The 57,671-nt window shown below is 30.4% G+C and carries 62 protein-coding genes and 1 riboswitch (2 of these 63 running past the window's edge); of the genes, 12 read left to right on the plus strand and 50 right to left on the minus strand.

All coding sequences use genetic code 11. The annotated features are described in order from the left end of the window. The 9 genes from BUB70_RS07410 to BUB70_RS07450 form a co-directional block, all read right to left on the minus strand. Nucleotides 1-635, minus strand: the 5' portion of a protein-coding gene (locus tag BUB70_RS07410) for a carboxypeptidase-like regulatory domain-containing protein (protein ID WP_073120114.1). It extends 172 nt beyond the left edge of the window; 635 of the gene's 807 nt are visible here — the first part of the coding sequence; its start codon is at nt 633-635; the stop codon falls past the left edge of the window. 26 nt (nt 636-661) lie between these two features. Beyond that, entirely contained in the window at nt 662-1,075 is a 414-nt protein-coding gene (locus BUB70_RS07415; RefSeq protein ID WP_073120118.1) for a hypothetical protein, read from the minus strand. A 15-nt stretch (nt 1,076-1,090) separates the two neighbouring features. Then, on the minus strand, nt 1,091-2,098 hold the full coding sequence (locus BUB70_RS07420; protein WP_073120121.1) for an endonuclease/exonuclease/phosphatase family protein: 1,008 nt from the start codon (nt 2,096-2,098) through the stop codon (nt 1,091-1,093). A 3-nt stretch (nt 2,099-2,101) separates the two neighbouring features. Beyond that, nucleotides 2,102-2,947, minus strand: coding sequence for a rhomboid family intramembrane serine protease (locus BUB70_RS07425; RefSeq protein ID WP_073120124.1), 846 nt, complete (start codon nt 2,945-2,947; stop codon nt 2,102-2,104). 4 nt (nt 2,948-2,951) lie between these two features. Continuing rightward, a complete protein-coding gene (locus BUB70_RS07430) occupies nt 2,952-3,695 on the minus strand; it encodes a rhomboid family intramembrane serine protease (RefSeq protein ID WP_073120128.1) in 744 nt (247 codons plus the stop codon). A gap of 4 nt (nt 3,696-3,699) precedes the next feature. Then, entirely contained in the window at nt 3,700-5,574 is a 1,875-nt protein-coding gene (mutL, locus tag BUB70_RS07435; protein WP_073120131.1) for a DNA mismatch repair endonuclease MutL, read from the minus strand. A 17-nt stretch (nt 5,575-5,591) separates the two neighbouring features. Then, entirely contained in the window at nt 5,592-5,936 is a 345-nt protein-coding gene (locus tag BUB70_RS07440; RefSeq protein WP_073120134.1) for a hypothetical protein, read from the minus strand. 71 nt (nt 5,937-6,007) lie between these two features. Next, nucleotides 6,008-6,487: a 6,7-dimethyl-8-ribityllumazine synthase gene (gene ribH / locus BUB70_RS07445; protein WP_073120138.1), complete on the minus strand. Its 480-nt coding sequence runs from the start codon at nt 6,485-6,487 to the stop codon at nt 6,008-6,010. Between the two features lie 65 nt (nt 6,488-6,552). Next, nucleotides 6,553-7,332, minus strand: coding sequence for a tetratricopeptide repeat protein (locus BUB70_RS07450; RefSeq protein WP_073120141.1), 780 nt, complete (start codon nt 7,330-7,332; stop codon nt 6,553-6,555). A 138-nt stretch (nt 7,333-7,470) separates the two neighbouring features. On the opposite strand from BUB70_RS07450, the gene recF reads away from it, so the two are divergent. Both recF and BUB70_RS07460 read left to right on the plus strand, forming a co-directional pair. Further along, a complete protein-coding gene (recF, locus tag BUB70_RS07455; RefSeq protein ID WP_073120145.1) occupies nt 7,471-8,553 on the plus strand; it encodes a DNA replication/repair protein RecF in 1,083 nt (360 codons plus the stop codon). After that, complete coding sequence (locus BUB70_RS07460) at nt 8,553-8,873, plus strand: DciA family protein (RefSeq protein ID WP_073120148.1); 321 nt, start codon at nt 8,553-8,555, stop codon at nt 8,871-8,873. The genes recF and BUB70_RS07460 overlap by 1 nt, the downstream gene beginning before the upstream one ends. Here the strand turns inward: BUB70_RS07460 and BUB70_RS07465 are convergent, their stop codons facing one another. Next, nucleotides 8,874-11,084: an endonuclease MutS2 gene (locus BUB70_RS07465; RefSeq protein WP_073120151.1), complete on the minus strand. Its 2,211-nt coding sequence runs from the start codon at nt 11,082-11,084 to the stop codon at nt 8,874-8,876. Between the two features lie 72 nt (nt 11,085-11,156). On the opposite strand from BUB70_RS07465, the gene ung reads away from it, so the two are divergent. Further along, nucleotides 11,157-11,867, plus strand: a complete 711-nt coding sequence (gene ung / locus BUB70_RS07470; RefSeq protein WP_073120153.1) for a uracil-DNA glycosylase — start codon at nt 11,157-11,159, stop codon at nt 11,865-11,867. On the opposite strand, the gene BUB70_RS07475 is transcribed toward ung, so the two are convergent. From BUB70_RS07475 to BUB70_RS07515, 9 genes are all read right to left on the minus strand, one after another. Continuing rightward, nucleotides 11,840-12,190: a translation initiation factor gene (locus tag BUB70_RS07475; protein WP_073120155.1), complete on the minus strand. Its 351-nt coding sequence runs from the start codon at nt 12,188-12,190 to the stop codon at nt 11,840-11,842. The genes ung and BUB70_RS07475 overlap by 28 nt on opposite strands. Continuing rightward, the gene (locus BUB70_RS07480) at nt 12,183-12,431 is read right to left on the minus strand and encodes a hypothetical protein (protein ID WP_073120157.1); all 249 of its coding nucleotides are present in this window, start codon (nt 12,429-12,431) and stop codon (nt 12,183-12,185) included. The genes BUB70_RS07475 and BUB70_RS07480 overlap by 8 nt, the downstream gene beginning before the upstream one ends. 56 nt (nt 12,432-12,487) lie before the next feature. Continuing rightward, on the minus strand, nt 12,488-13,447 hold the full coding sequence (locus BUB70_RS07485; protein ID WP_073120159.1) for an isopenicillin N synthase family dioxygenase: 960 nt from the start codon (nt 13,445-13,447) through the stop codon (nt 12,488-12,490). Nucleotides 13,448-13,450: 3 nt separating this feature from the next. Continuing rightward, nucleotides 13,451-14,176 (minus strand): DUF6048 family protein, encoded by a 726-nt coding sequence (locus BUB70_RS07490; RefSeq protein ID WP_073120161.1) that lies wholly within the window; start codon nt 14,174-14,176, stop codon nt 13,451-13,453. Then, complete coding sequence (locus BUB70_RS07495; RefSeq protein ID WP_143155260.1) at nt 14,157-14,621, minus strand: DUF6452 family protein; 465 nt, start codon at nt 14,619-14,621, stop codon at nt 14,157-14,159. Before BUB70_RS07495 ends, BUB70_RS07490 begins: the two co-directional genes overlap by 20 nt. A gap of 112 nt (nt 14,622-14,733) precedes the next feature. Further along, entirely contained in the window at nt 14,734-16,563 is a 1,830-nt protein-coding gene (locus BUB70_RS07500; protein ID WP_073120166.1) for a DEAD/DEAH box helicase, read from the minus strand. 89 nt (nt 16,564-16,652) lie between these two features. Further along, nucleotides 16,653-16,895 carry a VF530 family protein gene (locus BUB70_RS07505; RefSeq protein ID WP_073120168.1) on the minus strand — a complete coding sequence of 81 codons (243 nt, stop codon included), beginning with the start codon at nt 16,893-16,895 and terminating at the stop codon, nt 16,653-16,655. Between the two features lie 38 nt (nt 16,896-16,933). Beyond that, nucleotides 16,934-19,783 carry a TolB family protein gene (locus BUB70_RS07510; protein WP_143155261.1) on the minus strand — a complete coding sequence of 950 codons (2,850 nt, stop codon included), beginning with the start codon at nt 19,781-19,783 and terminating at the stop codon, nt 16,934-16,936. 10 nt (nt 19,784-19,793) lie between these two features. Further along, complete coding sequence (locus BUB70_RS07515; RefSeq protein ID WP_073120173.1) at nt 19,794-20,474, minus strand: LysE family translocator; 681 nt, start codon at nt 20,472-20,474, stop codon at nt 19,794-19,796. Nucleotides 20,475-20,569: 95 nt separating this feature from the next. Between BUB70_RS07515 and BUB70_RS07520 the strand changes: the two genes are divergently transcribed. Continuing rightward, nucleotides 20,570-22,189 carry an ABC-F family ATP-binding cassette domain-containing protein gene (locus BUB70_RS07520; protein WP_073120176.1) on the plus strand — a complete coding sequence of 540 codons (1,620 nt, stop codon included), beginning with the start codon at nt 20,570-20,572 and terminating at the stop codon, nt 22,187-22,189. A 76-nt stretch (nt 22,190-22,265) separates the two neighbouring features. On the opposite strand, the gene BUB70_RS07525 is transcribed toward BUB70_RS07520, so the two are convergent. The 3 genes from BUB70_RS07525 to BUB70_RS07535 form a co-directional block, all read right to left on the minus strand. Further along, nucleotides 22,266-23,162, minus strand: a complete 897-nt coding sequence (locus tag BUB70_RS07525; RefSeq protein ID WP_073120179.1) for a hypothetical protein — start codon at nt 23,160-23,162, stop codon at nt 22,266-22,268. A 110-nt stretch (nt 23,163-23,272) separates the two neighbouring features. After that, a riboswitch (cobalamin riboswitch) is annotated at nt 23,273-23,481 on the minus strand. A gap of 93 nt (nt 23,482-23,574) precedes the next feature. Beyond that, the gene (locus tag BUB70_RS07530; protein ID WP_073120182.1) at nt 23,575-23,859 is read right to left on the minus strand and encodes a DUF3817 domain-containing protein; all 285 of its coding nucleotides are present in this window, start codon (nt 23,857-23,859) and stop codon (nt 23,575-23,577) included. A 69-nt stretch (nt 23,860-23,928) separates the two neighbouring features. Next, on the minus strand, nt 23,929-24,384 hold the full coding sequence (locus tag BUB70_RS07535; RefSeq protein WP_073120186.1) for a hypothetical protein: 456 nt from the start codon (nt 24,382-24,384) through the stop codon (nt 23,929-23,931). A 209-nt stretch (nt 24,385-24,593) separates the two neighbouring features. Here BUB70_RS07535 and BUB70_RS07540 point away from each other — a divergent pair, with 209 nt between their 5' ends. Beyond that, entirely contained in the window at nt 24,594-25,517 is a 924-nt protein-coding gene (locus BUB70_RS07540) for a hypothetical protein (protein ID WP_200777489.1), read from the plus strand. Between the two features lie 54 nt (nt 25,518-25,571). Here the strand turns inward: BUB70_RS07540 and BUB70_RS07545 are convergent, their stop codons facing one another. Continuing rightward, nucleotides 25,572-25,946: a hypothetical protein gene (locus BUB70_RS07545; RefSeq protein ID WP_073120190.1), complete on the minus strand. Its 375-nt coding sequence runs from the start codon at nt 25,944-25,946 to the stop codon at nt 25,572-25,574. A gap of 177 nt (nt 25,947-26,123) precedes the next feature. Between BUB70_RS07545 and BUB70_RS07550 the strand changes: the two genes are divergently transcribed. After that, complete coding sequence (locus BUB70_RS07550) at nt 26,124-26,990, plus strand: DUF4382 domain-containing protein (protein ID WP_159431421.1); 867 nt, start codon at nt 26,124-26,126, stop codon at nt 26,988-26,990. Nucleotides 26,991-27,053: 63 nt separating this feature from the next. On the opposite strand, the gene BUB70_RS07555 is transcribed toward BUB70_RS07550, so the two are convergent. The 3 genes from BUB70_RS07555 to uvrB form a co-directional block, all read right to left on the minus strand. Next, complete coding sequence (locus BUB70_RS07555) at nt 27,054-27,428, minus strand: DUF423 domain-containing protein (RefSeq protein WP_073120193.1); 375 nt, start codon at nt 27,426-27,428, stop codon at nt 27,054-27,056. After that, nucleotides 27,428-27,991 (minus strand): DUF4494 domain-containing protein, encoded by a 564-nt coding sequence (locus BUB70_RS07560; protein WP_073120196.1) that lies wholly within the window; start codon nt 27,989-27,991, stop codon nt 27,428-27,430. Before BUB70_RS07560 ends, BUB70_RS07555 begins: the two co-directional genes overlap by 1 nt. Before the next feature lie 70 nt (nt 27,992-28,061). After that, nucleotides 28,062-30,047 carry an excinuclease ABC subunit UvrB gene (gene uvrB / locus BUB70_RS07565; protein WP_073120199.1) on the minus strand — a complete coding sequence of 662 codons (1,986 nt, stop codon included), beginning with the start codon at nt 30,045-30,047 and terminating at the stop codon, nt 28,062-28,064. Between the two features lie 181 nt (nt 30,048-30,228). Here uvrB and BUB70_RS07570 point away from each other — a divergent pair, with 181 nt between their 5' ends. Further along, nucleotides 30,229-32,979, plus strand: a complete 2,751-nt coding sequence (locus tag BUB70_RS07570; RefSeq protein ID WP_073120202.1) for a TonB-dependent receptor — start codon at nt 30,229-30,231, stop codon at nt 32,977-32,979. Nucleotides 32,980-33,042: 63 nt separating this feature from the next. Beyond that, nucleotides 33,043-34,071 (plus strand): phytase, encoded by a 1,029-nt coding sequence (locus BUB70_RS07575; RefSeq protein ID WP_073120205.1) that lies wholly within the window; start codon nt 33,043-33,045, stop codon nt 34,069-34,071. Nucleotides 34,072-34,143: 72 nt separating this feature from the next. Here BUB70_RS07575 and BUB70_RS07580 read toward each other — a convergent pair whose 3' ends face one another. The 3 genes from BUB70_RS07580 to BUB70_RS07590 all read right to left on the minus strand — a co-directional run bounded on the left by BUB70_RS07580 (nt 34,144) and on the right by BUB70_RS07590 (nt 36,141). Beyond that, on the minus strand, nt 34,144-34,392 hold the full coding sequence (locus BUB70_RS07580) for a hypothetical protein (protein ID WP_073120207.1): 249 nt from the start codon (nt 34,390-34,392) through the stop codon (nt 34,144-34,146). A 66-nt stretch (nt 34,393-34,458) separates the two neighbouring features. Next, nucleotides 34,459-34,701 carry a hypothetical protein gene (locus tag BUB70_RS07585; RefSeq protein ID WP_073120211.1) on the minus strand — a complete coding sequence of 81 codons (243 nt, stop codon included), beginning with the start codon at nt 34,699-34,701 and terminating at the stop codon, nt 34,459-34,461. A 60-nt stretch (nt 34,702-34,761) separates the two neighbouring features. Further along, complete coding sequence (locus BUB70_RS07590; protein ID WP_073120214.1) at nt 34,762-36,141, minus strand: T9SS type A sorting domain-containing protein; 1,380 nt, start codon at nt 36,139-36,141, stop codon at nt 34,762-34,764. A gap of 117 nt (nt 36,142-36,258) precedes the next feature. Between BUB70_RS07590 and BUB70_RS07595 the strand changes: the two genes are divergently transcribed. Beyond that, nucleotides 36,259-38,031: an ABC transporter ATP-binding protein gene (locus tag BUB70_RS07595; RefSeq protein ID WP_073120216.1), complete on the plus strand. Its 1,773-nt coding sequence runs from the start codon at nt 36,259-36,261 to the stop codon at nt 38,029-38,031. A 72-nt stretch (nt 38,032-38,103) separates the two neighbouring features. Here the strand turns inward: BUB70_RS07595 and BUB70_RS07600 are convergent, their stop codons facing one another. The 3 genes from BUB70_RS07600 to BUB70_RS07610 are packed head-to-tail and all read right to left on the minus strand — an operon-like array spanning nt 38,104 to nt 39,456. Continuing rightward, nucleotides 38,104-38,556 (minus strand): MarR family winged helix-turn-helix transcriptional regulator, encoded by a 453-nt coding sequence (locus tag BUB70_RS07600; protein WP_073120218.1) that lies wholly within the window; start codon nt 38,554-38,556, stop codon nt 38,104-38,106. Nucleotides 38,557-38,558: 2 nt separating this feature from the next. Beyond that, nucleotides 38,559-39,032: a glutathione peroxidase gene (locus BUB70_RS07605; RefSeq protein WP_073120220.1), complete on the minus strand. Its 474-nt coding sequence runs from the start codon at nt 39,030-39,032 to the stop codon at nt 38,559-38,561. Between the two features lies 1 nt (nt 39,033). After that, the gene (locus BUB70_RS07610) at nt 39,034-39,456 is read right to left on the minus strand and encodes a DoxX family protein (protein ID WP_073120221.1); all 423 of its coding nucleotides are present in this window, start codon (nt 39,454-39,456) and stop codon (nt 39,034-39,036) included. Nucleotides 39,457-39,616: 160 nt separating this feature from the next. Here BUB70_RS07610 and BUB70_RS07615 point away from each other — a divergent pair, with 160 nt between their 5' ends. From BUB70_RS07615 to BUB70_RS07625, 3 genes are all read left to right on the plus strand, one after another. Continuing rightward, nucleotides 39,617-40,963, plus strand: coding sequence for a DEAD/DEAH box helicase (locus tag BUB70_RS07615; RefSeq protein WP_073120222.1), 1,347 nt, complete (start codon nt 39,617-39,619; stop codon nt 40,961-40,963). An 18-nt stretch (nt 40,964-40,981) separates the two neighbouring features. Next, entirely contained in the window at nt 40,982-43,060 is a 2,079-nt protein-coding gene (locus BUB70_RS07620; RefSeq protein ID WP_084730221.1) for a lipocalin-like domain-containing protein, read from the plus strand. A gap of 91 nt (nt 43,061-43,151) precedes the next feature. Then, the gene (locus tag BUB70_RS07625) at nt 43,152-44,126 is read left to right on the plus strand and encodes a succinylglutamate desuccinylase/aspartoacylase family protein (RefSeq protein WP_143155262.1); all 975 of its coding nucleotides are present in this window, start codon (nt 43,152-43,154) and stop codon (nt 44,124-44,126) included. 17 nt (nt 44,127-44,143) lie between these two features. Here BUB70_RS07625 and BUB70_RS07630 read toward each other — a convergent pair whose 3' ends face one another. From BUB70_RS07630 to BUB70_RS07720, 18 genes are all read right to left on the minus strand, one after another. After that, nucleotides 44,144-44,506, minus strand: coding sequence for a DUF4180 domain-containing protein (locus tag BUB70_RS07630; protein ID WP_073120226.1), 363 nt, complete (start codon nt 44,504-44,506; stop codon nt 44,144-44,146). Nucleotides 44,507-44,648: 142 nt separating this feature from the next. Beyond that, nucleotides 44,649-46,004 (minus strand): T9SS type A sorting domain-containing protein, encoded by a 1,356-nt coding sequence (locus BUB70_RS07635; protein WP_073120228.1) that lies wholly within the window; start codon nt 46,002-46,004, stop codon nt 44,649-44,651. A 69-nt stretch (nt 46,005-46,073) separates the two neighbouring features. Then, nucleotides 46,074-46,688, minus strand: coding sequence for a Crp/Fnr family transcriptional regulator (locus tag BUB70_RS07640; protein ID WP_143155263.1), 615 nt, complete (start codon nt 46,686-46,688; stop codon nt 46,074-46,076). Nucleotides 46,689-47,011: 323 nt separating this feature from the next. Then, on the minus strand, nt 47,012-47,179 hold the full coding sequence (locus tag BUB70_RS14100) for a hypothetical protein (RefSeq protein WP_159431422.1): 168 nt from the start codon (nt 47,177-47,179) through the stop codon (nt 47,012-47,014). Nucleotides 47,180-47,420: 241 nt separating this feature from the next. Further along, nucleotides 47,421-48,110 (minus strand): hypothetical protein, encoded by a 690-nt coding sequence (locus tag BUB70_RS07650; RefSeq protein WP_143155264.1) that lies wholly within the window; start codon nt 48,108-48,110, stop codon nt 47,421-47,423. A 186-nt stretch (nt 48,111-48,296) separates the two neighbouring features. Beyond that, nucleotides 48,297-48,749: a hypothetical protein gene (locus BUB70_RS07655; RefSeq protein WP_073120237.1), complete on the minus strand. Its 453-nt coding sequence runs from the start codon at nt 48,747-48,749 to the stop codon at nt 48,297-48,299. Nucleotides 48,750-48,828: 79 nt separating this feature from the next. Beyond that, nucleotides 48,829-49,485, minus strand: coding sequence for a hypothetical protein (locus tag BUB70_RS07660; RefSeq protein WP_073120240.1), 657 nt, complete (start codon nt 49,483-49,485; stop codon nt 48,829-48,831). After that, complete coding sequence (locus BUB70_RS07665; protein WP_073120907.1) at nt 49,469-49,963, minus strand: RNA polymerase sigma factor; 495 nt, start codon at nt 49,961-49,963, stop codon at nt 49,469-49,471. Before BUB70_RS07665 ends, BUB70_RS07660 begins: the two co-directional genes overlap by 17 nt. A gap of 798 nt (nt 49,964-50,761) precedes the next feature. Then, nucleotides 50,762-51,610, minus strand: coding sequence for a helix-turn-helix domain-containing protein (locus BUB70_RS07675; protein WP_073120244.1), 849 nt, complete (start codon nt 51,608-51,610; stop codon nt 50,762-50,764). A gap of 61 nt (nt 51,611-51,671) precedes the next feature. Further along, entirely contained in the window at nt 51,672-52,115 is a 444-nt protein-coding gene (locus tag BUB70_RS07680; RefSeq protein WP_073120245.1) for a hypothetical protein, read from the minus strand. Between the two features lie 88 nt (nt 52,116-52,203). Further along, nucleotides 52,204-52,659: a DoxX family protein gene (locus tag BUB70_RS07685; protein ID WP_073120247.1), complete on the minus strand. Its 456-nt coding sequence runs from the start codon at nt 52,657-52,659 to the stop codon at nt 52,204-52,206. Nucleotides 52,660-52,681: 22 nt separating this feature from the next. Then, a complete protein-coding gene (locus BUB70_RS07690) occupies nt 52,682-53,416 on the minus strand; it encodes an SDR family oxidoreductase (RefSeq protein ID WP_073120249.1) in 735 nt (244 codons plus the stop codon). After that, nucleotides 53,413-53,766 carry a darcynin family protein gene (locus BUB70_RS07695; protein ID WP_073120909.1) on the minus strand — a complete coding sequence of 118 codons (354 nt, stop codon included), beginning with the start codon at nt 53,764-53,766 and terminating at the stop codon, nt 53,413-53,415. Before BUB70_RS07695 ends, BUB70_RS07690 begins: the two co-directional genes overlap by 4 nt. A gap of 150 nt (nt 53,767-53,916) precedes the next feature. Next, nucleotides 53,917-54,423, minus strand: a complete 507-nt coding sequence (locus tag BUB70_RS07700) for a cupin domain-containing protein (RefSeq protein ID WP_073120252.1) — start codon at nt 54,421-54,423, stop codon at nt 53,917-53,919. A gap of 81 nt (nt 54,424-54,504) precedes the next feature. After that, nucleotides 54,505-55,080: a Crp/Fnr family transcriptional regulator gene (locus BUB70_RS07705; RefSeq protein WP_073120254.1), complete on the minus strand. Its 576-nt coding sequence runs from the start codon at nt 55,078-55,080 to the stop codon at nt 54,505-54,507. A gap of 208 nt (nt 55,081-55,288) precedes the next feature. Further along, nucleotides 55,289-55,873 (minus strand): lamin tail domain-containing protein, encoded by a 585-nt coding sequence (locus BUB70_RS07710; protein ID WP_073120257.1) that lies wholly within the window; start codon nt 55,871-55,873, stop codon nt 55,289-55,291. A gap of 393 nt (nt 55,874-56,266) precedes the next feature. Beyond that, the gene (locus BUB70_RS07715; protein ID WP_143155265.1) at nt 56,267-56,614 is read right to left on the minus strand and encodes a hypothetical protein; all 348 of its coding nucleotides are present in this window, start codon (nt 56,612-56,614) and stop codon (nt 56,267-56,269) included. Nucleotides 56,615-56,896: 282 nt separating this feature from the next. Then, nucleotides 56,897-57,671 carry the final stretch of a DUF6119 family protein gene (locus BUB70_RS07720; protein ID WP_073120262.1) on the minus strand. 983 nt of this gene lie beyond the right edge of the window, so 775 of the gene's 1,758 nt are visible here — the last part of the coding sequence; the start codon falls outside the window, past its right edge — the gene reads right to left on this strand; its stop codon occupies nt 56,897-56,899.

Genomic DNA, 57,671 nt, shown 5'->3' on the forward strand with positions numbered 1-57,671 from the left:
TAATCTAAAATAATTTCTCTGTCAAAACGATCTGCTAAAATTTTACGAGTAGCATCTTTGTTTTTTAATTCTTTTAAATCTCTTAGTTTTTTAGGCTTAGATCCAAAAAGGTTATAAACAAAATCAGCAGGGTTGCTAATGGTAATTCCTCCAGCCCCTAAACTAGTTCCCACTCTACTATTTTGTGTTTCATAGGTTTGTTTTAAACCGTTGATATGAATCCTATTATATCTGTCTTTAGGTACATTTTTAACATCAATTTCTAGAACACCAATAATTTTATAAGCATGCACATTTACTTCTGGTAATTCTTCTACTCTAGGAAACAAATCAACATTTAATTCTGTTCCTTTAGATAAATCTCTTGTTACCTTTAATTTAATAGATTCAAACCCTAAACTAGAAATTAAAAGAGTATCACTTTCGGTTACATCAATTTCAAAAAGACCTTCTTTATTAGATACAACACCGTTAATATTACTAAGGTTTAATAAAGTAGCTCCTTGTATAGAGGTACTGTCTACAGCACTAGCAATTTTCCCTTTAATGGTAAATTTTAATAAATCTTGTGCAGAACCATATGTGTAGGTTAAAAGACAAATTGCAAAGAATATATATGTAATTTTTTTTCTCATAATGTAATGTAGTATTTTGTAAAGTGTTATTTACTTTTCCTGTAAGTGTGTTTTTTATATTCAATATCTCCTTTTTGACATTTGTCAATGGCGGGTGTAATATTAATAAATTCAGAATCTAATACTTCTTTTGGTCCTTTATCTAAATACCAAAAAGTTAATCTAATTCTTTTCCCTTTTCTACATCTAAAAGTATACATTCCAGGATCAGTAACCCAACCATTATATCTTAAATCAGAGGTATTGATATTTTCTCTTATAGGGATTCTAAAATCATTAAAAATAGAGTAGACTTCTATTTCTTTTTGTATGTCAATTTTTTCATACGTTTTCTCAGTCTCTTTTACTTCATCTTCAAGAGGGACTTCCCTTTGTGAATAAACATCAATACTGATAAAGCAGAGTATAAAAAATAGTAGAAAAAAATGTTCTTTTATCATTTCAAAATAAAGATACTAATTATTTAAATTGATTCTTGCCATTATAGGATAGTGATCTGATAAATTTACATCATAAGTAGTAAATTTGCCAACTTCCATAGTATTATCTGGTAATATAAAATCTATTCTAAATGGAAAGAAATAATGGTAAGATTTACCAAAGTTGATGCCAGCTTCTACAAAAGCATCTTTTCTGCCTTCCATAATTTCATGATAATTCCATGAAAAAGCAGTATTGTTAAAGTCTCCTGCAACAATAGTTCGGTACTTACAATTTTTAATATGCTCTTTTAGTACTTTAATTTGATGAGATTGTTCTTTAAAAACAGACTTAAATCTTTTAACCAAAGCTTCATTGTCTTTATCTCCGTAATGTTCTTTTTGAGTATCTATTCTAAAAGATTGTAGATGTACATTGTAAACCCTCACAATTTCTTTGTTAATTTTTAAATCAGCATAAATAATATTGTTAGCTGTATTTTTAAAGTTGATAGCTCCTTTGTTTAATATTTTATATTTACTGTATATGGCAATACCACTAGCGCTAGTTTTGTAAACATATGTATTGGTTATATTAAGACGTACATTTTTTTCGTTGGTATATTCTTGGAAAAAAACAATATCAGGATTTTCTTTATTTACAAAATCACAAATATCTTGCTTTATAGTTGGAGATTTTATCCAATTGTAAACGTTAAAACGTCTTACGTTAAAGGACAAAAGTTTAATGTCACTATCCTTAATAACTTCTTTATTATCTAATACATAAAAATCATGAATATGTGATAAGCCAATAAGAATTGAAATGGCCGATAATAAAAAATGAAGTTTTAGTTTTACAACCCAAAAAACAACAAAAGTAATATTGATGATTAGTAAAATAGGATAAGCCAAACTCAATATGGCAATACCAGGGTGTTTCTCGGGATCTATAAAAGGTAAAGCGTAGGTAAACAGTAATAAAATAGAAACAAGACTATTTATAAAAAACAGAAACTTGTCAAAAAAGTTCAACTTTTTCATTCCTTATTTTTTACCTTGTTGAAATAAAAATTCTTTTTCTTCTTTATTTAAAGAATCGTAGCCAGATTTGCTTATTTTTTCCAGAATGATATTTATTTTTTGTTGAACCTCACTTGGTGTAGGTGTTGATTTTCTTTTGTTTGTTGATTTGTAACTTGTTTTTAACGGAGATTTTCTTTTAAAAGTATTTTTAAAAGGGTTAGAAAAAGAAATTTTATTTTGATAATAAATGGCTAAAAAACCATACAAAGCTCCTCCTAAATGAGCTAAGTGTCCGCCTGCATTTCCATCGGGTAGTTGTACCAAGTCTAAAGCCACAAAAATTAATGCAATCACCCAAAGTTTTACAAATCCAATAAATCTTAGTTTTAATTCATAATTTGGCATATAGGTGGTCAATCCAATTAAAATAGCCATAATTCCAGAAGAAGCACCAACCAATGTTGCATTTTGACTTTGTAGAGCAGGAAAAAAATTATAACTAAAAATAAAAATAAGTCCTCCAAAAACAGTTCCCCACAAATAAAAAGAAAGTAGTTTTTTAGGAATAAAATAATCAACAAATAAATTTCCTATGTAGTATAAAAAAATCAAGTTGAATAGCAGATGAATAAACCCACCATGCATAAAACCATAAGTAATTAATGTCCATGGTTTTATTAAAAATTCATCAACCGAAGCAGGTAAAGATAGCCAAGTGTAAAAAACATTTCCATTGCTACCAAAAAGCCATCCTAAACTACCCAGTAAATAAGTAACAATAAAAACAGCAATGTTTATAAATATGAGTTTTTCAACCACAGACCCATATTCATACTTATGTTTTATTTGTGCAAAAATATTGTTCATAATATTAATACATTCTATATTGATTTTTCTTCCAAATATAAGCCATAATTAGACCAATAACTGCACCACCTACGTGGGCAAAATAAGCGGTGTTTACAGGACTTAATAGAGGTTGACCAGTAAGTCCAGAAATTAAATCAGCAATTACAATTACAGGAATAAAATATTTTGCTTTTACTGGCAACACAAAGTATAAGTAGATTTCTGAGTTTGGAAAATACCAAGCATAACCAGCTAACAAACCAAAAATAGCACCAGAGGCTCCTAACATTTGCATGTTGTAAATTCCATATGATTTAGCAATTAGAACACCTACATTATTATTAGGTAATTGACTGTATAGTTGTGATTTAGTAAGACTGAATAGTTCGTGAATTTCTTGTTTACTAGACCCCATATTAATTAAAGCATCTACAGCACCTGTAAATTCAAAATGACGTTCTAATAAATAAATCAAACTCGCCCCAATCCCAGCAGAAAAGTAAAAGAATAAAAATTTATTCTTTCCAAATACCTGTACCATAGGTGTTCCAAAAAAATACAAAGCCAACATGTTAAAAAAGATATGTCCTATGCTACCATGCATAAACATACTTGTGACTAATTGCCAAGGTTTAAAGTTAGGGTTGTCAAAATAATGCAAGTTAAACATCGCTCCCAAATCTATGTTTTGCATGCTTATAGTAGCAACAAAAAATAAAATATTGATGATGATGATATCTTTGATAATATCGGGTACTCTGCTCATAATCCTAGTCGGTATTAAAAATAATGTCTAGTTTTTTACTATTTACAGAAGTATAAATTTTCTTTCTAAATGGTGATATATTAGCCTCTTTACAGGCAAATAAATCTTGGATTAAAACTTCTTGTTCTACCTCTGTTAATTTTGTTCCAGTCTTTATGGCTAGTGTTTTTGCTAATGATTTTGCAATCATATCTAACTGACTAAAACTGTTTTCTTGAATGTCTTCTTGAAAATCTTCTATCAATTGTTCAAAAACCATGCTAATCTGACTTTCACTAATAGTCGTTGGAATACCTGACACAATTACATGATCTTTAGACATATCTTCAAACATAAATCCCGTACTTTCTAACTCTTCTTTAATGTTTTGTAGAATGTGTAATTCTTGTTTGCTATAACTAATACTAATTGGGAAAAGTAGTTGCTGGCTAGAAGCTTCTTTTACTGTAATGTTAGATAAAAAGTTTTCGTACAACACTCGTTGATGTGCCAAATGTTGATGCACCAAATAGGTTCCTGTATTTAAATTACATAAAATGTATTTATTTTGAATCTGAAAAGTGTCTTTTACCAATTTAGTTTCCTTGGTTTCAAATAATTGCGGATTCAATTCATTTTCAACAACAGGAGTATTGGCAATAGATTCTAAACCATTGTATAAAGTTTCCCAACTTCCTTCATTCTTTTTTGATGAAAAAGATTTACCACCACTAAAACTACTTGTGGTAGATTTTGTTTCTTTTTCTTGAAAAGGGTTAAAGTTAGATTCCGTTTTAAATGGATTAAAATTAGGGTCTACTTCAATTTTTGGAGTACTAATAGGTTTGTCTTTATAGCTATAAGGCGTTTCTAAATTTTTGTCTTTGGTAAAATCTAGTGCAGGCATAATGTTATATTGACCCAAACTGTGTTTTACTGCAGCTCGTAATATTTCGTACAATACTTTTTCGTTATCAAATTTCACTTCTGTTTTGGTTGGGTGAATATTAATATCGATGGTATTGGTAGGTACTTTTAAATATAAAAAATAACCAGGATGCGTTCCTCTTTCTGTTAATCCTTCAAAGGCTGCATTGATGGCATGATGCAAATATGGACTTTTGATAAATCGATCATTTACAAAAAAGAATTGTTCTCCACGTTTCTTTTTAGCAAATTCAGGTTTCATAATAAATCCACTAAGTTTTAAAACATCAGTATCTTCATCAATAGGAATTAACCGTTCATTGGTTTTTCCTCCAAAAATATTGACTACTCGTTGTTTTAAATTTCCTGCTGGGAGATTAAAAATTTCTGAGTTATTATGATTTAGGATAAAATGAACATCTGCATGTACCAAAGCGACACGTTGAAATTCATCAATAATATGTCTGGTTTCTACAGCATCGGATTTTAAAAAATTTCTACGAGCAGGAATGTTAAAAAATAAATTCTTAACAGCTGTGTTGGTTCCAACAGGAGTAGGGACAATTTCTTGATTGGTAATTTTACTTCCTTCTATTTGGATACAAGTTCCTAGTTCCTCATCAGCTTGTTTGGTTTTCATTTCTATTTGAGCAATAGCAGCAATAGAAGCCATTGCTTCTCCACGAAAACCTTTGGTCGATAGATTAAATAAATCTTCGGCTTCTCTAATTTTAGAAGTAGCGTGTCTTTCAAAACAAAGTCTCGCATCCGTTTCAGACATCCCCGTTCCATCATCAATTACTTGAATAAGAGTTTTTCCTGAATCTTTTAAAATTAGGTGTATGTTTTTTGCTCCAGCATCAATAGCATTTTCTAATAGTTCTTTAACTACGGATGCAGGTCTCTGAACCACCTCACCAGCTGCAATTTGATTGGCAACATGATCAGGTAATAGTTGAATAATGTCAGACATATTTGTATTAACGAGTCTTATTTTTTACCAATAGATATCCATATTGCTTCAACAACTTTAGTGAAGCCTTCTTTGGCATTAATGATTTTATCAAAATTGAATAATCCCCAAGTAAATAGTGAAAGAATTAGAACAATCAATAAAAGTCTATAGGTTGAACTTTTGTCGTCAAAAGCAGAAGCCTTTGATCTTGACCATTCATTTTTTAAGTTGTTTTTAGATAGCGTTACTGTGTGCTCTCCATCATTTTCTCTTTTATAACGTTCTTCTAAAGCCTGTATACGCTCCTTACGCTCGTCGTAATAACGAGGTTTGTAGTTAAATACATAGTGACCTATGGGTTTGAAAGGGGTTTTAAACATGGCTTATAAAAAAAACATTATTGTCAAATTTAAGAAAAATTCGACAATAATGCTTTGTATTTGGTAGGGGATTAGCGTTTGTTTAAAGCAGCCATTTTAATAGCAGCCACAGCACACTCAATTCCTTTGTTTCCTAGTTTACCTCCAGATCTCTCTAGAGATTGTTGTTTTGTATTGTCTGTAAGTACACAGAAAATAGTTGGTGTATTGTATTGTATGTTCAAGTCTTTAATTCCTTGAGTAACTCCTTCACAAACAAAATCAAAATGTTTTGTTTCTCCTTGAATTACGTTTCCAATAGCAATAATAGCATCTACATTTCTGCTCTCTAACATTTTTTTACATCCGTAAATTAACTCAAAACTTCCTGGAACTTTCCAAGTAATGATATCTTCTTCGGCAACACCGTTGTCTAATAGAGTATCAATTGCTCCTAAAGTTAAATTTTCAGTAATTTCAGGATTCCATTCAGAAGTAACAATTCCAAATCTAAATCCTTTAACGTTAGGTAAGTCTTCTTTATCGTATGCTGATAAGTCTGTAGTAGCCATGTTTTTTAGTTTATGGTTGTTTGTTGTTAGTTATTAGCTATGAACTAAGAACTAGAAACCAACAACTAATTATTAGCGTATTTAGCTTGATTGATGTACAAATCGATGTTTTTTGCTTGAGATGAATTTGGGTAATTTTCCTTTACATTTTCAAATAAATCCTCTGCTTTATCAAAGTTTTTTAAAGTCAAAGCAACTTTACCTGCTTTCATTAAGTAAACAGGAGCAATGGCATTATTAGTAGCATTTTCACCAGCCTTAGCAAAATATAATAAAGCTTCGTTAAGGTCATTACTAGCCAAAGATGCATCACCAATGCTTCCAGCAACAGTCGCATTTAAAACAGGATCTTTAGTATCTACGTCTTTTAAATAATCAATTGCTTTACTGTATTCTTTTAAGTTTAAGTAAGAAATTCCAGCGTAGTATTTAGCTAAATTACCAGCCTCTGTACCAGAGTAGTTTTCAGCGATATCAACCAATCCATAATTTCCTTCAGCACCTTCTAAGGCAGTGGTAAATAATGTTTCATCTGTACCAGCAGTTGCTTTTGTAAATTCTTGTTTTGCAAAAAATAAAGCATCGGCAGCTTCTTTTTCTTTAGGAGCAGCAATAAATTGACTATATCCCATGTATCCAAAAATAATTAATACGGCAGCAATTAATCCAATAAACAATGGTTTGCTATTTTTTTCAATCCATTTTTCTGAGATGTTTGCGGTTTCATCTAAAGTATTAAATACCTCGGCAGTAGTACTATGTTCAGTGTTCCCTGTATTGTCTACAATTACTTCCTCTTCAACTTCATTCGTCTTTTTGTAACCTCTTTTTTGATATGTAGCCATTGAAATATGTTATGTTTTTAATAATTAATTTAAATCTGAGTTGGACAAAAATAGTTTTTTTAATCGAATATCAAAACACAGGATTCAGCAAAAAAAATGATAAATTGCACTTCCTTTTTTAATAGCGTAAAAACAAACATGCATCTTCAGAAATTATCTTTGGTAAATTATAAAAATATCACATCAGAAAACTTTGATTTTGATGCTAAGATTAACTGTTTTATTGGAAACAATGGAGTAGGGAAAACCAATGTGTTAGATGCAATCTATTATTTGTCTTACACTAAGAGCTATTTTAATGCGGTAGCTACCCAAAATATTAAGCACGGCGAAGAGTTTTTTTTGATAGAGGGCGATTATTTGTTAGAAGATGAACGTTTGGAAAAGATTGTTTGTAGTCTTAAAAAAGGAACTAAAAAAATAGTGAAACGAAACGGAAAATCTTACGAAAAGTTTTCTGATCATATAGGGAATTTTCCTTTGGTGATTATTTCACCATCAGATAGAGATTTGATTATTGAAGGAAGTGAAACTCGAAGAAAATTTATGGATGGGGTTATTTCTCAACAAGATAATACCTATTTACAAAACTTAGTGAACTACAATAAAATACTAACACAGCGTAATGCTTTGTTAAAGTATTTTGCAGCTAATAGAACTTTTGATGCCTTGAATTTAAGTGTTTATAATGAACAATTATTAGAATTGAGTGATTATATTTATGAAAAACGTGTTTGGTTTTTAAAAGAATTTGCTCCTATTTTTAATGAGTGTTATCAAGAAATAAGCAATTCTAAAGAAGAGGTGGGTTTGTTGTATAAAACACAGTTAGATGAAGCTCCTTTGTTAGAGTTGTTTGAACAAAATTTGGGAAAGGATAGAATGCTACAGTATACTTCTGTAGGAATTCATAAAGATGATTTACAGTTTGAATTGAATGGATATCCTATTAAAAAATTTGGTTCTCAAGGACAGCAAAAATCCTATTTAATAGCTTTAAAATTGGCTCAGTTTGAGTTTATGAAACAAGTAACCGGTAAAAAACCAATTCTTTTGTTTGATGATATTTTTGACAAACTTGATGAAAATAGGGTTACACAAGTCATCAACTTGGTAAATAAAGATCATTTTGGTCAGATATTTATTACTGATACGCATGGAGATAGAACTGAAAATGTAGTTAAAAGAACAGATCAACCCTATAAAATATTTCACTTGTAATGGCTAAAAAAAGAATAGATCAGCGAACTGTTAGAAATAATGAAGCCAATCCTTTAAGTGATTTGATGAAACATTTTATCAAAGCAAATAATTTAGAGCAAGGGTTTCAGAAAATTAATGTAGAAGAAGAGTGGGTAAAATTAATGGGACCTGGGGTTAAATCTTATACTGAAAAAATAAGTTTAAAAGGAGGAACGTTAATAGTTAAAATATCATCAGCAGCTTTAAGAACAGAGTTGAGTTATGGAAAGGAGAAAATCCTAACCATGATGAATGAAGCTCTTGGGGAAGAGTTGATAAAAAAAGTGATTTTAAATTAATTACTTTTTTCTCTTTGCAGAAACTACCAATTCAATTTTATCTAAAGTCGTTGCAGTAGTAAACATTCCGTAGTTAATGGTTACTTTTTTCTTGTCAATTTTTTCTATGACTCCACAAGCTCTACCGTCAATTAATCTAACCTTATCATCAACTTTAAATACATAGCTAGCTTTTTTCTCGGCGGCTATTTTTTCTTCTTTTATTTTTTCTTTTCTTACTTCAACAACCTTTGTTAAAACTTCTTCTTCTGTTTTTTTCAAAGCAATTTCAGCTTTTTTCTTGGCAACTTTTTCTTTTACTTTTTGAGGTTTTGATTTTTTTACCTTCGGATGAGCAATATCATACTTAGATTTTTCAATCATCACCCATTTATCCAATTCCGTTTTAAACTCTTTTTTATTATTGGTTTGGAAGTATTTATTAATCAATTCATTTATTTTTCTACCAATACTCAATATCTTTTGATTGGTGTCATACAACGTCTGAAAACTTTCTAATTTGTCTTGAATTTTAGCTTCTTTTTCTGCCAAAACATCAGCATATTCTTTGGCTTTAGAACTTTGCTGCTCCATGTCCAGAGTGTTACGTTGCAAATTGCTTCGTTCTTGCTGTAATTTAGAAATGGTTTTGTCAAAACGGACTTTAGATTTGTCTATTTTCTTTTTAGCTCGGTTGATTAAACTGTATGGAATTCCATTTTTTTGTGCTACTTCAAAAGTAAATGAACTTCCTGGTTGACCAATTAACAAAGTAAACATAGGTTCTAATGTTTTACTATCAAAAGCCATGTTGGCATTCACCACGTTTTCTAACTCATCGGCTAATACTTTTAAATTGGTATAGTGAGTGGTAATAACTCCATAAGCTCCTACATTATAAAATTCTTCTAAGAAAATTTCGGCCAATGCTCCACCTAATTCGGGATCGGAACCAGTTCCAAATTCATCAATTAAAAACAAAGTATTGTTGGTGCATTTTTTTAAAAAACCACGCATGTTTTTTAATCGATAACTATAAGTACTTAATTGGTTTTCTATAGATTGATTGTCTCCAATATCTGTTAAAATATGATCAAAAAAGTGAGTGGTACTGTTTTCATGTACAGGTATTAAAACGGCACTCTGAATCATAACTTGTAACAATCCAATGGTTTTTAAGGTAATACTTTTACCACCTGCATTGGGACCAGAAATAACAATAATTTGCTGTTTTTCTCCTAATAATAATGACTGGGGAATAACAGGTAGATTTCTTGATTTGTTTTTTTCTAATAAAATAGGATGATATGCATTGATGTAATTGATCTCATGATTTTTAGAGAACTCAGGTTTTACACCGTTTATTTCTTTGGCATAAAATGCCTTTGCTTTTAATACATCTAAGGCTACTAAAAGTTTTATATATTCTTCTATTAATGGAGCAAAAGGTCTGATTTCATTAGTAAGAATTCTTAAAATTCTATCAATCTCTTGTTTTTCTTCTAATAAAAGTTCTTGTAATTGTCTGTATAAATTTAAAGTGTTTTGTGGGGCAATAAATACAATGCTTCCCGTTTTAGAAGTCCCTAAAATACTTCCTTTTACTTTTTTTCTGTGAATGGATTGTACAGCTAAAACAGGTTGGTTTTCTATGATAGACTCTCTAATATCATCTAAATATCCTGCTTTGTTATATTTTGCCAATTCACTATTAAAAGAAGTGCTGATTTGACTTCTAACATCGTTTAATCTTTTTCTAATTTGATTTAATAACTCTGATGCTTTGCTCTGAACTTCTCCATAATTGGTGATGATTTTAAAAATAGCATCTACAATGTTTTTGGTGAATTCAATATTTTCCGTTAGTAAAGATAAAGTAGGGTAGTAGTCTTTAAATTTTTGAAAATGAACAATTAGTTCGTTTGAGGTATTAGAAATATTAGCAATTTTTAAAAAAGCTTCTGGTAATAACTTACTGTTTTCAATTTTTAAAAGTTTTATTTCTTTGTCAACATCATCAAAGTAATGATTTGGAATTCTATTTTCACTTACCAAAGAACCCAAGTATTCATTTACTTGTGCCAAAGCAATTTCTAAATCAGGTTTGTTTGCATAAGGAACAATGTTCTTAACTAGCTCTTTACCTTTTTCTGAAGTACAATGTTTGGAAATGCTTTCTAAAATAATAGAAAACTCTAAATCTTGTAATGTTTTACTTTGTATTTGACTCATGCTATAATTGTATACTTACTGTATATATTGTTATTTTGTAAGCGATACAAAAATACACATTCAATAATAAATATGCAGAACCTACTACAAAATGATTGGCATGAACTATTACAAGAAGAATTCACCAAATCTTACTGGTCTAATTTGGTTGAAAGGGTAGAGAGTGTATATGAATCAAATATTTGTTACCCGCTTAAAAAAGAGGTGTTTAATGCTTTTAAATGTTGTTCTTTTAATGAGTTAAAAGTGGTGATAATTGGACAAGATCCATATCATGGAAAAGGTCAGGCCAATGGTTTGTGTTTTTCATATGTTGGAAATCAAAAATTTCCACCTTCGTTAAAAAACATTTATAAAGAAGTTTCTGATGATTTAGAAATTGAGATGCCCAATAATTTTGGAGATTTAACTGCTTGGGCAAAACAAGGTGTTTTGTTGTTAAATGCTACTTTAACAGTAACAGAAGGAAAACCGAATACTCATCAAAAATTTGGATGGAATCAATTTACAGATGCTGTAATTCAGAAAATATCATCAGAAAAACAAGGAGTTGTCTTTTTACTTTGGGGAGGTTTTGCTCAGAAAAAAGAAGCTTTAATTGATATAAAAAAACACAGGATTTTAAAAGCTACACATCCTTCACCATTAGGAGCCAATAAAGGCGGTTGGTTTGGTTGTAAGCACTTTTCTAAAACAAATGAGTATTTAAAAAGTATAGGAAAAGAAGAAATAAAATGGAAGTTAATTAATGAAAATCAACCTCCAACTCTTTTTACTTTATAACCATCTTTGGTTAAAATTTCCATGATTTTATCTCGGTGATTTCCCTGAATAATAATTTCACCATCTTTAATACTTCCACCAACACCACATTTGTTTTTAAGTATTTTACCAAGCGCTTTTAAATCGTCATCAGTACCCACAAAACCTCTAATGATAGTTACGGTTTTACCACCACGACCTTTGTTAGAAAAAACGGCTTCTAATTGTTGTTTGTTATTAGGTAAAGTTTCAGTTTGATCCTCACCATTGTCAAAATAAACATCTTCATTGGTAGAATATGCAAAAGCTCCTAATGCTGATAGATCATTTAATTTTTTAGCCATTTAAATCTTTAATTTGTTTTTGTTTTACAAATATAAGAATTGATAATAACTCAAGAAATAACCCAAAGAGAATTGGGTAATAAAAAGGGAAAGTATAATCAGATATTTTTACCTCTCCTATAAATACACCAAATAATATAAAAATGGTTCCTAATAAAATGAAAAATAGCTTGGGTCTGTCTAAAATTCTATTTTTTCTTTTTGAAGTCCTCTTTCTTTCATTGTGTCTTTTTTTATCCATTCTTCATTTTTTAACAAAAATAATAAAAATAGTTTAGTGAAAAGAGTTGTTTTTTGCTATTTAATCAATCCTAGCTCTTTGAGTCTCTCAAATAAAAAGTCTCCTGCAGTAATGTCTTCAAACTTTTTTGGGTTGTTCGCTGATACACAATTGTCTAAACAAGTTAAGTCCATTGTTGGTACCGGGTGCATAAAAAATGGAATAGAATAACGAGAAGTACCCCAAAGTTCTTTAGGAGGATTAATCACTTGATGAATGGTCGATTTTAATTTGTTGTTGGTTAATCTAGACAACATATCACCTACATTAATCATCAATTCATCTGGTTGTGCAATGGCATCAATCCAATCTCCTTGCAAGTTTTGTACTTGTAAACCTTTTCCCTGTGCCCCCATTAATAAAGTGATCAAGTTGATGTCTCCATGAGCAGCAGCCCTAACGGCTCCTTTAGGTTCTGTTTGAATAGGAGGATAGTGTATGGGTCTTAAAATACTATTTCCATTGTGAATATATTCATCAAAATAAGTTTCTTCTAATTCTAGAAAAATAGCCAAAGCTCTTAAAACATATTTAGCTGTTTTTTCTAATTGCTGATAAACTTCTTTTCCTACTTTATTAAAATTAGGAAGTTCTTCAACAATAATATTCGGAATCAATACTTTTTGTAAAGCTTCAGATAACACCTCGTTTTTATCAACATATTGTCCAAAATGCCAAAATTCCTTTAAATCTCCTTCTTTTTTTCCTTTTGCACTTTCTTTACCAAACGAAGTGTAACCTCGTTGTCCACCCAAGCCATCAATTTCATACTTATCTTTAATCTCTTGAGGCAGATTAAAAAAGTTCTTAATTTCCTGATATAATTCATCAATCAATTCATCTGATAAAAAATGTCCTTTTAAAGCAACAAAACCAATATTGCTAAAAGCATTTCCTATTTGTGATACAAAGGCTTGTTTGTTTGAAGGATTATTTGATAAAAATTGTTGTAAATCAACAGATGGAATTTTTTGCATGATTTATTTTTTATATAAAGGAATTCTGTAAGAAATGGTATAATTGATATTTGCTCCGGATCCGTTTTTAGATATTTTTCCAATTCCAGGACTGTAAGTACTTTTATAGTTATCCGGATTGTTGGTAGATATTACTTTACTAAAACTAACCATAAATCCTAAAAATAGATTCTTAAAAGTTTCCACTTTTAAACCAGCAACAAGTTCAAACCAATGTGTGTTTAGGTTGTTGTATTTTTCTCCAATAGTTGTTTTTGGATCAAAATACTCTCCATTTTGAAATATGGTATAACTGTTTAAATTATCATTATAAACACTAGTACCATATCTGGCTCCAAGAAAAGTTTCGTTATCCATATCTAACCAGTTGGTATATAGGTTATAGTTTACCCCTAATTTTAAATAACTTCCACTAGCAGTATGATTAAAATAATCTTCTTGAATAGTTCTTTTGGTATAGCCTAATTCCCCAGCAGCAAATAAACGAGTATTAATTCTCCAGTCAGCAATAATTTCTCCACCTTTAAAGTCTGCTTTTTCTATAAAAGATAAGGCTGGTTTTACCAAATCTACCCCAATGCGTAAACCATAAGTTTTAGGATTGTAAAAAGCCCCAACACTATCTCTTTTAATAGTTTTGATACTATTTAAAGTGTCTTTTTCTTTACTCTGCGCTGTACTAACCAAGGAACAAAGTAAAATAAGGCAACTAATGAAATATTTTAACATGCGCTTGAGTTTGATCTGTGATATTGAATGTTGAAGTTGGAGTAGCAGAGGAAAGCCAGTTGTTATGAGTCGTTGTGATACTAACATCTTTAAATATACTTTTAAAACCACAGGCTTTAGATACAAACACATCTTCAGTGGTATAATTAATATTGATGTCTTCCTGACTATTTGGATTGTCTAAAATAGAAATGTGATATGTAACATTGTTATTTTGAGTATCTAAAGGAATAGATAATGAATCTGTATTTATTCCATTATATAAAGTGTCTTTTGAATTAGCCCGAACAATTAATTTAATAGATTTTGTTTTTGTAATGGTGTCTTTATCGTAAAAACGAATAATTAGGTTTGGAGTAGTTGCATCTAAGCAAAATTCATCTTGACAACTAAATATAGTTGCAGAGAAAGTTACCAATAAAAGCAATGACAGTAGTTTTTTCATGTTGTCAAAGATAAAAGATTTCATTAGAAAGTAAACGGAGAACGACACAACTTAGCATAAAAAAAGAGGACTATTTAATAGTCCTCTTTTTTAATATGTTTTGTACAGAAATTTAGTCTCTTTTACGTCCCCATGATTTGTTTTGAACACGTCCTGAAGTAGCGCTACGGCTAGAAGTTTCTCTGTTTCCAGATCCAGACCCTTCTCTACGTTTACCTTTAAAGTCACCACTGTCTCTACGAGGTCTATCGTTTCTTTCTCCTCCACGGAAATTTCCACCGTCTCTACGAGGTCTTCTGTCTCCACGACCACCTCCGCTAGAGCGACGTTTTTTAGTGATTTCTACATTTACACCTCTTCCTTCAAATTCAGGGGCATTGGCTAAAAATGCATCAAGGGTTTCTTTTTCAAAATTTTTGTCTAATTCAAAGAAAGAAAAAGTATCTAAAATTTCAATTTGTCCAATCTCTACGTTGTTGGTAATGTTTTGATCATTGATCAATCCCATTAAACGAGGAGGTGTTAAATTGTCTTTTCTACCAATGTTGATAAAGAAACGAGACATGTTTTCATCATCTCTTCTTCTTCCTCTATCATCACTTTCTCTTGCAGGTCTATTGTCGTTAATGTCATTAGCTTTAGAATAGTATTCTAAGAATGCATTAAATTCAACAGAAATAAATTTTTGAATCAACTCTTCACGAGACAATCCTTCAAATTGTTTATAGATATTATCTAAATAACCAGAAATTTCTTTGGTGTTAATTTCAGTGTTTTTTACTTTTTCAACCAATTTAAACAATTGAATTTCACAAATTTCTTTTCCACTAGGAACTTCTTTTTTGATGAATTTCTTTTGAATTTTACGTTCAATAGGTCTTAATTTACCAACTTCTCTAGCAGTTACTAATACAATAGAAACCCCTTTGTTACCAGCCCTACCTGTACGTCCGCTACGGTGTGTGTAAGCTTCGTTTTGGTCTGGTAATTTATGGTTAATTACGTGTGTTAAATTGTTTACATCTAATCCACGAGCAGCAACGTCTGTAGCTACTAACATTTGAACTGTTTTGTTACGGAACTTTTGCATTACGTTATCACGTTGTGCTTGAGATAAGTCTCCATGTAAAGAATCTGCATTGTATCCGTCTGCAATTAATTTTTCTGATACTTCTTGACATTCACGTCTAGTTCTACAGAAAATAATTCCGTAAATATCAGGATTTACATCAGCAATACGTTTAATAGCAGCATAACGGTTCCTTTCTGTAACTACGTAATATTCGTTACTAACATCATCAGAACCAGTGTTTTTTGTACCTGCAGAAAGCTCTACGGGTTGGTGCATATAGTTACGTGCAATTGCTTCAACTTCTTTTGGAAAAGTTGCAGAGAATAATAAAGTTTGTTTGGTTGATGGAGTAGATTCTAACACTGCATCCAAATCGTCTTTGAATCCCATGTTTAACATCTCATCAGCTTCATCTAAAACCAACCATTGTAAGTTTTCTAGTTTTAGTCTTCTTCTGTTAATTAAATCAACCGTTCTACCTGGAGTACCTACTACAATTTGTGCTCCTTTGTTTAATTTTCTAGTTTGGTCTTCAATACTTGCTCCTCCGTATACAGTTACAACTTTTAAACCTCTAATGTTTTTAGAAAATTTTTCTATTTGATCTCCAATTTGAACTGCCAACTCACGTGTAGGAGACAAAATAATTGCCTGTACATTGTTGTTGTTAACATCAATTTGTTGAATAATTGGTAAACTAAAAGCAGCTGTTTTTCCTGTTCCTGTTTGTGCAAAAGCCTTTAAATCATCAGTGGATGATATTACTTGTGGAATTGCTTTTTCTTGAATTTCTGACGGAGTTTCATACCCCATCTCTATCAAAGCTGAAAGAATTTCTTCTTTCAACCCTAATTCGCTAAATGTCGACATATAAGTTTGTTTATGATCCACAAACCTATACGACAAGTTTGCAAATCTGATTATAAAAATGCAAATGTACGCTATTTACTTAGAACTACCTATAGATTATGCAACTCTTTATATTCTAACCAATCTAAGTATAAATCTTCCGTACGTTTCCTAGCCCAAGGCATGGTTCTTAGGAACTTTAAACTACTTTTAAAGGTAGGATTATTACCAAAACATTTGATTCCAGTCTCTTTTTCCATCTCTTCCCAACCTAAATTTTCAATTAATTCAGCAAGAATATCAGCTAATTTTATTCCGTGTAGCGGATTATTGGGTTGTTGATTTGAGGTCATTTGTTTCTTTTTGATGCAAATTCAAGTTAAATAGATGTTTAGAAAGATAAGTTTGTGGCTAAAATAAATTGAAATCCACTAGAATTATTTCCTAATAGGTTTTCTTTTAATAAATGTGAGTATCTAATTCCTGCAGAAATGGGCAATACATTAAAGTAAACATTGTCAAATAAAACTTCTGTTCCCGTAGAATTATAAGTTTGTGTTTTATATTCTTCTTTGATATTATTACTGGTTAATTTTCCAATACCATAATCATAAAATAAATTGGCTCTAATTCTTTTAAAATAAATCAATCCAGCAAAGCCAAAATCTGGATAAGCCAATGGCAAATCATAATTAAAACTAATGGATTTAAACTCATCATTTAAAGGAGCGCTGTAACCTCTAGGATAAATATAATAATCACTAAATTGATAAGTATTGCTTAGTTTTTCTTTTTGATAAGCTCCTCTTATTCTAAGATTATGATTTTTAGAAACTCCAGGTAAATAGAGGGTTGTATTGATGTTAAATTGATTACCATTATCAGTGTTTAAAAAGTCAGCCCTTTTACTCATATCCATGGCAAAACCCATACGTGGACCAATATTTTGTAAAGCGGTTCTCTTATAAGTACTAAAAGAAAGTCCTGCATTATATGCAGTAAAACTTTTTTGATTAAAAACAGTTTTAGAGTTGTTTAAAATAAATTGATTTCCTTCTACATAAGGTTCAAAATTAGTGATGTAATTTCCCTTGTACCAAGTAAGTGGAATCCCTATTTTTAAACCTAAATTGGTTTCATCAAAATCTAGAAGATTAAGGCTATTACTTACATTGTCTTCAAAAATAGTTTGTCTATTTGTTTTGTTAGCACTAAACGTTATTTCTGGATAGAATCTTGAAATTACAATGTTTCCATTGTAAAAAATAGCATTGTTTTCATTATGATTGATACCACTACTAAAGTTAACAGCAACATCATTCAACATATTTACCGCTCTTAGGTTTATAGAAGATACTGAAGATGATGGAATAATTCCCCAAGTATGGAATTTTAATCCTTTAAACAATCCGTGGTAGTTTTTGGTGTTATAGGTAGTTGTACTGTCTATTTTAGTTAAAATATTTCCACCTTCAGTTTGATTGGCTACTGTATTAAATTGCTCCATTCTATTAGGTTCTTGGTAACTAATAAAAGAATTCTTTGGTATCAATTTTTGTGATGAAATTAGAAAACCCTTTGAACTGAATTCTGTAAACATCAATTGATCTTTGTAGATACTAGGTTGAAAAGCCCCAACTTTTACAGAAGTTTCTTTATTGATTTTTTTACTTCCTTGTAAATCTGTGCTGTAAATATTGTCGATTCCTAAATAACTAGCGTTAAAATAAACCTTGTTTTGAGTCACAAACGGAGTTTCTATAGTATGCGAAGTCCAAGGAGTTAACTCTGTTGTTTCACCATTTTCAATATTTATTTTAACCAAACAAAGCTTTCCGTTTTCTTTTATAATGGTAATAATGTTTTTTCCGTCAGTAGTCCAAGCGGTTCTAGATAAAAAGTTGTTCCTCGGATTTTCAAAAGTTTTTTCTATTTGTCCTGTTTTTGTATTTAAAATACAAAGGTTGAATTCCTCCAGAGAGCTAATATTAATAATGGCAATTTTAGTTCCATCGGGAGAAATAGAAGGTGAAAAATAACGTGTATGTTTGGTCAATCTTTTTTTCTGATTTGTTTTTAAATCATAAAGAACAATATCAGAATAATTTTGTGCTCCTCTACGTGGATTTCTGGTGCTTTCTGTCCAAGCCAACAAATTTTGATTGTATGATAAAAAATCATCATTGTTAATTCCAATGGAAGTAATCTTAGTTTCTTTTCCGTTGCTTATTTTCACTAATTCATCCGTAGTGTTATAACTTTTTTTTCTAGCAATTACAGTATTGTTGTTTAATAGAATAGGATAACTATAGGTAGTAATTGTTTTAGGTGATTTTTTAAGGAGCGGAGTGGTGGCAATCAACGCTGTGTTTTCTAATTGAGTTTGAGTTTTTTCTTTAAATTCTTCCCAAGATTTTTTATATAAATCTTTAGTTCCTTTTAAATCTGTATGTCTTTTAATGGCTTTAGAAAAAGGATAAATCAGCCCATCATAAGCAGTTGATTCTTTTAAAATATCGGCAATGACATCGTTTCCATAATGATTTCTTAAATAAGTCAACATCATATACCCTAAAGGATAATGATTTGGAAGCATGTCTTTATAAGATCCATTTCTGTTTTTTAAATAAGAATAATCAATGTTTTCAGCAATCAAAGCTCTTTGTTGTAAGGTAAAATAAGGACTTCTACCTCTACCAGAATCACTCAAAGCAGTTTCTGTAATCACGGCATCTCCTTCGTAATACCAATTAGGCAACACCATATTGTTTACCACAGCCCAATAAGATTCTCCACCCAAATAATAGAAAAAGTTAACAATTCCGTTTTTAGCATTGATGTTTTGTAACACATGTCTGTATTCATGAATTGACAATACATCTAACCAACCTAAAGAACCGAGAGATAAATTGCTTTGTGGCGGTGTTCCATAAAACTCACTTCTAAAAGGAGCCAAGCCTACATATCCATTGGGAATGGTGGTTTGGGTTTGTAAAACAATATCAATCTGTCTTTTTTTGTTTCCTATAGAACGTCTGTTGTTTTGATCCATGTAATTAATAATCCTAGCAATCCTTTCTGCTTGTGGATTCATTCCATTTGGATAAATTACTCTAACTGCCGGAGAACTTATGATTTGCCAATTTTGTCCCAAAGGATGTCCTCCAAAATATTGTTGTGCATTTAAACATGTTGATACAAGTAATAATATTTTGAGTAATAACTGTTTATTTTTCATCATGATGTGAAATCTAATTTTTAGGAGTTTCAATATAACTATCAAAGTTAAAATCGCTTTTAGGTATAAAACCTTTTAGAGTCATAAAAACCCCAAAAACAATTAAAATAATTCCCATTATTTTTTTGATTTGAAGCACTACTTTGGGTGTTAATTTATGTTTTAATTGTTTGGCTAAGAGTATTTTTCCAATATCAGTCACAAAATAACTGATGATAATAATGGTGAAATACCAAAAAATAGAAGTTGAATTCATATCCAATGCAGGACCAATAACTACAATTAAACCTAGCCAAAAAGCTAAGACACCAACGTTGATGAAGTTTAATAGAAATCCTCCTAAAAAAAGTTTTAAATACTCGTTGGTAGAAGATATTTTTAGTTTTATTTCATCATCAGATTCTTTTTTATTGTCTTTGCTAAATACAGTAATCAATCCATAAATAATTAAAATAATACCTCCAACTATAAACAATTTAGGATCGTTTTTAATCTCTTTTAAGAAAGGTCTACTTCCAAAATAAGCAATTAAAATAAAAGAAACATCACCCAAAATAACGCCTAAATCAAAAGCAATAGCATGCCTAACTCCTTTTAAAATACTGGTTTGTATAAGTTTAAAAAATACAGGTCCTATCATAAAAGCTAGAAAGAACCCAATAAACACTGCGTTTTTAAGGTGAAAAAAATCCATTAATTAAAGATATAAATTCTTATGAAAGCTCTTTGAAATCTAAGCAGTTTTCTTTATCAATTTTGTATTTTTGCACCAAATTAAAAATAAGAGTCATGTTAACAGTTTCAAATCTATCGGTACAGTTCGGAAAAAGAGTGTTGTTCGATGAAGTGAATACAAAATTCGTACAAGGGAATTGCTATGGTATTATTGGTGCCAATGGAGCGGGGAAATCTACTTTTTTAAAGATTTTATCTGGGAAGATGGAAGCAACCTCTGGTCATGTTACTTTAGATCCAGGAAAACGTATGTCGGTATTAACTCAAGATCACTATGCCTATGATGAATATACGGTTTTAGAAACGGTATTGATGGGTAACAAAGAGTTGCACAAAATCAAAACAGAGATTGATGCTTTGTATGCTGATTACACTGATGAAAATGCTGAGAAAATAGGTGAGTTACAAGTTCGTTTTGAAGAAATGGATGGATGGAACGCCGATGCAGCAGCTGCAACCATGTTATCTAACTTAGGAATTAAAGACGATTTACATTATACTTTATTGGCCGATTTGGACGGTAAAACTAAAGTACGAGTGTTATTAGCACAAGCCTTGTTTGGAAATCCTGATGTATTGATTATGGATGAGCCTACCAACGACTTGGATTTTGAAACCATTGCTTGGTTGGAAAATTTCTTAGCTAATTATGAAAATACAGTGATTGTTGTATCGCATGACCGTCACTTTTTAGATGCTGTTTGTACTCATATTTCAGATATCGATTTTGGAAAGATCAATCATTACTCAGGAAACTATACTTTCTGGTATGAGTCTTCTCAATTAGCGGCAAAACAACGTCAACAAGCCAATAAAAAAGCTGAAGATAAAAAGAAAGAATTAGAAGACTTTATTCGTCGTTTTTCTGCCAATGTTGCCAAGTCAAAACAAGCGACTTCTCGTAAAAAAATGATTGAAAAGTTAAATGTTGATGAAATTCAACCTTCTAGCCGTAGATATCCAGCAATTATTTTTGATAGAGATAGAGAGGCAGGAGATCAAATTTTAAACATAGAAAACTTATCAAAATCTTTTGAAGGAGAAACTTTGTTTAAAGATGTTGATATCAACTTAGCAAAGGGAGATAAAGTTTTAGTGGTTTCTAAAAATTCTAAAGCAGTAACTTCTTTTTACCAAATTATAATGGGGAATGAGTCTGCTGATACCGGAGAATACAAATGGGGAATAACTACGAACCAATCTTATTTACCATCTGACAATTCATCATTTTTTGTAGATGAAAAATTAAACTTGGTAGATTGGTTACGCCAATATGCAAAAACTGAAGAGGAAAGAGAAGAAGTTCATTTAAGAGGTTTCTTAGGAAAGATGATTTTTAGTGGAGAGGAAGCTTTAAAGAAATGTAATGTATTGTCTGGAGGGGAAAAAGTACGTTGTATGTTGTCTCGTATGATGATGACCAGAGCTAATGTTTTGGTGTTGGATGAACCAACCAACCACTTAGACTTAGAATCTATTCAGGCTTTAAACAACTCGTTAAAAAACTTTAAAGGAACGGTATTGTTTTCAACGCATGACCACGAGTTTGCACAAACAGTGGCGAATAGAATTATAGAAATTACACCTAAAGGAGTGATTGATAAATACGCAACATTTGATGAGTACTTAGACGATCCAAAAATTAAAGAATTAAGAACTAAAATGTACGAATAGTATATTTATCTAAATAAATAAAAATCCCCATTTGAGAAATTAAATGGGGATTTTTTGTAAATATAAATAATGTTAATTATTCTTCTGTTTCTCTCAAAGATAAATCTTCTGCTCCTTTAATTTCGGTAGAAAATTCTCCTAGAAAACCTAAACTTTCTTGAGCTCCAGTATATACTTTAATAAAGTCAATTCCACGTAAACTAACAGAGTTTAAGTTTTGATCAACAGCCCAATCAATATCAAATACATTTCCGTTTCCATTTGCTTGATAATCTGAATTGAAATTATCTGCATATCCCCATTCAAGAGGCTCTATGCTAACTAATCCACCACTGTTAATGGTTGGGAAAATTCTAGTTCCAGAATAAGTAACAGTTTCTTGTTCTTCAATAAATAAAGGATATTTATTTATGGTTCCAGCCTTTATAACACCATTATTATTAAAGTTATCTACCCAGGGTACATCTTCAGTATCATTATTAGGGTTCGTATAGGTGGTTTCATAATTTAACAATGTGTTATTGTTTTTGTGAGCACTTCCAGCAATTTCATACCAAGTATCATCAGCAATTCCATTCCCGTTTTCGTCAAAAGAGACTTGTACAATTCCAGGTTCAGAAAATCCTGAAAAAGCATTTCCGTAAATAATGAAGTCATTCTCATTTTTCATATTTGGAATTGTATGATCAAAAGTAAAGATGATAGATCCTCCCCAAGCACCAAGAGATACTAATCCCGTTTTGTCTCCAATAATTGATTCAGATGACTCAAGATTACCTAAATTCTTATTGGTATACTGTCCTGGTCCCGGACGGTAGGATAAGACCTCAGAAATGTATGGACTACTTTCTGTAGTAATAGGTCTAGAGTACATCTCAAAAAGATCGACTTCTTCAATAGATTCTTTTTTACAAGCTGTAAAAGTAGTGAATGAAAGGCCTAATAAGGCCATTAAAAATGATTTGTTGTTCATTTGTTTGTATTTAAAATAATTGATAATAATTTTATTTTAAAAACAAAACAGCAAGGAATGATCGGATAAATCCAATAAAAATTTACCCAAAGCTATAACTCCCGAAAGCTTTGTTTTTTCGATGAATGGCAGGTATTCTGACTCGTTTCGTTTGTGTAACCCTTCCCATCAAAACTGACAGTGGTATTGTTAACAAATTTTTTCTGAATAAACAGAGAAACTTACAGCAGCGGGTACTGTTCAGGATTTTCACCTGATTCCCTTTTCATTACGACTTTTTATATTCTAAAAGCAGCAAACCAAAAATCAGCGCGAAAGTAGTTTATTTTAGTAGGATTAAATGAATATTTTAGATAAAAAAAGCCCAATCTTAAATTTAAAATTGGGCCTTTGTATAAGTTGTTGTGGTTCTTTATTTTAACTGTAAGTATTTTTTATCAGCATAAAAAGTTCCAAAAGGCAAAATGGAACACACTAATATAATTGCAAACTCTTTTGTAGACCATTTTTGTTCACTTTTTAGCAAAAAAGCCATTATTACATATGTTACAAATAACAAACCATGTGGCATTCCTAAGGTTTTAACTATAACATCGTTTCCTGTAAAGTGTTTTAAAGGAGAACCTATTCCTAATAGTAATAAATATGAAATACCTTCTAGTAAGGCAATAATCTTAAAGTTTTTTAATGTAATCATCTGTATAAAAATTGAGTAGCTCAAAAATACTAAAACAAAAAATCCCAACCTTTATTGTTGGGATGTTTTTTAAGAATGTTTTATCAAAGATTCAATTTTATGTTTTTTCCAATACTGCATTAACACAAAGGTACTAATAACACAAGATGCCATGGCTTCTACAGTCATAGAAAACACCACTTTTGGTAGAGTTAAATTATTACCCCAAAAAGAAGTGCTTTGTAAAGTCATCATTAAAGAATCATCTATTAGTGTAATATACATTACTAAGGAGGCAATTACTCCAATAATTCCTAACAAACCAGTAGAAAATCCCATTGATAAGTTGGTTAAATAATTATTGTCCATATTCTCATGGATATTATTTCTTATTGAATTGTTAATTCCCCAAATAACAAATAGAATATTTAATATTCTAAATTCTACAACTTCAGCCATCCCAATCAGTTTCATGAAAAAGTAAAATCCAACAATGGCTGCATATATTTTGGCAGCATTTTTTAATACTATTTTTTGATTAGTCATAATGATAAATTTTTTGTTGTTCTACCTAATTTACTTAAAATTAATGAGATAACAAAAAGTGTCTATGACCCGTTACAAAAAAATATTTGATATTTTACCTTTGGAAAAGAAAAGCAATGATAATGAGGGTAGTTTTTTGAATTCTTTTATTTTTGAAAATATTAGATAAATTTAAGTATGTAATTAAACGTGCTAGTAAAAAGTAAATAATGATGCGTGTTAATAATTTAAAATTTTCAAGAGATGAGGATCATAATAATGTATGGTTGTCACAAAAAAACAATCAAGAATTTAGTTTTACTGATTTTGGAGTAAAACCAACTATTTTGGATAGTGAAGCTGAAGTTGGAAAGGCAATGTTGAATGAACTTTATCATACAGCAGCATCTAAAGAAGGAGATATTAATATTGCGCTTCTTGGAGGTAGAGGAGCCCAAGAATTACATCGTTTGCTAGGGGCATTGGCAAAATCTTCAGATCAAGACGCATTGCTTGCTAGGCTTAATGTGTTTACGCAAGATGCACTTGCTCCAATGGGGATGGGTAACGGTTTTAGTTTTGTAAGAGATTTTGAACGTATTTTAGGAGATGCCTTTTTTAAAAAAATAAAAAGCTTTACTCCAATGAAAACAGATACAGAAGATTTAGAATCAGCTCTTATAAATTATCTAAATAAATTAGAGGATTTGGGTGATTTGGATATCTTTTTTATTGGTCATGGACCCGAAGAAAATCAAGCATCACATCTTGCTTACATAAAACCTTTCTCTGGTGCAAAAAGTCATCATGTTGCTGGAATCATTCCAATATCTAATAGTATTTTGGAACATCATATTAGCAAGTTTAAGGCAGGTGGAAGTATTGTAGGTGAAAATGATGAAAGAGAATGTAGAGATGCAAAGTATATTCTTACTTTAGGACCAGCAGCTATTTTACAAGCTAAAAAAGTGGTTCAATCTGTCGTAGATGCAGATTCCGCACCGGCTAAAATTAAAACATATGCAAATGTTCTTAATACTTCAATAAGTTCTAATACAAATGAGGCAATGGAGCAATTAAATAGAAATCCGGGATTGTGGATAAGACTACACGCTAATAGTAAATCTTTTGTCTTGCCTAATTTAGGAGTGTAATCGATAGGTTATTAAACTCATGATGAATTAGTGGCTTTATCAGCAAAGAGCAAATTACTTTATTTTTATGCTACTTGTTGGTTTTCCTTTAAAATTTGAAGGCATCAAATCTATATTTCTTTTTTCTGCAGCTTTTAGAATAAAAGGAATAATAATACTGGCACCGGGTAAAAGAATAAAAGGAATTCCTATTCCTGCTATTTTGAGCATGTCATAAACATACAGTTTTAAAAATTTCTCATCTTCTTTGGTGATGTCACCACTGTGAAGAATGTATTTTTGAATAATACCGGTAGTTGTTTTGGTGTCTTTGGCTCCCGTTTTTAATCCGTAAAAAAAAGCATCCAAAGCATGTGAAACTTTAGATCTATTTTTAAAGATAAATAACCTAAAAAGTCTATAAGACCTACTGTGTTTCTTGGTTGACATCTTAATTTAAAATAATGATGTAAAATTACTATTTATCTCTGTTTTATGATCTAAAAACATCAGGTTATTTTAAAATAGAATGGTTATAATTTATTGTTGTTTTTAACATAGGTTAGTTTTGGCATAGTATCTGTTGCTTTCAAGGTGAATTAATTTTAAAAGGATAGATATATGAAAATGGAAACAATTAAATTAAGTCTTAAGAAAATGGTACTTACAGTAATGTCACTAACCGCATTAGGTTTTATGCAAAGCTGTAGTGATAGTGATGGAACTGGAACAGCCCAAGTTAAATTTAAACTAGTTGATGCTCCAGGGGATTACGAGCAGGTAAATGTTGAAATTATAGACATTCAATACAACTTAGGCGAAGATGTAGGTTGGCAAAGTCTAGAAAGTTTTGAAGGACCTTTAAATGTTGATTTAACAACTTTAGTAGGTGGAGAAAATGAAATTTTGGCTGATGAAGTGGTAGAGGCCAATACCATGCATCAAATTAGATTGGTGTTAGGGGATAATAATACCGTTGTCTTAAGAGGAGAAACAGAAGCAAAGGATTTAAGTACTCCTAGTGCGCAACAATCTGGTTTAAAGATTAATTTAGATGAAGCACTTAAAGCAGGATTCTCCTATACTTTTATTTTAGACTGGGATGCGCAAGAGTCTATTGTAGCCCAAGGTAATGGAAGTTATAGTTTAAAGCCAGTGATTAGAGTAAGTGCTGAAAAGAATTCTGGAATTATTAAAGGAAAAGTTTGGGAAGATTTAGGAGATGAGGTAGAAGAAAACCCATTAGTTATTGAAGGTGCAACGGTTTCATTATATGATACGATGACAGAAGAATTAGTAACAACAACGGAAACAGATTCTTTAGGAACATTTGTTTTTCAAGGAGTTTCAAGTGGATCTTATAGTTTGGTTATTTCTAAAGAAGGTTTTGTAGAATATAGTTCAGAGAATGCTATTGATGTAACTGTTGGTGAAACAGAAGATATAGGAAATATTAAATTGCAAATGGTTGTATCAGCAGAATCAGCAATGTAAAATATAATTTGAAATTTTATTTAAAACAAAAAGCCTTTCAGTATCCTGAAAGGCTTTTTGTTTTTATATCAAAGCTAATAAAAATACTAGCCAGGAGAGTAATAGGCTTAGTCCTCCTAGTGGAGTAATAGGTCCTAAAGCTTTTGCTGATTTATCTTTGCTTTTTAAAATGCAAATACCATATATACTTCCTGAGAATAAAAAGACACCGATGATTGCAAATATAACCGCCAATTTTTCGGTATTTGAATCAAAAGGTAAAATGATTCCTACCAAAAGTAAGAATAAAGCATGGTACATTTGATATTTTACACCAATTTCAAAACTATCTAGAATTTCTTTAGACCATTTTTTCTTGAGTAAATGACTACCAAAAGCTCCTAGTACAATAGCCATAAATCCAAAAAGACCACCAAATATATATGCAGCTTGTTGCATTAGTCTTCTATAGGTTCTTCTTCTTCCTCTTCTTCAGTAAACTCTTCTTCTAAAACATCATCATCAATATTTTCGTCTTCAGAAAAAGAATCTTCAGTATAAGTTTGTGGAGCAGCAGCTACAACAGCTGGTTCTTCGTCACCATCAAAGAAAGGGAAAATATCAATAATTGGAGATTCTGTAATACTTGGAATTGAATAATCAGAAACGGTATCAGCAAACTGCTCTGTTAAATATTCATAAGCATCTTTTACATCTAATGCTTGTACCAATACATAGGTGTTGGTTCTTTTTTCTAATCCTTTGTCCTCATCCAAAGTAACTAAAGATACTTTACATTTAAACCAACGATCTCCGTGTTCGCTTGGGAAAATTTCAGAGAAATTAGCTACTTTAATGTTGGTGATTTTAAAACCTTCAGACAAGTATTTACCCATTTCTTCTGTTGCACGAGCTTCCGCTTCGGTAAAAGTTAAAGCATCAAACAAATAAGGTTGATTGAAAGTTTTAATTCTTTCATTATCGTCTATTTTACTGTATTTTACTTTTACTTCGTACCACATAAGATTTGTTTTTTAAGAGTCACAAATGTAAAAACAAATCCGAATTTTGAAGAAACAAATTTAATTTAATTTACAATTTACTTTTCAAAGCTTTGATTTCATCACGGAACTTGGCAGCAGTCATAAAATCTAAAGTTTTGGCGGCTTTTTCCATCGCTCGTTGTTTGTCTCTAATTCTTTCTTCGATGGCTTCTTTAGATAGGTATGCAGTGTCTTCTTCAGCAGCTAGGTTTTGTTGAATCTCTTCGTAATTGGTTCCTTGGTTGTCTGTTAAATTGTTTCCTAAATCTTTTTTGATTTGAGTAGGCGTAATTCCATTGGCTTCGTTATAAGCAATTTGTTTTTCACGTCTACGAGCGGTTTCATCAATGGTTAATTGCATACTTTTGGTAATTTTATCAGCATACATAATAGCCATTCCATTTACGTTTCTTGCCGCTCTACCCACGGTTTGAGTAATAGATCTATGTGATCGTAAAAATCCTTCTTTATCCGCATCAATAATCGCAACTAGAGAAACTTCAGGTAAATCTAGTCCTTCACGTAATAGGTTCACTCCAATCAAAACATCAAACAAACCTTTACGTAAGTCTTGCATAATTTCTACACGCTCCAAAGTATCAACATCGGAATGTATATAACGACAACGTACTTGAATTCTGGTTAAATATTTTGCCAATTCTTCTGCCATACGTTTGGTTAAAGTAGTCACCAATACACGTTCGTCAACTTCAATGCGTTTGTGAATTTCTTCAATCAAATCATCTATTTGATTCTGACTAGGACGAACTTCGATAATAGGGTCTAACAATCCTGTAGGACGAATGACTTGTTCTACCACCACACCATCTGATTTTTCTAATTCATAATCAGCAGGAGTTGCAGTTACATAGATGACTTGATTTTGAATGGCTTCAAATTCTTCAAATTTTAACGGACGGTTGTCCATGGCTGCAGGTAATCTAAAACCAAACTCAACTAAGTTTTCTTTTCTAGAGCGGTCTCCACCATACATGGCATGGGTTTGTGGAACGGTTACGTGACTTTCATCAATGACCATTAAAAAATCCTCAGGAAAATAATCAATCAAACAGAAAGGTCTCGTCCCGGGTTCTCTACCATCTAAATACCTAGAATAGTTTTCAATTCCGCTACAATATCCCAGTTCACGAATCATTTCTAAATCAAATTCTGTACGTTCTTTTAAACGTTTGGCTTCAAGTGTTTTTCCAATTTCGTTAAAGTAATCGTATTGTTTCATCAAATCATTTTGAATTTGATGAATGGCATCTTGTAAAATATCAGGAGAAGTCACAAATAAGTTAGCTGGATAAATATCTAAGTTATCAAAACGTTCTATGACTTGTTTATTTTCTAAATCGTAAGATTCTATTTCTTCAATTTCATCACCAAAAAAATGAACTCTGTATGCATATTCTCCATAAGAAGGAAAAATAGTAACAGTATCACCTTTTACTTTAAAATTTCCACTTTTCATGTCAGCCTCTGTACGTGCGTAAAGACTTTGCACTAACATGTGTAAAAACTTAGTTCTACTCAAGGTTTGATCTACTTGAATTTTGATGACATTTTTTTTGAATTCTACGGGGTTTCCAATACCATACAAACAAGAAACAGAAGCCACTACCAAAACATCTTTTCTACCGGAAAGTAGGGCAGAAGAAGTACTGATTCGTAAACGTTCAATTTCATCATTGATAGATAAATCTTTTTCTATATATACTCCGGAAGAAGGAATATAAGCTTCGGGTTGATAATAATCGTAATAAGAAACAAAATACTCAACCGAATTGTTTGGAAAAAAGTTTTTAAACTCAGAATACAACTGAGCCGCTAAGGTTTTGTTATGTGCCAATACCAAAGTAGGTTTTTGAACTTCTTGAATGACATTGGCAACCGTAAAAGTTTTACCAGAACCTGTTACTCCTAATAAGGTTTGATACTGATCTCCATTATTAACACCTGCTACCAATTCTTTAATAGCATTGGGTTGATCTCCGGTGGGTTTGTATTTAGAAACGACTTTAAAATCCATGATGTAAAATTACGTAATCAAATTTACAAATAAACTATGTTAAAGCATTGTAAATACAAGGTTGATAAATTGTTTAATTAACATTTAGATAATGGTTTTTTGGAGTTTTAGTCATGATTTGTTAAACAGGAGTCGTGTTCTTGTTATATAGTTTTACGGTTCAAAATAACAAACAAGAACAATGAAAAAACTAAGACTTTTAATTTTAACATTATTGATAACTGTAATTGGTTTTGCGCAAAGCAAAGGAAATATTGTAGGACATATTACTGATCCAAACAATTTACCTATTCCGGGGGCTTTTATTAAAATAGAATCTTTGAATATGATGACGGTAACTGATTTTAATGGAAATTATACTTTTGTAGGAATTGCCAATGGAGATTATGTATTAAAATCTAGCTGTTTAGGATGTAAAGATTTAACTCAAACGGTAAAGGTGAATGGAAAAACTGTTGTGGTTAACTTTGTATTAGATTCAGCAGTGAACGATTTAGATGAGGTTGTTCTTAAAGGAAGTAATTCTAAAGGACAAGCAAAGGCTTTAAATAAACAAAAATCTAACTTTAATATAACCAATATTGTAGCAGCAGATCAAGTGGGGAAGTTTCCAGATGCTAATATTGGAGATGCAGTAAAAAGAATTCCTGGGATTGCGGTACAAAATGATCAAGGAGAAGCTAGAAATATTATTATAAGAGGTATGGCTCCTCAGTTGAACTCGGTGACTTTAAACGGAGAAAGAATTCCATCTGCAGAAGGAGACAATAGAAATGTACAAATGGATTTAATTCCCTCAGACATGGTACAAGCTGTAGAGGTAAACAAAGTATTGACTTCTGATATGGAAGCAGATGCGATTGGAGGTTCTGTAAACTTGGTGACTAGAAAGGCAGGAGAAAAAACAAGAATTACTTTAACAGGGGCTTATGGGCAAAACCCTGTAAGAAATACACCAATGTACAATGGTGCGGCAGTACTTGCTGGTAGAGTATTTAATAACAAACTAGGGGCTGTATTGAGTACTTCTATTCAGTCTAATGAATTTGGTTCTGATAATATTGAATTTGAATGGGATAAATATCTAAATAATACAGCTGTAGTTGTTTCTCAAGACATCAGAAAATACGATGTTACTCGTGTAAGACAAAGTGTTGCATTAAATTTAGATTATAAAATAAATAACAACAACACACTTTATTTTAACACAGTGTTAAACAACAGAAAAGACTGGGAGAACAGATATAGATTACAATTTAAAGATATTGAAGAAACAGCTCCTGGAGTTTATGAGTCTGAAGTAAGAAGACAAACCAAAGCAGGGACTAATAAAAATGCAAGATTAGAAGAACAACAAATTAAAAAGTATTCTTTATTTGGAGAGCATATTTTATTCAACTCTGTAAAGTTAAATTGGAAGACAAATTATTCTAAAGCTTCTGAAACTAGACCCGATGAAAGATACATTAACTACAGATTAAAAGATGTTGAAGTAACTCAAGATTTATCTGATACAAAATTTCCAGGAATCAATCCAACAGGGACAGATTTTAACAATCCTGCTGCTTTAGAATTTAAAGAAATCTCTGAAGAAAATCAATACACGCAAGAAGAGAATTACGGAGCTAAGTTTGATATTGAAATACCTATGTTACAAGGAGATTTTGAAAATACTTTAAAAGTAGGATATCGTTATAAAAATAAAGAAAAGAGTAGAGACAATACTTATAGCGAATACGATCCAATTTCAGCAATAGATAATATGAGTGATGTTGCTTATAGTGATCAAACAGTAAAAGGATTTTTGCCAGGAGACAAATACAAATCGGGTAACTTTGTTGATAAAGAATATTTAGGTGGATTAGACTTAAAAAATAGTGATTTATACAGTGCTAAGCCTGTTTTAGAAGAATTTGTACCAGTAAATTACAATGCTAAAGAAACAGTAAATGCAGCTTATGGAATGATTACTCAGAAATTAACTCCAAAATTATCTGCATTGGTAGGACTTAGAGTTGAAAGAACAGATTTAGATTATACGGGTTATAGAATTGATATAGAAACTGCAGAAGATTTTGATGATGCTACTAAAATAGAAGCTTCTAAAAACTATACTAATTTTTTACCAAACTTACAGTTTAAATACAGCTTACAACCTAATACTATTTTTAGATTGGCTTATTCAACATCTATTGCTCGTCCAAATTATTATGATTTGGTTCCCTATCAAAACATTGACTCATCAGATGATTTAGTTTTTGAAGAAGGAAACTCTAGTTTAGAAGCTAGTTACTCTAACAACTTAGATTTTATGTTTGAACACTATTTTTCATCAGTAGGAATTATTTCAGGAGGAGTATTTTATAAAAATATAGATAAGTTTGTTTACACTTATACTGAAGATGGTTTTGTTGATGCTGCTTATCCTGGAGAAACATTCGAGTACTCTCAGCCAAGAAATGGAAACAAAGCAAAGGTTTATGGATTAGAGTTATCCGTACAAAGAAGATTAGATTTTTTACCTAAATTCTTAAAAAACTTAAACGTATACGCAAACTATACCTATACAGATTCTGAAGCAGATGGTGTAGAAGGTAGATCTAAATTGGCTTTGGCAGGAGCTGTTAAAAATATGTTTAACGCCTCGTTGGCTTATGAAATTAAAAAGTTAACGCTAAGAACATCCTTAAATTACGCAGGTGCTTATATTGATGAATATGGAAGCGAAGCTTTTGAAGATATTTATTATGACTCTCAAATGTTTTTAGATGTAAATGCTACTTATGAAATAGTAAAAGGATTAAGATTGTTTACTGAGTTTAAGAATTTAACCAATCAAGAATTAAGATATTACCAAGGTAAAAAAGACTTAACTGCACAGGCAGAATACTACAACTTTAACTGGAATGTTGGAGCAAAGTACAATTTTTAATAAATTAAAAAACATCATAAATGCCTATATGATATTAGTATAGGCATTTATGTATTTATATATATGAAAAGAATTTTAATACTAGGATTGATCGCGTTACAAGTAGTATCATGTCAATCAACAAAAAAAGATACAAGTTTGGTTTTTTCAGTGAATGCTGTAAGAGAAACCGTTCCTGTGCAAAGTAATGATGATGCAGCAGATGATGCCTGTGTTTGGATCAATCAAAAAGATGTAAATGCTTCTTTAATTATTGGAACAAATAAAAAACAAGGTTTGTGTACTTATAATTTACAAGGAGAATTGTTAAATAATGATCCGGTAGGAAAAGTAAATAATGTAGACATCAGAGATCATTTTTATTTTAAAGGGGATACCATTTCAGTAGTTACTGCTTCTAACAGAACTAATAATACCATTACCGTCCATCAAATACATGCAGATGGAACTTTAGAAAACATTGCTAAAGACTCCATAAAATCTAACTTAAAAGAAGTTTATGGATTGTGTATGTATCAAAACTCAGGAAACACATATGTGTTTATTTCTGGAAAAGATGGAGGCGTAGAAAAATGGCAGTTAATCGCTCAAGAAAACGGAGTGGTTGGAGTATTGATAAGTACTATTTTTGTAGGTTCTCAAACAGAAGGAATGGTTGCTGATGATGAATTAGGGTTTGTTTATATTGCAGAAGAAGATGTGGCTTTGTGGAAATACAACGCAAACAACCTAGAAGAAACTAGAACTTTAGTAGCTAAAACTTCTGACGTAAACATGAAAGATGATTTTGAAGGTGTAACTCTTTATAAACAAGAAAACAATACAGGGTTTGTGATTTTATCATCTCAAGGAAATAATTCTTATGCAATGTTTGATAGAGTAACCAACAAGTACATTAAAAGTTTTACACTTGAAGATGGGGGGATTGACGGAACTAATGATACAGATGGTATTGATGTAACATCAGGGAGCTTTAAAGATTTTCCTAAGGGATTTTTTATTGCTCAAGATGGAACCAATATGGATGGAAGTGTTAAGAAAAATCAAAACTTTAAAATAGTTGATTTTAGAGATGTTTTGGAAGGACTTTAATATTTCAATTATAACATAAAAAAATCCGCTTAGTTAACTAAGCGGATTTTTTTGTATAAACTTATATAATCATTAACCGAAAATCCTATTCAACATTTGTTTGTCTGCATTTTTAACCCTCCAATCACAATCAGGATAATTAATTTCTATACATACATTTTCTTCATTCATATCGTGAATAAGACTTTTGTCCTTTTTTCTTAATAGACCATTAATCATTAATAGTTTTTGTGTCAATTTAGAACGTTTGTTTTTTAACATTCTGTGTACCATAACGCTTCTATCACTAGATTTGATAATTACATTTTTAATAAATTTCATAACGGTTTTGTATTTTAGATTTCTTAATAAGATACAAAAAAACAATGAAACAATCAAGAATTACTTTTAACCAAAAATCCTGTTAATGAGTTTTTTACTAGCGTTTTGTATTTTCCACTCTCCGCTATATCTATAAATATAAAGCGTTGCATTTTCCTCGTTTATCAAACGGATGATTTTTTTGTCTCTAGTTTTTAAGAATTGTAAAATTCTATCTAAAATTGCTTTAGATCTGTCGTACTTTTTTAAATCAGGATTGTGTAGTTCAAGGCTACCGTCAAAAACTACAATGTTGTTTATCGTGTTCATAACTTAAGTGATTTTGATCCCCTTTAAATTACGAAAAAAACGCGAAAAATAATCCAAGTATTAGTCTTTAATTACCTTAAAAGTTGTTTGCTCTCTGTTCTCTTGTAACAATACAACATATAATCCCGTGGACAATTTAAACAAGTCGATGGTTTTGTTGTTAGAAATTCCCTCTAAAACGATGTTGTTTTGGTAATTCATGACTTTATACTTAAAATTAGTATAAGGATAATTCATGATTTCTGTAGTTGTTTTTACGGGATTAGGACTCGCATATGGTTTTAAATAAGTTTTAAAGGTAGTTGTTTCCTCAGGGTGACAAGATTGATTAACTAAGGCCTCTAAATCATCTTTATCATAGTTTTTTTCATAGCCCAGTTTTTTAGATTTGGTTAGGTAATCACAAGCTTTTTCGTTTTCTTTTAGGTCTAGGTATACTTCACCAATATATCTTAATGCAAGTGTATTGTCTTCATATAATTTTAAAGCTTCATTTAAATCAACAAGTCCTTTTTCTGTTTCTCCTAACTTATGATATACATAACCACGCAAAGTTTGTAGATTTTTTTCTGTTTTCCCTGTACTATATTTATAGATAAACTGTTCGCTTTCAAAAGCTATATTTAAGTGTTCTAAAGCTTTTTCGTAGTCTTTAAGAGCAATGTATGCATCTCCCAAGGCTTTATGAGCAAAAGCATGTCTAGGGTGTGCATCTAATACTTTATTTAAATAGTATATTCCTAGTCTGTATGATTTGTTTGCTACTAAGTAGGTACCAAGGTTATTAACCAATCGGGTGTCAATAGTATCTGTTTTTACGGCAAGGTAATAATAGTGCGAAGCTTTGTTTTCTTGTTCATAAGAGGCATATATACTTGCCATAATATCATAAATTCTTCCTAGAGATTTACTGTCTATTTTTCTCCCTTTTTCTTGTAAGAGTTCTATTCTATCAATAATTCTTGAATAATCTCTCATTGCTAAAAGCCTATCTCCTAAAAGATACCTAGCGTATGTTCTATTCGTCAAGGCTCGGTTATTATTTGGATCCTCTATAAGTTTCTGATTCGATTTTTCAACAATTTCATAGGCTTTTAAAGTGTTTTGCTTGTTCTTTTGATTGTACTTTTTAATATGGTCAATTCTTTCTAAGAGTACACCATGATCAAATTCCCAAGTGGTGATTTTTTCGCCTTTTCCATTTATTTTATAACAAGTACCGTGGTATTGGTTTTTATCAAAATAAAAAAACTCACATGGTTTACCGTTTCGATAATAGGATTTAATACTGTCTATTTCATGTTTATGATTATACCAAGTCTCTTGAGCAATGATTCCATCTTTATATTTAATAACCTCATAAAGAGGCTCTTTTTTTTCGTTATTTTTCGCAAAAATAGAGACTAAAGAGAATAACCATAGGCAAACTACCTTTTTCATAATTTTTTTCTCTAAAGATAGAATTTATAATGAAAATATAAAGCGGTGTTTTTCCACAGGTATTATGGTAAATTAAATAAGTCACATATGTATCTTTATCCATCAAAATAACAAAGTATGAAATCATATCAAGACAAAGCATCTGATAAAAAAAATAAAAAATCTAAAGTAACGATGGCTGCAGCTTTTAAAAGCATTATTTGGCCAAGACGTAAACTGGTATTTATAGGTTTGATTTTAATAGTCTTAAGCCGTTTGGCAAGTTTGGTTTTGCCATGGAAAACAAAGGTTTTGTTAGATGAGGTAATTCCAAACAAAAACTTTGAAGAACTACGCAATTTATTATTCATAGTAGCAGGAGCTATTTTGGTACAGGCTGTTACCTCTTTTTTGTTGACGAAAATATTAAGTGTACAAGCCCAGTTTTTAATTTCTGAGCTAAGAGCACAAGTGCAAAGAAAAGTATTGTCTTTACCGATTAGTTTTTTTGATAACACCAAATCTGGAGCATTGGTGTCTAGAATTATGAATGATGTAGAAGGTGTTCGTAATTTAATTGGAACAGGATTGGTACAATTGGTAGGAGGAACCATTACCGCTGTGATTTCTTTGATTTTATTAATTAAGATTAGTTGGTCTATGACTCTTTTTGTCTTGGTTCCTGTGGGAATTTTTGGATTTATTGCTTTAAAAGCATTTGCTTACATAAGACCTATTTTTAAAGTAAGAGGAAAAATCAATGCAGAGGTGAACGGTCGTTTAACCGAAACTTTGGCGGGAGTCCGTGTCATCAAAGCTTTTAATGCCGAAGAGCAAGAAAATAAAGTGTTTGAAAAAGGTGTTGATTTGATGTTTCAAAATGTAAAAAAAAGTTTAACAGCTACGGCTTTAATGACGAGTACTTCTACCTTCTTATTAGGAATTGCTTCCACAGGAATTATGGGAATTGGAGGATATAAAATCATTCAAGGAGAATTAACTATTGGGGACTTTTTATCATTTACCTTGTTGTTAGGATTTATGATTGCACCTATTGTACAGATGAGTAATATTGGGAGTCAGTTAACTGAAGCATTGGCAGGTTTGGATAGAACTGAAGAGTTGATGAATATGCAAGCAGAAGATGAAGATGAAAATAGAATTGAAGTCATCAATCATTTTAAAGGAGATATAGAATTTAAAGATGTTTTTTTTGCTTATGAAGAAAACAAAGAGGTCTTAAATAATATCAGTTTTAAAGCAGCTTCGGGTTCTGTTATTGCCTTGGTAGGAAGTTCAGGATCTGGAAAATCTACCATTGCAGGTCTGTCTGCTACCTTTTTAAATCCAAAATCTGGAACCATTACCATTGATGGTCATGATTTATCAAAAGTAAAGTTAAGTAGCTTTAGAAAGCACTTAGGAGTGGTTTTACAAGATGAGTTTTTGTTTGAAGGAACCATTAAAGAAAATATTATGTTTCCAAGACCAAATGCTACTGAGGAACAATTACAAAATGCAGTAAATGCTGCTTATGTAAATGAATTTACGGATAGATTTGAGGAGGGATTAGATACATTGATAGGAGAAAGAGGTGTGAAGTTGTCTGGTGGACAAAGACAACGTATTGCCATTGCTAGAGCTATTTTAGCAGATCCTAAAATTATTATTTTAGATGAAGCCACTTCTAACTTAGATACAGAAAGTGAAGTGTTGATTCAGAAAAGTTTGGCTCAATTAACTAAAAACAGAACTACGATTGTGATTGCACACCGTTTGAGTACCATTCGTAAAGCTGATCAGATTTTAGTGATAGAAGCTGGACAAATAGCAGAACGTGGTACGCATGATGAATTGATTGCTTCTCAAGGTCGTTATTATGATTTGTACACTTATCAAGGGAAAATTTAATCATCATAGATACCTATACAACAAAAAACTGCCTTAGTCAAGGCTGTTTTTTGTTGTAATTATTTTTCTCAATTAAAGTTTTTCTTTTAAACCTTCCATTAACTTGACTAGTGTTTTCTGAAACTCGATAGCTTCCGATAAAGAAATTTTATCCGTTTTAAATGATTTGATAATCTTTTCAGGGATACAAACTGCTTTTTTCTTGAGTGCTTTTCCTTCTTTTGTAAGTGATATCAATACGGTTCTTTCATCCTTAATAGAACGTTTTCTTATGATGAGTTTTTTTTGTTCTAATCTTTTTAATAAAGGGGTTAAAGTGTTAGATTCTAGTAAAAGTTTTTGACCTATACTGCTAACACTTTGTTCTTTATACTGCCATAAAACCAATAACACAAGATATTGAGGATAGGTAATGTCTAGATCCTCTAAATAAGGGGCATACATTTTTGTGGTAAGTCGTGAAGCTGCATAGAGAGGAAAGCATAACTGATTTTCAAGATACAGATTTTCAAAATTTTCTTCCATCCTTAAAGAATTTTTTTAATCAATTTCTCCATTTTCTCAGGTTTGGTAATAGGAACAAAACGTTTGACAGTTTTTCCGTTTTTATCTATTATAAATTTTGTAAAGTTCCATTTTATTTTACTTCCAAAACATCCTCCTAATTTTGATTTTAAATATTTAAAAATAGGATGTGTATTATTTCCATTCACTTCTATTTTCTCAAACATAGGAAAACTAACTCCATAATTAATTTGACAAAATTCTTGAATTTCATCAGAGGTTCCAGATTCTTGTTTTCCAAATTGGTTACATGGAAACCCTAAAATAACCAATCCCTGATCCTTATATTTTTGATATAAATTTTCAAGTCCCTCGTATTGAGGTGTTAGTCCACATTTACTAGCAGTATTTACTATTATAATGGTTTTTCCTTTGTATTGCTCCATAGCAACCGTTTTACCATTTAATAATGTTGCTTTTAAATTGTAAAAATTCATTTTATTTTTTCTTAAGGTTTATTAAATATTTTAAGGCTCCGGTAGACCATAGTACCCATAGAATTAACACAGGTTGAAAGAATAATCTGATCAATCTTTTTTTATCTGTATCTAATCCAAAACCATCAATACCGTTTGTGTATTGTGAAATATTTCCAGGGAAAATAAGTACATAAAAAATAGCCAATCCAATTCCAATTCTCACTTTGTTTTTAATCCAAAAAATTAAACATAATCCAAGCGCTATTTCCACAATCCCCGAAGATATCACTACAAAGTCCATAAACTCAGGATTTGTAGGAAGCCATCTAGGTACTTGTGCTTGAAATTCTTGTCTTTGAAATGTTAGGTGTCCAATTCCTGCTAAAGTCATTAAAGCACCTAAAAATATTCTCATTATATTTTGAACGGTATTTGTTTTCATAGTTATCTTTTAAGATTAAATCGTTTGCGATGTAAATGTACGAAAATAAGAAATGATATAATAATAATTTTATTATTTCTCGTACTTTATATAAAATCATATTTATTGTTAAGCGATTATTAAGGCAGATAGTTTCATACCTTTGTCTAAATTATTTTTTATGACAAAGCAGTTTTCAGATTTAGGAATTTCATCTACAATTATCAATACCTTGACAGGTTTAGGAATTACTGAACCTACAGAAATTCAAATACAATCTATTCCTGTGATTTTAAATCAAAAGGATGATGTTGTAGGATTGGCCAATACTGGTACAGGTAAAACAGCTGCTTTTGGATTGCCTTTGTTACAAATGGTGGATGTTTCGATCGAATCTATTCAAGTCGTTATTTTAGCCCCGACCAGAGAATTGGGAAAACAAATTCATAGTAATTTAACAGATTTTGGTGCAGACATCTCTGGACTGTCTATTGCAGAACTTTGTGGAGGAACTTCTGTAAAACCTCAAATAGAACTTTTACAACAAACCACCCATATAGTAGTTGCCACTCCAGGTCGTTTGATTGATCTGATTCAGAGAGGAAAAATTGACTTAAAACAAGTAAAATATTTTGTGTTAGATGAAGCCGATGAAATGGTTTTGTCTTTAAAAGAAGGTTTGGATAAAATTGTGGAGGTAATGCCTAAACAAAAAAGAACTTTTTTATTCTCGGCAACTTTACCTGGATCTGTAAAACAATTGGTTCAGAATTATTTATCTAAACACGTTACACAAGTTGGTGCAGAAACCAATTATACAGCTCATAAAGATGTAGCTCATCATTATGTGGTGGTAGAACCTATTGAAAAATTAAATGTGTTATTACACTTTTTGTCTAGTAAAGAAGGAGAGCAAGGGATTGTTTTTTGTAAAACCAAAGCAGCGGTGAATAAGTTGGCCAAGAATTTAGCCATCAATAAAATATCATCAGGTGCTATTCATGGGAGTTTAACGCAAGGAATTCGTGATAGAATTATGGAGCAATTCCGTGAAGGATATATTAATACTTTGGTAGCAACAGATGTTGCAGCGAGAGGAATTGATATTAAAAATGTATCTTTCGTAGTTCATTACCATTTACCAGATGCGATGGAAACTTATATCCACAGAAGTGGTAGAACGGCTAGAGCAGGAGCCAAAGGAATGTCTTTAGCAGTATTGCAAGCTGATGAGGTTGAGAAGATGGAGTTTTTAGGAGAAGAATATGAAATTGATTTACATAGATATGCCAAGCCTAATGCAGTAAGTATAGAAGAAAACAACACCATTCTTTGGGCAAAAAAAATATTTAAGACCAAACCTAATAGAGCGGTTTCCGAGGATGTAAAAGCAGCGGTAAAAAATGTATTTCATCACTTGACTAAAGAAGAATTGGTAGATAAAATTTTAGCCAATTATTTACTAGAAAATAAAACAGCAGATTTGTTAGCCACAGATAAACCTGTTAAGAAAAAGAAGAAAAAATAATAATAGTAAGTTTTTATAATGATGATAAAAGGATATAGATATTTTATTATTTTAATGTTTGTTTTTTTAGCTTGTGACAGAGAAGAAGATTTTTATACTTCTATTAAAGTTGATACAAGTGTAACAACTGAAGATATTAAAGGTTCATGGCGTCTTTATGCTGGTGAATTTGAGGGAAATATTATTGAAATAAGTCCTAGTTACCCTCAATGTGGATATGATTACATTAATTTTTCAGGTGATGAGATATATCAAGAATTTTTATATAATAAAACCTACTGTGTTCCATATATTGGTTCAGGTAATTGGAAAGTTGAAAATGGAATTATAAAAGTGTCTAATATTAATGGAGAAAAAATAGAGTTTCCAATAATTGAATTTAAGCCTTCTGAGTTAGTCTTGAATTTTCAATATGATATTGATGATGATGGTAAAAAAGAAACTTTTAAGGCATACTTAAGGCCTTATGAGCCTGATTCTAATCAGCAACAGTTAATTTCTTTTGAACAAGACTCTAAAGAAACAGCTTTATTAAAATTTAATTGGAGACAAGAAAGAGATGTTAATTCTTTTAGTAGCTATCAGATTTACCGATCGCAAGAAGGTATGTGTTCAAAAGAAGGAGCAATACTTTTAGCTAGCATTTCTGATGCTTTCACAACTACTTTTGTGGATGAAAACCCACCAGCTACTCAAGGAAATTTATGTTATTTTTTGAAGGTTAATTATAAAGATGGTTTGGTTTATGAGAGTGATTTACTAAGTGTAAACCCTAAAGAATTAATTATCACAAATAGCATTAACCTAAGTACTCCGAAAATAGAAGGTGATGATATTCTTTTAGAATGGGATCAAGCGGATATTCCTTATTTTTCACATTATCAAATAGTATATGCTAACTCTAAAGGAAATAACAGTCTTCTTCATGAAGAAGATAGTATTTTATCAATTAATGTTCTTGAAGAAACACGTTTTTTAAATACAGATCCTCCTTATCTAGAAAATCCTTTTTTTGCAATTCATGTATACAATATATTTGGTACTAAAGTAGCTTCTAATTATGAACAAGTAACCTATAGAAGAAAGGATTTGTTGGGACCCTTAACTTTACACCAGACAGAAGTAGATGATGAGGAACCTTTTGTATATTTATATGCAGATAGCCAAATTCCAGATTGGACTAGTGGTTATGATAGAGATGCTATATTAAAATTTAATTATAATGAAGGTTTGGTAGAGACAACTACAAGTAGTACCCTCTCTGAAGAAGGTAAGTTTCCATTTACAAAACCTATTTCTTTTTCTGAAGAAAAAGAGATGATTATAAACGGAGGATCTAATATCTATTTCTTAGACCCAGTATCTTTTACAGTGAACTCTTCTTTTAGGAGGTTTTATTTAAATGAAAAATTTGATCTATTTAGTATTAAAGATCTTACTTATACAAGAAATGGCTTTTTAGTTGTTATAGACTCTGGTTCTATATATGTTTTTAAAAGAAATGGCGAAGGTTTAGTCCTTTTAGATAAACAAGTTCATTACGAAAAACACCATCCATATAGCTATTATAGAATGATTCAAGTGAATGGAAATGATATTATAGTTGGACATAAAGATGATGAAGAAAGTATTTTCTTTACAGTTGATGATAGTGGTCTGTTACTAAATAAACAGGTTGTATCACTTCCAATGAATTCAAACTATACAGCAAAATTTAAGAATTCTTCTTTTTGTAGTGAATCAAATAACTCCCTAATTAATTATGGAGATAGAATTATGTATTCAACACTTTCTTTTCAAGTAAAAGTACGAATGCCTGAAAATTTCTTTGCTCTTGGTTTAGATAAAAATGCAAATTATATTTACGCATCAACTAACAACCCCGATTGGTTTGGAAGTGATGTGAAATCATCGTTGCTAAAAAGAGAGGTTTTGTTATTTAATACAAAGACAAGTCAAGTTCAATCTATCAAAACAAAAGGGTATCCTATTCGAGTATTCGAAAATAATATTGGTGAAATATTCTCAATATCAATCCCTGAAAATCAATCTACAACATTCAAGTATGATATTTTTATTGAGAAAATAAATGATTAATAAGTTGTATGTTGTTGATTTATAAATGTTTAAATTTTAGCGAGAATAATATTTTGAAGACAGTAATAGTTACTTTATCATCATAAACAAAATGCCTAAAAAAATCACCATACTTGGAGAGAAAATTTTACCTGGTAAAACCTATCAGATAAAAACAGATATTGCTCGCTTACATACACGAACAAAAGTAGAAGTCCCAATTATTATAAGTAGAGCCAAAGTAGATGGTCCTTGTGTTTTATTGAGTGCAGGTATTCACGGTGATGAGGTGAATGGGGTGGAAATTGTTAGACAAATAGTGGCTCATAAATATAACATTCCAGATGCAGGAATTATTATTTGTGTTCCCGTAGTAAATGTGTTTGGTTTTTTAATTAAAACCAGAGAGTTTCCTGATGGTAAGGATTTAAACAGAAGTTTCCCAGGAGCAAAAAATGGCTCTTTAGCCAGCAAGTTTGCTCATTTTTTTATGAATGAAATTGTAGAGCATGTAGATTATTGTATCGACTTTCATACAGGTGGAGATTATCGGTTTAATTATCCTCAAATAAGAATTTCTGATGATGATGATTACACTTTTAATTTGGCTAAAATATTTGGAGCTAAGTTTGTGAAATATTCTTCAGAAAGAGAAAAGTCGTACCGAGCTTCGGCAGTGGCTTCTGGAAAAAAAGTATTGTTGTTCGAAGGGGGGAAATCTTTAAATATCAATCCTAAAGTTACAGAAGTTGGAGTCACAGGTGTTTTAAATGTGTTAGAGGCTTTGGGAGTGAAGAATTTTCCTGAATCTCATACGCCTTTTAAGGAAGAAAAAGAACAGGTGGTTTTTAACGAATCTAAATGGATTAGAGCCAATGCTTCGGGAATGTATAGATCTTTGGTGATTAATGGTGAGCCTATAGAGAAAGGAGAAGTAATTGGTTTGATTACCGATCCTTATGGTTTTTTTGAAAAAAAAATAAAATCGCCGATATCAGGTTATATCATTTGTTTAAATCATTCTCCTATTGTCAATCAAGGAGATGCCATTGCTCATGTCGCAATTGAAAACATCAAAACAAATTAATAAGACTTTTTCAGTATTCATGATTCCGATAACTTTTTTATGGCTTCTAAGGTTGAAGAAACAAAGTTTACTTGTTTACCTTTATTACTTTCATAAATAAAATCTTTGAGGCTTTTTTTCGTGTATTTTGAAAAATCTCCTACTATGGCAAGTCTAACTCGATAATTTGAAAATTTTTGAAGAATTTCTCCTGCCATTCTATTTTTAAGATCAAAAAATTCTGGAAAGATATTTTTTTGATGGATAATAATTTTATCGAAACCTTGGTAATATAAACTTCCTAATAAATCAAAACCATCTTCTTTGTTCTGAATTATAATGCTATCTGAAATTACTTCGGCAATATCTATTTCTTTTATGTTATGTTTTTCTATTCTCATCTTAAATTTAATGATTTATCAATACTAATTTTATGAAGTTAAGTGATTATTATTTATTGATCATAATGATTTAAATAATGGAGTAAAGGAAGATAATTTTTAAATTTCGCTATGGTTAGTAATTGTGAATTTTTGATATTGTCTAATCAATAATAAGTTTACCGGTTTTTGTTTTTTTACCAATGATTAACTTGTATAAATAAATCCCTGATTGAATATGACTGATGTTCAACATTGTATTATTGAAAACTATATTATCATATATTTTTACTCCATTTAAAGTATACAATTTCAAAACTCCTTGTTCATCATTTTGGAGAAATTTAATAGTAATATAATCCTTGGCAGGAATTGGGTAGATGCTTACATCCTTTAATAAAATATTATGATTTTTGGTTCCTAGTACATCTATTGGTGAATAATACAATTTTCTCTCTCTGTATTGTTCTTCTTGTTTTGTGTCGTAATTGTGTTGGCCTAGACTTGTATTTAAAAGCTTATGATGAAACTTTAACTCCTGATTGTTTAAGTGATTGGGCAATAAAATATCATTAAACATTAAAGAAAAATCGTATTCATTTGTTTCAAACATAATCTGATGTTGAACATAACCATCGTTACGAGGCTTAATATTTATATCAGCATATTCATTTAAATAATCATTGTCATCATAACCATAGTACTTTCTATTTGTTAATTTCCAGTTACTATCCTTTGTGTCGTCCCATTCGTAACTTGATAAATTGATTAATCGCCATTGCAAATCATATAAATACCATTTCTTTTTACTCGCTATCCACTGATTCGTATTACTATCCCAATTAGAATAAAAAATATAATGCAGTTCCTTGTCATTTATATACTTGTAATCAATCTTTTCTTGTAATTTCCATTCTTGCGAATTGGCATACCGCCAATATAAACTGTCTTTTAAAGGTTTTCCTTGAGCATTATAACTATAATCCCATTTTTCTATTAATAACCAGTCGTTTAAATTATATTTCCATTGATATGTGAGTTTTTGAATCAATTCATCGTTTTGGTTATAGGTATATACCCATTTACTGTCTTTATTCCATTTGTTATGTGACCAAATAAACTTGCTATTAACGGTTATGTTGTTATGCTCGTCGTATTTTGATTCCTCCTTTAATAGGTTTTTCCAATTGCTATCATTAGTACTCCAAGCAGAGTAAACCCATAATACTTCATTCAAATTTTCATCATATGCATAGCTATCTTTTGTAAACTTTATGTCCCAAGCATCACTTACTTCATTATAGTTATAATCAATAATACTATCTAATTTCTCTTTGTAAATCTTTACTGATTTTAAACTACGTTGACTACGTTTTTTTAATGATTGATATGATTTGTTTCTTGTCTTTTGAATTGAATACGGATTTAAAATAGTATTAGAATTGGTTGTTTTTTCTTGTCCTAAAGCTGATAAATAGAAACAAGAACCAATCATAAAATATAGATACTGCTTTTTCATTTTAATATTTTTGTTTTAGCAAAATAATAGAATATTAAAAGAAGTAAAATTGCCTAGAGATAAGTTGAGTTATTTTTTTGATTTTCCAACTTTGCTTTTTTCTTTACTGTATTGTTGAGGAGTCATGTTAAGATAGCTGGCAATATATTTATCGGGTGTATCTTCAAGTAACCAATTAGAACGAAAAACAATTTCGTGAAAGAGTGCGTACCTTTTGGCTGGACTTCTAGATTGAAGTAAAAACATTCTATTTTCTCGATCAAGAAGTATATTTTCGTGAATTTTGTATAGCAAATAACTAATCTGATGGCTTTCCATTGCCAGTCTTTCCATATCTTTCTTTTCAATATATAATAGCTCAACATCAGTTATAGCTTCTTGAACTTCCAAAGAAGGACTGCCTTCTACATAACTTTTAATACTATTAAAGACCAATCCTTTTGGGGTAATATTGGTACTTACAGCTACATTATTGTCATAGATAAACTGATGAACAACTCCTTTTATCACAAAATTTGATCGGGTTTCTATTTGTCCTGATTTTAAAATTGAATCTCCCTTTTGATAGTTTTTCTTCTTTAAACAAAGTTTTATACTACGAAACTGCTCTTGACTTATAGGTGCAATGAGAACAAAAAAATCATATAGTGTTTTGTAATCTTTTTCAGATATGTTCTGATTCATCATTCAATTTTTTTAGTTCCAACAAAATTAATGTTTTAAACTAAATTGATTTTGAGTGTATCAAGAATGTATATTGATTTTTTAATGATTTGCTTAAAGTAAAGTAGTAGCGTTTATTGAGTGTGAATTTTTGATTTGGCGAAATTTATTCATGGTTAACTAAATATACAACCAACTTTTTCTTAACTAAAAAAAGTAATTTACACATGGGAAAACACTTATTTATGACGATAGTGAGACATTAAGTTCTAGATTTCCATTGTTCAAAATCATGGTTGAGTGCAAAACTACTTGATTTCTATCCTTTCTTTGGAATACAACTCTCAATACCATTTTTCTAATTTTTTATTTTTAAAAACAAACAAATAAAATTCGTCATTTTCATAATGGTCTCTATAAGATAAAACTTCTATTTCATTGCTACCTTCAAATCGCTTTTCTGCAATAGTATAATCACTTCCTAATATATCAGTAACTTGTTCTTTCGACATGCCTAATTCAATCTTATTCATCTTAAAACTTGTCATATTTGCTACACTTAAAGAAGCACAGGAATGTAGTAGTAATATTAGAAACGCGTAAAGAAGGTAAATTTTAGATTTTTTCATACACATAATTATTTTAGAGTGTTGTGTGTTATTCTGATATAGGTTGACCTTTTTATGTTGATAAACCACTCGTAAACCGCATTGGGTTTATTGTGGGTTGTATGCCGTAATTATTAATTTAGTATCAATTTTTTTGTTTAAACGTGAAATTATAAACATCATTTTGTATTGAAATCTTTATATTAATTTCGTTTGTGTTCAATGAAACAGGAAATAATATTTTTCCGAAAACTTCATTTTTCGGAGGAATAGTACATGGTAATAATGCATTATTATTCCAAAAATAAAGTTCTTCATTCGCTTTGTTTAATTGAAGACTATGTTCTTGTTCCCAATCATCTTCATTTTTTTGTCTTATTGATTCTAATTCTTCTCCATTTTGACCAAAAACAAGTCCTATTATTCCTGAAATAAAACCTTCTGTTGCTATCTCCTTGATACTTTTATCAGCTAACGAATAAGGATTTTTTTCATTCTTTAGGACATCTTCATGTATCACCAGCTGTTCTATTTTCTCTTCTGGATTAATAACATGAATAAATAAGGAGTCTGTTCCATTTTTTTCTGAAATCAAACTGTATTTAAATGAAGCAGGGTTAACAAAAATTGAATCTTTTGTCTTGTTTCGTATTATTACTTCAAATTGATAATTTTGATTATATATTCCCTTATAATCTACACTTACTTCATGATTATCGCTAAATTTAGTATCACTCTCAATTTTGAACAACATGGGTTTAGATGTAGTTGCTATACGTTGTACTTTGCAACTTACAAGTATAAAAAGTATACAGAAGCTAATTTTATATCTCATATTAATCTAGTTTTTATAATTCATAGATTATTTGTTAACTTCAGTGATTTATGGCATACAACTTCCTAATAACACAATTTAATTTATTAGTTAAGTTTTTTAAAATCAGTACAGATCCATACGCATAAATATAACAAGTGATGAGTCTAAAAGCATCATCAGGAATTGTTTAGTTACTTTAAATAATTATAAAATGTTATTCTCCGTCATGGCTTTTTTATCCATAAATTTTCCAATCATCAATCCAATAAACATGCCAGCAATCAATCCAAAGGCTATTCCCAAAGATCTTTCCAATTTTGATAAAAAGATGATTCCAAATAAAACTCCAAAAGAAACTCCTACACCCATTCCCAAATTGGTGTAATAATTTTTAGTTGTTAGCGAAAAGGTCTCTTTTAAGAATTCTTCAAATTTGTTAAGCGCTTTTTTAAAGTGTTTTTTTCTATTCCTAGGATTAGATTCCAAATCTAAACGATCTAAAAAGGATTCTATAGATTGAATATCACTATCAGAAAAAGTTCTAATTTCTAGTTTGTTAAGAATATCAATGAATTGATCATAAATCGTAATTTCAGATTTGTTAGTTGTCTCCGTTTTTAAATTTTTAAAAAGATGAATTGCTTCATGTAGTTTCATAAGGTTGGCATTTTATTGTTTTTCTTGGTTAGTGGCTCAAAACAATATTTATTACACCCAAAAATTGTAGAACTTTAAATTATTCATTTAAACTTTCTATATCGCTCATCAATTCTTCTAGTTTTTTGAGTATTCTTCCGTACACAATATTAAAATCCCATTGATAAATTCTTGCCCCAAAAAAACTCAGCAACCCTAAAATGAGAACTATCATAAAAACGCCAATAAGTGGCAACCCAAATATGATGATGGTATTAGGGAATTCTACATATATATTATTCAATATTCTATCTCCTAAAAACATCCCCTTGGCATCTTTAAACCAAAAACCAAGGAGGAATGACATAAAAATAATAGGATATAAAAAGGTTGATATCCTTTTGTTGATGGCGAACAATTTTTGAAGCCATTGGTTAAATGCCTTTAGGTATTGATAACTGTTTTCTCCCTTTTCTATATTTTTTAAATCTTTTAATAAGGGTTTGTTTATATATACCAACACGCTTAATGTTACAAAAAAGATGATTCCCATGATTGGAATTCCCATAAAAAAGGATAGGATTAAAAAGATAAAAGAAAAGACTATAATAGCTATTAAATTGATTTTATACATCTTTTTAAACTTATCAATAATATGAATAGATTTTTGACTGTATAAGTTATTGATTTTTGGAGCGACCAATGCTTCTTTTTTTAGAAAGCCCTCTTTCCATATGTCTTCAATTGATTTTTCCATCTAATAGTTTTTTTAATCTCATTTTAATTCTTTGAACTCTAACCCCAATATTATTAGGATTTGTACCAATTATATCTGCGATCTCCTGATACGTTTTTTCATCTAAATAAAGCATGATGACAGCCCTGTCAATTTCAGATAGTTGTCTAATCGCGATGTATAATTGGTTTAACGATTCATCTGAAAAAGCATAACTATTTACGGTTTCATGATGAGTAGGAGTAGTGTCTGAAACAAAATGCTGAACATTGTTTTTCTTTTTTTTCAGTAAAGTCAAACAAACATTTAAGGAAATTCTATACACCCAAGTACTCCATTCCGATTCTTCCCGAAAGTTTTTTTGACTCCTCCATATTTGTAAACAAACCTCTTGATAATAGTCTTCAAAATCTTCTTGTGAATTTGTATAAGCCCGACACAACTTGATAATGATACCAGAAAAAGGTAGAATAGAGGTTTTGTAAAAATCGTTACTCAAAATTGTTTTATTTAGTTGGTGGCTTAAGTCAGAAATTATTACAGGTTCATAAAATATTTTTGAATATCTGTTGTGATTGTTTTTAGAATGCTTCTTTTTAAAGCTACACATTACTTATATTAAATCCTAAATTTATATAACCCCAATAATTTTAATCACAAAAAAACTCTCACCGTTTTTAGTGAGAGTTTTTCTAATTGATTGTCTAAAAAGTAAAATTAAGCATAGTAGATTAAAGCTGATATTTCTATTGCCGTATACTAAACTCACTGTTTTAAATTGTAATGTTTGATATAAAGATTTAATACGGCAAGTAATAAAAATAACCCAGGAATATAAGGAGTCCTAATTTTTAGAGGAAGTACATCAGCAGGTACATTTGGATGAAGGTGTACATAGAACGCCATAATCATTATGATTATAACCCCTATATTTCCTATCGTAAATATTTTATTAAAAATATTATTTGAAACCCTTGTGTTGTAGCGTAGAGCAAAAAGTAAAAGGAGGCTTATAAATATTTCTCCTATTTGTCCACTCCAAAAAGAGAGATCATAAAAGGGTAATTCACTTTTTATAATTTGGACAGAGTACCAAGTTTTAAATGGATTTATGAATTTTAGTATTCCGAACATAAACATAGATACTCCGAGTATTCCTGTTATAATTTGATTTGATTTTGTCATTTTGTTTTAAAATTTAAATAAAAGTTTGTTGTTCATTACTTTACAACTCTCTTATGTTTGGGTCAAAAGTCTATGAAATTTAAGTAAATTAAAAGGACAAAAAGTTCAGTAATTAGGATAATTGGTTCAGATTATTTCTGAAAGAAGAAGGAGTTAGTCCTACATTTTTTTTAAAAAAGCGGGTGAAATATTGTGGATCGTGTATGCCAATTTTGTGAGAAACCTCACTAATAGAAAGATTTGAAATTTTAAGAAGTTCTTTGGCTTTCTCTATTTTTTTATGATTGATATAATTCATTGGACTATCATCAAATATAGTTTTGAATTGTCTTTTAAAAGACGATAAACTTAGATTGCATAATTTTGCCAACTCCTCAAGAGAAAGATCTTCATATAAATGTAATGCTATAATTTTTTTGAAATTGATAATATTTGGAGAGTATAAATTAGAAATAATTTCTAGTACTGACTCCGAATTTTTTGTTTGAATTAATAATAAGATCAGTTCTTTTATTTTTAATTCTAATAAATCATCATTTACCAATGTTGGGTTTTCAAAATAAAAACTAAGCGTTTCTACAAATTTAGAAATGATATTTTCAGAGATGATTTTTTTAATTTGAGTTTTTCTAAACGTTTTTGCAATTGATTTAGGTAGCTCTTGTGAGTATATTTTTTTTAAAATTTCAGGATATAAATGAAAAGCGATGACTTCAATAGAATTGTTGTTTGAATTTTCAAGCCATTCAACAAAATAAGTTCCACAATTCAGTAAAACAGATTGTTTTTCCTTTATTTCAAGATTGTTTTCAGAAGACAAAAATTTACTATTAGCTCCCTTTATATAAATAAAACATCCTTCATTTTGGAATATAGCTTCATATTTAAAAGGAGGTTTTATGAATATTCGTTCAATTAAAACTTCTTTTTGATACTCAAATTTCTCTCTTTTTAATATCATTTTTTTGTCATTCTTTATCAAGTATAGTCGTTTACTTTCTAATAGAATTGGTTAGCCTGTTTTATTTTTTCTTAAAGTGCTGATAATTTCCTCTTGGTAAATATATAAGATCCATGTTTTTATCGGAGATATATTCGATTACATATTTTAGAGTATCTGATTCTTTTATCAAGAACAAATTACCGTCAATGATTGAATTTTCTTTATCAAAAACACTTTCATGAATCATATATTCATAATAATTATCTGGTGCGGTTTCTACATTATTATATTTAAAAAACCACTTTTTGCCAATAATTTCAACAGTCGATAAAGAATCAATGGTACTTATCCAAACTCCTTGACTAATTAAGTTTTCTTGTTCTTTTTTATAAGGTTTAGCTTTCAATTCTGTGGAATCAACAACAATTTTTTCTTGTTCCTTTTTTTCTTTCTTTTCTTTTTCAGCTACATTTTTGCAACTGATAAAAACTAAAAAGATGATTGTTAAAATTCTAATATTCATTTTCTTTATTGATGTTATACAACAGTAAATATAAGATTAGTAACGGATTTAATGTAATTACTTTTGTATAATATTAGTGGTTTAACTTTTACCATTTTTTGGTTGCGGACAAATATGTCCATAAAATGAACAGAATTTGCAAGGGAATTCTAAACCATAAATATCTGAGTCCGTTTCCGTTAAAAGTCCCTTTTTGATAGTCAATATGTTTTATGGCTGCATAAATATTTGCAGGTAGTATTAGTATGAAAAATATAATTAAGAGCCATGCTGTAACGACTCTAAAACACGGAATGAAAAGACCAATAGCAGCCGAAATTTCAAGAATACCAGTAAAGTATATAATTTCTGTTTTAAAAGGAATAAAGTTGGGCAGCATCATAGACATTCCTTTGGTAAAGATAAAATGTGCTATAGCTGTGAATACAAGCATTACTGACATTGCCATTTGCCCTGATTGTGCAAACTCAAAATTGCCACGGACAATTTTCCTTGTTAAAAGCGATAATACAAATACAGAAAGTAATACAATTAAAGGTTTCATAATTATTTGTTTTTAAATTTTATCATCCATTTTTCATGAGGCTGTCTGCCAATCTGGGCGAAAGTCTATTTATATATTTTAACAATTTTGTTTTGCCTATATAACTTTCAAATTTATTTTTCTTAAAGTTTCTGAAAAATTCTGTAGTTAATTGTTCAGGAGAAATTTTTGATTTTCCTCTTCCTTCTGTCATAGGAGTGTCTATCAAGGCAGGAATAATTTCAAAAACTTTTGTATTGGTTTCTGCTAACTGATAACGAAGCGTTTTACTAAAACTATGAATGGCTGATTTACTAGCACAGTAAACAGAAGCAGATTTTTTAGGAGCAATAAAAAGCCCGCTACTAACATTTATGATTGCACTGTTCTTATTTTTTAATAATATGGGAAGTAGCAAACCTGTAAGTTTTATGGGAGCTGTTATGTTTGTGGAAACCTCATAGTCTATTTTGTAGGTAAGGTTGGGTTCGTCTGTAAAATTGTAATTGTACTGTACTCCTGCATTGTTTATTAAAATGTTCAGGTTGGTATGTTGTTGCTCTATGAACAAAACAAGTTCGTCTAGGTTTTTTTTGTTTGTTAAGTCGCCGGTAAATGTTATAATTTGGGGAAAGTTGTGATTTATTTCTTTCAACTTGTTTTTGTCTCTTCCTGTAATAATCACTTTGTTGTTTAGCTCTAAAAAACGTTTTGCCAATGCCCATCCAATCCCCGATGAACCGCCTGTAATTAAAACGGTGTTTCCTGTGGTAATCATTTCTTATCCTTTTTAAAACGTTCGTTAAAATCTTCGAACAAGTTTTCCTGTCCTACAATAATGTCTTTAATTTCAAAATAAGGTGTACCGTAAACTTTTGTGTCACGAAGCAATTCTATAAACATTTTGTAATCGTCTAAACTAGTTGTGTTTACTATCATAAAATCTGAAACAGATGCATGAAAATACTCGCTGTCAAACAATTGAATACTTACAGTTTTACTTACCCGAGTGAAAATTGGCGTTAGTTCTTTTTCAACAAATTTGCTTCTTTCTTCTCTTGTTAATGAAAGCCATTGAGGAGATGCGTTCATCAATACCAAAATGGTATAAGGTTTTTTAATTTTCATATCACTTTGTTTTTGGGTATAGGCACTTAGCGAAAATGCCAATAGTAGAATTAAAGTTAGTCTCTTCATGTTTTTTTAATTGATATAGCAAAGTTGGAAAAGCCAAAAGTCAATTCCATTTACATAGGTTGATAAATGCTACAAATCAAATTATTCTCTAGTAGGAATCATATCAGAAGAATCCACAGGATAACTGTCGTACTTATTGTATAGTTTTAAGTATTTTTCAGGATCAATAGGAGTTTTGTTAAGTATTTCGTTTAAACCTCTAAAAAAGCCTTCTCTTTTGGATGAAGGATTAAAAATGAGTAGCAATACTACTTCTTCTTGAGTATCATTTCTAAAGCCATGTGGTGAAAATCTTGGTGCATAAGCCACCGAACCAGTTGTTGCTTGGAAATTTTTTTCAAGGGTTTCAAATGTTAATATCCCTTTTTTTACAATAAATGTTTCATCCATATACCTATGATAATGTAACTTAGCTCCAATAGACATTGGTGCGAGTATAATTTCATAAATCCCTAATTGATCATTTGAATGTTCGCTTGTTATTTTAAAGGTGAAAGAATTGTTTCCTATTTCGTAACGTTCACCCTGATTTGGAGAAATAAGAATTGTATTATTTTCCAATTGGTCATTAAAGAAATCTGTTTTCATACTACTTTATTTAAAATCGTTTTATTAAAAACAAAGATTTAGAATCTTAAGCAGCTAAACATTTACATAGGTTGATAAATGCTATTTTCCAAACATTTTTCTTCTGATACGGCTGAGCTGTGTTGGTGTTATACCTAAGTAAGAAGCGATGTGATATTGAGGAATTAGTTGTTCTAACTGAGGAAAATCTTTTTGGAAAATTTGATAACGTTTTTCAGCATCTAATAATACAATTTCAATTTCCCTTTGTTCTTTTTGCACAAAAAAATGTTCCGCTAAAATTCTTGCACCTCGTTCAATGTCAGGACAGGTTTTATATAGGTTTTGTATGTCTGCAAACTTTGCAACCAGTATGTTACAGTCGGTTAAGGCTTCTTGAATAATTTGATTGGGTGTACCTGTTATCAGTGAAGCATACCCACCAATAAAGCAAGGAGAGGTAAAAAAATGTTTGTTGTATTCAACAGCCTCATTGTTCCTATAAAAGCCTCTAATAATACCACTTTCTAAAAAACCAATTTCTTTAGCTATTTGCCCTTGCCTAATAAAACACTCTCCTTTTTTAAGGACTTTAGGCCTAAACAATTCTGAGAATTTATCCCAATTTTCAGGAGAAATAGGAGTTAGTTTGTTAAAGAATGATTTGAAATGTGACATTGATAAAATTCTTGTTTTTAAAAAGAAAGATATACTATTTAGTTTTATATAAGTATTTATGAAATGATTAATGCCATTTCTGGCTCATAAAATCTAGGTTTTAGATTAGTTTCTTTTACTAAATATTTAGTAAAGTCAAAATAGATTTTAATTATTGATATGTGAACAATAATTAGGTAAAGAATTATGTCATCAAAAACTATGTTCCTTATTGTTGTCTAATAGCCTTATTATTTGGGTTACTAACAGGACCATTATTTTTGCTTTTGTAGGTAGGGCTCATTTGAATAAATGGACCTGTACCATTTTCATACCTACCCCAAGAAACATCAGAAACTTGTGCTGTAAATGTGGTCTCATCTAGAATTGTTTCTTGCACATTAGAAAAGAATAAAGTAGCTCCTGATTTTGTTAACTTAAAAGATGTATGCAAACCAGGTTGGTCTAAATCTTTATCTGCCCAAATCATCAAATAGTCGTTTGCTTCAATGATAGTTCCTTCTGGAAAACTCCACTTTTGAATATTTTCTGCATCATTGGATAAATAATAACCAGACAAGTCTACTGCTGTATTTGTTGTATTATACAACTCTATCCAATCATCATATTCATTGTTAGCATCTGCTGTTGAATTGGAATTAGATGCAAGTAATTCATTAATAACCACCGCGTGAATATCTACATCAGGTTGTTCATTAGTTAATACTTCTTTTTTACAGGCAGCAATTAGAATAATTACTACTGGGAAGTATAGAAATAATGGTTTTATTTTAAGGTTATTTATTAATTTCATGATGTAATATTTTAATTAGGTTTTATAACTATTAGTTTATTTAAAACTTATTTTTAATGTCGTTTTAAGGGCATTCTTAGCTCAGGTTTTTTAATAAATGAAATTTCTGGTTTAGATTTCAAATATCAAAGATGTTTTTTAGAGCACTTTATTTTTTGGGGTAATTGATAACGTTTTTGGCTAGGCTTTGTGCTGGAAGAAAATCGGTAAGATTTTCGAACCTGTGCTTAGCCGAAGCTTTTTTGTTTGGGGTTGTTTTTTGTGGTTTCACAAATCCATGTCTCAGTAAACTCAGTACAAGCTTCAACAAAATTTGGTAACTTAGTAAATATACACAAACTTTGATAAAGCACAGAACCCGTATGAAATTTAGCTGCTTTTAGAAAATTGTTTTTATTCCTTAATTAAAGTCAAAGTCAATTTTTCATATTGTTCTTGAGAATCATTTGCGTCAATTTGGTAAGTGTAATTTCCTTTTTTAAGCGGTGTTTCTCCAACGTAATCAGAGGGTTGAAGAGTATAAGTTTCTCCATCAATTTCCAATTTCACATACGCATATCTATAAGCAGTTTTAAATGTCTTATAACTTGTCATTTCTTGAGGACTAATGTTTTCGAAAGCTGTATTTCCAGTAGAAGTGTTTACAACAATATTTTGGAAATCATATTGACTAACATTTGAAAGTCGAATATTCAATTCAGACGTGATATTATCGTCGTTATTTGAGCAACTAATTAGCATTGAAATTGAAATAATTAAAGTCAGTATTTTTTTCATATTCTTGGTTTTATTAATTAGATGCGAAAATATCAAAAGGGTTGTGTCAAATGTTTTGGCTAGGCTTTGTACGGGAAGAAAATCGACAAGGTTTTCAGATACGGACTAAGCCTAAGCTTTTTGTTTGGATTTGTTGATTTGGTTTCACAAAGCCAAAGAAACAAGATTTGGCGACTTAGTAAATATATACAAAACTTTGGAGTATGAGAGAACCCGCATGAAGTTTAGCCGGTGTTGGCTACAGTTTTATTTTATATCGTAATACTTTAAGGAATATAAATTTTTCATTTCTTGATTTGTTTGGATTATACAATATTTAGCAATATTAGATTTACTTTTTTTTACTCTATCAGTAATAGTTGTTTCTTCACCAAAACCTGATTTATATGCCATAACGAAAACAATATTTTTTTCAAATATTTTCAAGAATTCATTTTCAGTAATTTTATGATTATCATAGCGTTTAAAAACTGATTTTAAATAAATTTTATCTTCTGAATTGACATCTGTATATAATCTATTAGCAGCAATTGAAATTTGATTTGATAAATCCCTCATTTTAGCATCAAAACCTTTTTTTACATGTATTAAATAAACATTTTCTTTATCTTCATAAATAATATCACATAATTCAATGTTTTGGGATATCATTTTATCAAGTACAATATATTTCTCTAAGTTTTCATATTTCAAATTATATTCACCTTCTGTTTCTTTTGATTCCCATTTATAAGTTAAAATATTATGTGGAATTGAATTATTATCCAAGAGACCAATTGTTTTACTATTAATAGTCTCAATGAAATTATCTTTTACACGATACCATAAATTATCTATCTTGAATATAGGATAATTGTTGTATTTTATTTCACATGTTATATGTTGTAAAAAAGGAGCAATTGTTTGTTTCTTTTCGTTTTTATAACCAATGACTTTAATTCCAAATAAGATTGAATTAAAGTCATAGATACTCTCTAATTTGTCGCCAAGTTGACTATAAATATATTCAAGTGTTTTTTCA

It is taken from the genome of Wenyingzhuangia marina, assembly GCF_900130035.1.
In the GTDB taxonomy this organism is placed as follows: domain Bacteria; phylum Bacteroidota; class Bacteroidia; order Flavobacteriales; family Flavobacteriaceae; genus Wenyingzhuangia; species Wenyingzhuangia marina.

Bases quoted from the DNA above. Each gene is read 5' to 3' on its own strand.
- BUB70_RS07415 (WP_073120118.1), bottom strand. From the start codon at position 1,075: ATGATAAAAGAACATTTTTTTCTACTATTTTTTATACTCTGCTTTATC.
- BUB70_RS07420 (WP_073120121.1), bottom strand. From the start codon at position 2,098: ATGAAAAAGTTGAACTTTTTTGACAAGTTTCTGTTTTTTATAAATAGT.
- BUB70_RS07425 (WP_073120124.1), bottom strand. From the start codon at position 2,947: ATGAACAATATTTTTGCACAAATAAAACATAAGTATGAATATGGGTCT.
- BUB70_RS07430 (WP_073120128.1), bottom strand. From the start codon at position 3,695: ATGAGCAGAGTACCCGATATTATCAAAGATATCATCATCATCAATATT.
- mutL (WP_073120131.1), bottom strand. From the start codon at position 5,574: ATGTCTGACATTATTCAACTATTACCTGATCATGTTGCCAATCAAATT.
- BUB70_RS07440 (WP_073120134.1), bottom strand. From the start codon at position 5,936: ATGTTTAAAACCCCTTTCAAACCCATAGGTCACTATGTATTTAACTAC.
- ribH (WP_073120138.1), bottom strand. From the start codon at position 6,487: ATGGCTACTACAGACTTATCAGCATACGATAAAGAAGACTTACCTAAC.
- BUB70_RS07450 (WP_073120141.1), bottom strand. From the start codon at position 7,332: ATGGCTACATATCAAAAAAGAGGTTACAAAAAGACGAATGAAGTTGAA.
- recF (WP_073120145.1), top strand. From the start codon at position 7,471: ATGCATCTTCAGAAATTATCTTTGGTAAATTATAAAAATATCACATCA.
- BUB70_RS07460 (WP_073120148.1), top strand. From the start codon at position 8,553: ATGGCTAAAAAAAGAATAGATCAGCGAACTGTTAGAAATAATGAAGCC.
- BUB70_RS07465 (WP_073120151.1), bottom strand. From the start codon at position 11,084: ATGAGTCAAATACAAAGTAAAACATTACAAGATTTAGAGTTTTCTATT.
- ung (WP_073120153.1), top strand. From the start codon at position 11,157: ATGCAGAACCTACTACAAAATGATTGGCATGAACTATTACAAGAAGAA.
- BUB70_RS07475 (WP_073120155.1), bottom strand. From the start codon at position 12,190: ATGGCTAAAAAATTAAATGATCTATCAGCATTAGGAGCTTTTGCATAT.
- BUB70_RS07480 (WP_073120157.1), bottom strand. From the start codon at position 12,431: ATGGATAAAAAAAGACACAATGAAAGAAAGAGGACTTCAAAAAGAAAA.
- BUB70_RS07485 (WP_073120159.1), bottom strand. From the start codon at position 13,447: ATGCAAAAAATTCCATCTGTTGATTTACAACAATTTTTATCAAATAAT.
- BUB70_RS07490 (WP_073120161.1), bottom strand. From the start codon at position 14,176: ATGTTAAAATATTTCATTAGTTGCCTTATTTTACTTTGTTCCTTGGTT.
- BUB70_RS07495 (WP_143155260.1), bottom strand. From the start codon at position 14,621: ATGAAAAAACTACTGTCATTGCTTTTATTGGTAACTTTCTCTGCAACT.
- BUB70_RS07500 (WP_073120166.1), bottom strand. From the start codon at position 16,563: ATGTCGACATTTAGCGAATTAGGGTTGAAAGAAGAAATTCTTTCAGCT.
- BUB70_RS07505 (WP_073120168.1), bottom strand. From the start codon at position 16,895: ATGACCTCAAATCAACAACCCAATAATCCGCTACACGGAATAAAATTA.
- BUB70_RS07510 (WP_143155261.1), bottom strand. From the start codon at position 19,783: ATGATGAAAAATAAACAGTTATTACTCAAAATATTATTACTTGTATCA.
- BUB70_RS07515 (WP_073120173.1), bottom strand. From the start codon at position 20,474: ATGGATTTTTTTCACCTTAAAAACGCAGTGTTTATTGGGTTCTTTCTA.
- BUB70_RS07520 (WP_073120176.1), top strand. From the start codon at position 20,570: ATGTTAACAGTTTCAAATCTATCGGTACAGTTCGGAAAAAGAGTGTTG.
- BUB70_RS07525 (WP_073120179.1), bottom strand. From the start codon at position 23,162: ATGAACAACAAATCATTTTTAATGGCCTTATTAGGCCTTTCATTCACT.
- BUB70_RS07530 (WP_073120182.1), bottom strand. From the start codon at position 23,859: ATGATTACATTAAAAAACTTTAAGATTATTGCCTTACTAGAAGGTATT.
- BUB70_RS07535 (WP_073120186.1), bottom strand. From the start codon at position 24,384: ATGACTAATCAAAAAATAGTATTAAAAAATGCTGCCAAAATATATGCA.
- BUB70_RS07540 (WP_200777489.1), top strand. From the start codon at position 24,594: ATGATGCGTGTTAATAATTTAAAATTTTCAAGAGATGAGGATCATAAT.
- BUB70_RS07545 (WP_073120190.1), bottom strand. From the start codon at position 25,946: ATGTCAACCAAGAAACACAGTAGGTCTTATAGACTTTTTAGGTTATTT.
- BUB70_RS07550 (WP_159431421.1), top strand. From the start codon at position 26,124: ATGGAAACAATTAAATTAAGTCTTAAGAAAATGGTACTTACAGTAATG.
- BUB70_RS07555 (WP_073120193.1), bottom strand. From the start codon at position 27,428: ATGCAACAAGCTGCATATATATTTGGTGGTCTTTTTGGATTTATGGCT.
- BUB70_RS07560 (WP_073120196.1), bottom strand. From the start codon at position 27,991: ATGTGGTACGAAGTAAAAGTAAAATACAGTAAAATAGACGATAATGAA.
- uvrB (WP_073120199.1), bottom strand. From the start codon at position 30,047: ATGGATTTTAAAGTCGTTTCTAAATACAAACCCACCGGAGATCAACCC.
- BUB70_RS07570 (WP_073120202.1), top strand. From the start codon at position 30,229: ATGAAAAAACTAAGACTTTTAATTTTAACATTATTGATAACTGTAATT.
- BUB70_RS07575 (WP_073120205.1), top strand. From the start codon at position 33,043: ATGAAAAGAATTTTAATACTAGGATTGATCGCGTTACAAGTAGTATCA.
- BUB70_RS07580 (WP_073120207.1), bottom strand. From the start codon at position 34,392: ATGAAATTTATTAAAAATGTAATTATCAAATCTAGTGATAGAAGCGTT.
- BUB70_RS07585 (WP_073120211.1), bottom strand. From the start codon at position 34,701: ATGAACACGATAAACAACATTGTAGTTTTTGACGGTAGCCTTGAACTA.
- BUB70_RS07590 (WP_073120214.1), bottom strand. From the start codon at position 36,141: ATGAAAAAGGTAGTTTGCCTATGGTTATTCTCTTTAGTCTCTATTTTT.
- BUB70_RS07595 (WP_073120216.1), top strand. From the start codon at position 36,259: ATGAAATCATATCAAGACAAAGCATCTGATAAAAAAAATAAAAAATCT.
- BUB70_RS07600 (WP_073120218.1), bottom strand. From the start codon at position 38,556: ATGGAAGAAAATTTTGAAAATCTGTATCTTGAAAATCAGTTATGCTTT.
- BUB70_RS07605 (WP_073120220.1), bottom strand. From the start codon at position 39,032: ATGAATTTTTACAATTTAAAAGCAACATTATTAAATGGTAAAACGGTT.
- BUB70_RS07610 (WP_073120221.1), bottom strand. From the start codon at position 39,456: ATGAAAACAAATACCGTTCAAAATATAATGAGAATATTTTTAGGTGCT.
- BUB70_RS07615 (WP_073120222.1), top strand. From the start codon at position 39,617: ATGACAAAGCAGTTTTCAGATTTAGGAATTTCATCTACAATTATCAAT.
- BUB70_RS07620 (WP_084730221.1), top strand. From the start codon at position 40,982: ATGATGATAAAAGGATATAGATATTTTATTATTTTAATGTTTGTTTTT.
- BUB70_RS07625 (WP_143155262.1), top strand. From the start codon at position 43,152: ATGCCTAAAAAAATCACCATACTTGGAGAGAAAATTTTACCTGGTAAA.
- BUB70_RS07630 (WP_073120226.1), bottom strand. From the start codon at position 44,506: ATGAGAATAGAAAAACATAACATAAAAGAAATAGATATTGCCGAAGTA.
- BUB70_RS07635 (WP_073120228.1), bottom strand. From the start codon at position 46,004: ATGAAAAAGCAGTATCTATATTTTATGATTGGTTCTTGTTTCTATTTA.
- BUB70_RS07640 (WP_143155263.1), bottom strand. From the start codon at position 46,688: ATGAATCAGAACATATCTGAAAAAGATTACAAAACACTATATGATTTT.
- BUB70_RS14100 (WP_159431422.1), bottom strand. From the start codon at position 47,179: ATGTCGAAAGAACAAGTTACTGATATATTAGGAAGTGATTATACTATT.
- BUB70_RS07650 (WP_143155264.1), bottom strand. From the start codon at position 48,110: ATGAGATATAAAATTAGCTTCTGTATACTTTTTATACTTGTAAGTTGC.
- BUB70_RS07655 (WP_073120237.1), bottom strand. From the start codon at position 48,749: ATGAAACTACATGAAGCAATTCATCTTTTTAAAAATTTAAAAACGGAG.
- BUB70_RS07660 (WP_073120240.1), bottom strand. From the start codon at position 49,485: ATGGAAAAATCAATTGAAGACATATGGAAAGAGGGCTTTCTAAAAAAA.
- BUB70_RS07675 (WP_073120244.1), bottom strand. From the start codon at position 51,610: ATGATATTAAAAAGAGAGAAATTTGAGTATCAAAAAGAAGTTTTAATT.
- BUB70_RS07680 (WP_073120245.1), bottom strand. From the start codon at position 52,115: ATGAATATTAGAATTTTAACAATCATCTTTTTAGTTTTTATCAGTTGC.
- BUB70_RS07685 (WP_073120247.1), bottom strand. From the start codon at position 52,659: ATGAAACCTTTAATTGTATTACTTTCTGTATTTGTATTATCGCTTTTA.
- BUB70_RS07690 (WP_073120249.1), bottom strand. From the start codon at position 53,416: ATGATTACCACAGGAAACACCGTTTTAATTACAGGCGGTTCATCGGGG.
- BUB70_RS07695 (WP_073120909.1), bottom strand. From the start codon at position 53,766: ATGAAAATTAAAAAACCTTATACCATTTTGGTATTGATGAACGCATCT.
- BUB70_RS07700 (WP_073120252.1), bottom strand. From the start codon at position 54,423: ATGAAAACAGATTTCTTTAATGACCAATTGGAAAATAATACAATTCTT.
- BUB70_RS07705 (WP_073120254.1), bottom strand. From the start codon at position 55,080: ATGTCACATTTCAAATCATTCTTTAACAAACTAACTCCTATTTCTCCT.
- BUB70_RS07710 (WP_073120257.1), bottom strand. From the start codon at position 55,873: ATGAAATTAATAAATAACCTTAAAATAAAACCATTATTTCTATACTTC.
- BUB70_RS07715 (WP_143155265.1), bottom strand. From the start codon at position 56,614: ATGCTAATTAGTTGCTCAAATAACGACGATAATATCACGTCTGAATTG.